We start from the raw sequence: 56085 nt of genomic DNA, 5'->3' as shown, positions 1-56085 counted from the left end.
CGATGCTGAGCCATCAAACAACCATGTGCTAGATACTCTAGGGGTTTCTGGTGCCAATGTGAAAGAGTTCCTCGGGAATTGGGCAGGACTATTCCGCCGAAACCCGGTCCCGGCGGCCGCGGGCCGAAGCCGCCAGCTGGTCCAGCACGGACGCCGTGACGCCCCAGTCCATGCAGGCGTCCGTCACGCTCTGGCCGTAGGTCAGGTCGTCGGTCCCGGCGGCATGCGCCTCGACGTCGAGCGCCTGTGCCCCGCCCACCAGGAAGCTCTCCAGCATTACGCCGCCGATCGCCGCCGCGGACGCCCCGCCGCTCTCCAGCTGCGCTCCGACCTCCAGGGCCACCTCGGCCTGCCGGTGGTGGTTCTTGCCACTGTTGGCGTGGCTGGCATCCACGATCAGGCGCGGGTTCAGCTGCCGTCCGGCCAACTTGGCGGAGGCCTCCTCGACGTCGGCTGCGGCGTAGTTCGGGCCGCCGCTGCCGCCGCGCAGGATGACGTGCGTGTCCGGGTTGCCGGCGGTGCTGACCATGGCGGCCCGGCCGTCGCCGTCGATGCCGAGGAACGCCTGGGCGGCACCGGCCGCGCTGCACGCGTCGAGCGCCACCTGCAGGCCGCCGTCGGTGCCGTTCTTGAACCCGATCGGCATGGACAGGCCCGAGGCGAGCTGGCGGTGGATCTGGCTCTCGGTGGTGCGGGCGCCGATCGCGCCCCAGGACACCAGGTCGGCCATGTACTGCGGGCTGATCGGCTCCAGGAACTCGGTGGCGGTGGGCAGGCCCAGGGCGGTGACCTGGCGCAGGAATTGCCGCGCTGCCCGCAGGCCGCCCGCGATGTCGTGGCCGCCGTCGAGCCCCGGATCGTTGATCAGGCCCTTCCAGCCCACCGTCGTCCGCGGCTTCTCGAAGTAGGTCCGCATCACGATCAGCAGATCCCCGCGGTGCTTCTCGGCCTGGCTGACCAGCCGGCGGGCGTACTCAAGCCCGGCCTTGGGGTCGTGGATCGAGCAGGGGCCCACGATCACCAGGAGCCGGTCGTCGACACCGTCCATCACCGCGCGCACCTCGTCCCGGCCGCGGGCGACGACGTCGGCGCAGCGCTCGTCGAGCGGCAGGTCGGCAATCATCACCTGCGGGGTGGGCAGCGGGGTGAAGTAGTTGATCCGCAGGTCAGAGGTGGACTGCTGGCGGGCCGGGGCTGCTTCGATGCTCATGATGGGTCCTGTTCCGGATGGGGAGCGGGCCCTGATCAGAACCCGCCGGAGAAATGGCGAAGGGCAGAGAATGATCTCTGCCCTGTTGGCTCTGAAGGAAAGTTGGATGCGTGTCAGTTAGACGCGGGCCCCTCCAGAGCCAACGAAAAATACGCATACCAACGGTTAGTCATGGCAATGACCATAGCCCCGCAGCCGGACCCCCGCAAAAGCGGCCCGTAACATTCGCCCGGGTGGACGATGGTTGAACTGGGCGCCCCGCCGTCCTACAGTGTGGTTAGACCACACGATCCAGGGGCAGCTTCCCGCGATCCACGGACCATGGCATGCACCGAATTCCAAAGACCGACACCGCAATCCACAGCGTGAGAGACCCGGAGGCAGCAATGACGCAACCCGTAGGGACCACCAACCCCGAGGCGCCCACCACCCCGCAGGACACCGGAGCGGATGACGCTTCGGGCACCTTCGACGGCGGCGCCGGAGCGGGCACCGGCGCACGTGCCGCCCAGCCGGCGTCCCAGCAGACGGGCTCCCAGGCGGACGCCCAGGCGCACGCCCTGCCCGACGCCCTGCGGCGCAGGATCCCGAAGTACGCGGACCTGGCGCCGCTGATGCAGTTCAAGAAGCCGGAACTCGGCCGTGCCGCCCGCCTCCGCCGCGCCAGCACCATCTGGGACCTCCGCGCCATCGCCAAGCGGCGGACGCCCAAGGCCCCGTTCGACTACACGGACGGCGCCGCCGAGGCAGAGATCACCCTGAACCGCGCCCGGCAGGCCTTCCAGGACATCGAGTTCCGTCCGGGCGTGCTCCGCAACGTCTCCGCCGTCGACCTGGGCACGGACATCCTGGGCAAGCCCTCCCGGCTGCCGTTCGGCATCGCCCCCACCGGCTTCACCCGGATGATGCAGTCCGAGGGCGAGTACGCCGGTTCCCGGGCAGCCGCCGCGGCAGGCATCCCCTACACCCTCTCCACCATGGGCACAGCCTCCATCGAGGACGTCGCGGCCGCCGCACCGGAGGGCCGGAACTGGTTCCAGCTCTACCTCTGGACGGACCGGGACCGCTCGCTGGAACTGATCGAACGGGCCGCGAAGGCTGGGAACGACACCCTCATGGTCACCGTCGACACCGCCGTCGCCGGGGCCCGGCTGCGCGACGTCCGCAACGGCATGACCATCCCGCCGGCCCTGACGCTGAAGACGGTCCTGGACGCCTCCTACCGGCCGGAATGGTGGTTCAACTTCCTCACCCACGAACCGCTCACGTTCGCCTCACTCTCCCGGTACACCGGCACGGTGGCCGACCTGATCAACTCGATGTTCGACCCCACCCTGACCTTCGAGGACCTGGACTGGCTCCGCGAAACCTGGAAGGGCAAGCTGGTGGTCAAGGGCATCCAGACCGTCGACGACGCCCGCAAGGTCGTGGACCACGGGGCCGACGGCGTCGTGCTCTCCAACCACGGAGGCCGGCAACTGGACCGCGCCCCGATCCCCTTCCACCTCCTGCCGGAGGTCACGGCGGCGCTCCGTTCCGACAACAGCGACGCGGCCGTCATCCTGGACACCGGCATCATGAGCGGCGCGGACATCATCGCGGCACTGGCGATGGGGGCGGACTTCACGCTGATCGGACGGGCCTACCTGTACGGGCTGATGGCCGGCGGCCAGGCCGGCGTGGAGCGGGCCATCGAGATTCTGGCCACCGACATGCGCCGCACCATGGCGCTCCTGGGCGTGAGCCGCATCGCGGACCTGACCCCCGACCACGTGCACCTGCTGCAGCGGTAGGAGCCGCCCGCCCCAGAGGACACACAGATCAGGCCGCCATGAACATTCATGGCGGCCTGATGTGTGCGGTCAGAGTCGTGCGGTCAGAGTCGTGCGGTCGCGGATTACTTTTGCGGCCGAACTTCGGCAGGTTGGCCAGCAGGTCCGCGGCGCGGGTGGCGGCTCGGCCCACCGTCCGGCCGATCTGCTGCGGCCGCCGGTCCTCGGCCACGGCGCCCGGAGCAAGGGTTCCGTCGGGCAGGGTGCCGACGGGGAGCGCGACGGCGGGGCTCAGCGAGCTCTCCGCCGGAAGCTCGGTGGACTGGCCATTGCTGGACGGCGTTCCGGCGACGGCCTCGGCCAGGCTCCCGGGCGCCTCGGCCGGGGCGACATCGGCCGGCGCGCCATCAGCGGCTGGAGCGGGCGCGGGAATTGCGGCGGGAAAGGTGGCTGCAGGTCCGGCGGGAGCAACGCCGTCGAACGTGCCCAGCCAGGAGGCGACGTCGGCGAGCGGCCCGGGGTTCAGCGCGTAGTAGCGCTTCTGGCCCTGCGCCCGCATGCTGACCAGGTCCGCCTCGCGCAGGACCTTGAGGTGCTTGGAGATGGTGGGCTGGCTGGCCTCGAGTTCCTGCACCAGCTCCCCCACGGCCTTGTCCCCGTCGCGGAGGGCCATCAGGATCTCCCGGCGGGTGGACTCTGCAATGACGGCAAATACGTCGTCTGTCACCATGCCCTCCACCCTAGCGACATATACGCCGGATGGCATCCACTGGGCGGGGCCGGGTTCAGTCGAACCAGGGGTCCAGCCCGTAGAGCGGGAAAACTTCCTTGCGGGTGGCCATGACGGTGCGGTCCACGGCGTCGTTGGGATCGAAGCCGACCTCCCAGGAGCGCCACCAAAGATCGACGTCGTCGCCCATCACGGTGGGCGGTTCCACGCCGTACTTCGCCCCGTAGGTGTCCTTGACGTGCTGGCGCCAGTCCTCCGGCACGGCGGTGCGCAGCGGCACGGGCCGACCCGCGGCAATCGCCACCAGATGGCTCCAGGACCGCGGCACCACGGTGATGACGTTGTACCCGCCGCCGCCGGTGGCGATCCACCGGTTGTCGCAGTAGCGGGCGGCGAGGCCGGCGACGGCGGACGCCGCCTCCCGCTGGCCGTCCACGCTGATGTTCAGGTGTGTCAGCGGGTCCAGCTTGTGCGAGTCGCAGCCGTGCTGGCTGACGATGACCTCGGGTTCGAACGCCCCGACCAACTGCGGGACGACAGCGTGGAAGGCGCGCAGCCAGCCGGCGTCGCCGGTCCCGGCCGGGAGGGCCACGTTCACGGCGCTGCCCTGGGCGTTGGGGCCGCCGATCTCGTTGGCGAACCCGGTGCCGGGGAACAGCGTCAGCCCGGTCTCGTGCAGGGAAATGGTGAGCACCCGCGGGTCGTCCCAGAAGATGCTCTGCGTCCCGTCGCCGTGGTGGGCGTCGACGTCGATGTACGCCACCCGTTGCACTCCGCCGTCGAGCAGCCGCTGGATGGCGAGGGCGGCGTCGTTGTAGATGCAGAAGCCGCTGGCCCGCTCACGGGAGGCATGGTGCATGCCGCCGCCGAAGTTGACGGCGCGGACGGCGCTGCCGTCCAGGATGGCACCGGCCGCGAGCAGGGAGCCGCCGGCCAGCCGCGCGCTGGCTTCGTGCATCCCGGCGAAGGCGGGGTCGTCCTCGGTCCCGAGGCCCCGCTTCTCGTCCGGGGTCGCGGGATCGGCGCTGACGCGGCGGACGGCGGCGATGTAGTCCTCGCTGTGGACGGCGGCGAGTTCTGCGTCTGTGGCGACCTCCGGGGCGGCCACCGTGACGTGGTCGAGGTCCAGCAGGCCGAGGCTCCGGGACAGCCGGGCGGTCAGTTCCATCCGCTCCGGCGCCATGGGGTGGCTGTGGCCGAAGTTGTATGCCGTCATAGCGGAGTCCCACACCACCGTCGTTGGTAATGCGGCCTGGGCGAGTCCGGGCAGGAAAGTCATCCCTCACAGGCTACCGGAGCGGACACCGCCTCCCCGTCCTGCCGCGGAATATAGTGGTTTACTACTGTGGACGCCGTTTCAACCGAGGACAAACCGAACATGAAGCAAAGCCAGTCGAGGTCAACCCACCCGGCCAGCTGGCACCCCGGCCAGCCGGACCGGGAAGGTCTGTGGGTCCTCACCCGGCTGCGCGACTTCGTGGACGACATCGCGAACACGTCTCCGGCACGCCTGGCGGTCACCGCGTTCGCCGTCGTCGTCCTGGCCTTCACCGCCCTGCTGTCGCTGCCCGTGTCCTCCGCAACGGGCCAGGTCACGCCGCTGCACCAGGCTCTGTTCACCGCCGTGTCCGCGGTGTGCGTCACCGGCCTGACCGTGGTCTCCACCGCCGCGCACTGGTCCTTCTTCGGGCAACTCGTGATCCTGGTGGGAATCTTCGTGGGCGGCCTCGGCACCTTGACCCTGGCGTCCCTGCTGGCCCTGGTGGTGAGCAAGAAGCTCGGCGTCCGCGGCAAGCTCATCGCCCAGGAGGCCATGAACAACGCCGGCCGGCTCGGCGAGGTGGGCGCGCTGCTGCGGATCGTGATCGTCACCTCCGTGGTGATCGAGGCGGTGCTCGCCGCCGCACTGGTGCCGCGGTTCCTGTCCCTGGGCGAAAGCTTCGGCCAGTCCCTCTGGCACGGGATCTTCTACTCCATCTCCGCGTTCAACAACGCCGGGTTCACGCCGCATTCGGACGGGATCGTGCCCTACGAGACGGACCTGTGGATCCTGGTTCCGCTGATGGTGGGCGTCTTCCTGGGCAGCCTGGGCTTCCCGGTGGTGATGGTGCTGCAGCAGAACGGCCTGAACTGGAAGAAATGGAACCTGCACACCAAGCTGACCATCCAGGTCTCGCTGATCCTCCTGGCCGCCGGCGCCGTCCTGTGGGGCCTGCTGGAGTGGAACAACGTCCGCACCATCGGCAGCATGAGCGTGGGCGACAAGATCACGCACTCGCTGTTCGCCTCCGTCATGACCCGCTCCGGCGGCTTCAACCTGGTGGACCAGAACCACATGGACTCGGCCACCATGCTGCTCAGCGACGCCCTGATGTTCGCCGGCGGTGGCTCGGCGTCGACGGCGGGCGGCATCAAGGTCACCACCATCGCCGTGATGTTCCTGGCCATCGTGGCCGAGGCCCGCGGCGACGCCGACGTGAAGATTTACGGCCGCACCATCCCGGAGGGCACCATGCGGGTGGCCATCTCGGTGATCGTCGCCGGAGCAACCCTGGTGGCAGTGTCCGCGCTCCTGCTGCTGCAGATCAGCGGCGCCACCCTTGACCGGGTCCTGTTTGAAACAATTTCCGCCTTCGCCACGGTGGGCCTGAGCACCAACCTCAGCGCCGAACTGCCGCCGGCAGGCGTCTATGTCCTCACCGTGCTGATGTTCGCCGGCCGCGTCGGGACCGTCACGCTCGCGGCCGGACTGGCCCTGCGCCAGCGAAGCCAGCTGTACCACTACCCGGAAGAGAGACCGATCATTGGCTAGTTCCTCAGGCGCCGTCAACCGCCCCGCCCACAATGCCCCGGTCCTGGTGATCGGGCTGGGCCGCTTCGGCGCGTCCACCGCCGAACAGCTCGTCAAGCAGGGCCGCGAGGTGCTGGCGATCGAACGCGACCGCACCCTGGTGCAGAAGTGGTCCAGCGTCCTGACCCACGTGGTGGAGGCCGACGCCACCAACATCGATGCCCTCCGCCAGCTCGGCGCGCAGGAGTTCAGCTCCGCCGTCGTGGGCGTGGGCACCTCGATCGAATCGTCCGTGCTGATCACAGTCAACCTGGTGGATCTCGGGATCGAGCACCTCTGGGTCAAGGCGATCACGCCCTCGCACGGCAAGATCCTCACCCGGATTGGCGCCAACCACGTCATCTACCCCGAGGCCGACGCCGGCGTCCGCGCGGCGCATCTGGTCTCCGGCCGGATGCTGGACTTCATCGAGTTCGACGACGACTTCGCGATCGTCAAGATGTACCCGCCGCGGGAGACCGTGGGCTTCACCCTGGAGGAGTCCAAGGTCCGGTCCAAGTACGGCGTGACGATCGTGGGCGTGAAGTCCCCCGGCGAGGACTTCACCTACGCGCGGCCGGAGACCAAGGTTTCCGCCCGGGACATGCTGATCGTCTCCGGCCACGTGGACCTGCTGGAACGGTTCGCCGCCCGGCCGTAGGGGCCGACGGCGGACGACGTCGGGCGACCCGGACCCGCCGACGGCGGTCGGCTCGGGGCGCCGCCCCGCCCACGCCGACGTCGGCCCCGTCCGTCAGTCCGTGCTCTTGGCCGCCTTCGCCGCGGCCTTCGCGGCCTGCTTGCTGGCCCGAACCTTGACCAGGGAGTCCGGGTCGACGATGTCCGCCACGGACAGGTAGGCGTCCGCCTGGCCGTAGTGACCGGCGGCCTCGCGCCAGCCCTCGGCCTTGAGGCCGCACTGCTTGCCCAGCAGCGCCAGGAAGATCTTCGCCTTCTGTTCGCCGAATCCCGGGAGGGCCTTGAGCCGGCGCAGCACCTCGGCGCCGTCGGGCTCGCCCTGGGTCCAGATCGCGGTGGCGTCCCCGCCCCACTCCTTGTCCACGGTCTCGGCCAGCGCTTGGACCCGCCCTGCCATGGAGCCGGGGAACCGGTGCACGGCGGGCTTTTCCTTGAAGACCTCGACGAAACCCTGCGGGTCGTAGCCGGCGATGGTGCCGGGCTCCAGAGATCCGATCCTGGTGCGGATCTTCTCCGGCCCGGCGAAGGCCGACTCCATGGTCACCTGCTGGTCCAGCAGCATGCCGGTGAGCAGGGCGAAGGCGTCGTCGCTGAGCAGCTTGTCCGCGGCGTCGTCGCCGGTGATGTGCAGTTCCATGCGTGCTGTCCTGTCCGTGGGCGGGTGGGGTTGGATGTCAGCCCAGCTGTTTGGTGATCTCGGCGGCGCGCTCCGCGGCGGCCCGGGCGCCGGCGGCGATGATGCCGGGCAGCCCCTGCTCGTCGAAGGTGGCGATCGCGCGTTCGGTCGTACCGTTCGGGCTGGTCACCGCGATCCGCAGGGCGGTGGGGTCGGCGCCGGGTTCGGCGAGCATCAGGCCGGCGCCGGCCACGGTTTCCCGGGCCAGCAGCTTGGACAGCTCGGGGTCCAGGCCCAGCTCGACGCCGGCAGCGGCCATCGCCTCGGCAAGGTAGAAGGCGTACGCCGGGCCGGAGCCGCTGACGGCGGAGAGCGCGTCCACCTGGGATTCCGGGATCTCGACGACGGTGCCGACGGCGGCGAAGATGTCCTTGGCCTGCTGCAGCTGTTCCGCCGAGCAGTGGGTCCCGCCGGAGACGGAGACGACGCCGCGGCCCAGGCGGGCGGGCGTGTTGGGCATCGTGCGGATCACGGGCTGGCCGGCCGGCAGCGCTGCCTCCAGCTGTTCCAGGGACACGGCCGCGGCGACGCTGACCACCAGCGTGTCCGGGGAGAGGGCCCCGCTGATCTCCCGGGCCAGCGCGGCGGTTCCCACGGGCTTGACGCCGAGGATCACGACGTCGGCGCCGGTGGCAGCCTGCACGTTGTTCTCGGGTTCCTCTTCACCGGCGATCGCGGTGATACCGGCGTGCCGTTCCGCCAGTTCCGCGGCCCGCTCGGCCCTCCTCACGGTGGCGACGATGTCCGCGGGATCGGTCCCGCCGGCGATCAGTCCGCCCAGGATTGCCTCGTTCATTGACCCACAGCCCAGGAAGGCGATTCGGTTGCTCATGCCCCCATCATTGCAGTCGGCCCCGATTCACAGCCAGCTCACAACTTCGGGCCAGCTTGCTCCCATCCTCGGCCCCTACCGTAGTTAGTACCTCATCAAGAGGGTGCGAGTGATGCAGCAGGCATGCGGATGCCTGCCCCGGCACCGGTCGTCAGCAGCGGGTTTCCCCCATTTTCCCGCGAGCGACGGCCGGTGCTTTCGCGTTAAAGAATGCTTCGGAGCGGAGCCGACGACGACGGCCCGGTGCCCTCTCGGGCGGGGACAGCGCGGCTAGTGTTTCTTGTCCTTCTTGCCGTTGCCCTTTTTGTGGCCGTCCTTTTTATCGCCGTCGTGCTCCTTGTTCTTCTTGGCGGCATCCTTCTTGTCGTCGTCGTCCGAGTCGTCGTCGGAGTCGTCGTGCTCGTCGTCGTCCTTGTCGGCGGAGTTCTTGCCCTCGTCGTCCGGGGACTCGTCGTCGGGGGCCTGCAGCTCGGCGGGCTGGCTGGCCAGGGCTACATGGGGCGGCGGCTCCAGGGGCCCCTCGGTGACCAGCTGGTCCAGCCGGCGGAGGATCAGGCCTTCGCGGAGCGCCCAGGGGCAGATCTCCAGGCTGGGGAACTCGAACATCTCCAGGGCGGCCTCCGCCACGAGCGCGCCGGCCAGCAGCTGGGGTGCCCGGGCCTCTGAGACGGCGGGCAGGTGCAGGCGGTCCTCGATTTCCATGGCGGAGATGCGCTGAGCCCAGAGACCCAGGTCCGTGGCGTAGAGCTCGCGTTTGACGTAGGGGCCGGCGCCGCTCGGGGCCGCCCCGGCGATCCGGGCCAGCGACCGGAACGTCTTGGAGGTGCCGGCCACGTGGTTGGCCCGGCCCAGGCTCTGGAACTCCTTGACGACGGGTTTCAGGGTCTCCCGGATGTAGTTCCGCAGTTCTTTGACGCTCTTGGCGGAGGGCGGATCCTCGGTGAGCCAGTCGCGGGTGAGGCGGCTGGCGCCGAGCGGGACGGACATGGCCAGCTCCGGCAGCTCGTCCTCGCCGTAGGCCATTTCGAAGGAGCCGCCGCCGATGTCCAGGTTGAGCATAGGCCCGGCACCCCACCCGTACCAGCGGCGCACGGCGAAAAAGGTCATGGACGCTTCCTCGCTGCCGCTGAGTTCGCGCAGCGTCACGGTGGTCTCGTGCTTGACGCGTGCCAGCACCTCGCTGCCGTTGGTGGCCTCGCGGATAGCGGAGGTACAGAAGGCCAGCAGGTCCTCGGCCTTGTGCTTGGCGGCGAATTCCCAGGCCTCGAGGACGAACTCCACGAGCTCGTTCTGGCCCTCGTCGCTGATGTTGCCGTCACCGTCCAGGTGCTGGACCAGGGAGAGGGAGCGCTTATGCGAGGCGAAGGCCACCGGCCGGGCACCGGGATGGGCGTCCACGAGGAGAAGGTGGACGGTGTTGGACCCTATGTCGAGTACGCCTAGTCGCATAGGCACATTATTGCCCGGCGGGTACCGGCCGCCTAAAGAGCCGCGCCCGCGGACCACTGCCGGTCCGCGGGCGCTGGTGGGTGCCGGGTCTTAGGCCTCGGTGCCGGCCTCGTCCTCGTCGGCGGGCTTGAAATCGCGGCGGATGTTGGCCACACCCTCCGGGTCGATCTCGAAGCCGTAGGCGGCGCCGGGGTTGATGACCATCCCGAGCTCGTCGCCGAGGTTGCCGAGGATCGCGGCGCCCTGGGTTCCCAGGATGTTCGGCGCGGCGGCGAGGTACTGCTCCGTGACGCGGCTGGGGTGGGAGAAGACGGCCAGCACCGGATTGCCCGAGGCGTTGGCCAGCACCAGCGGCTCCACCTGCGAGTCGGGGCCCTCCAGGGTATCCGAGCTGACGATGTAGACCTCGTTGTTGAGGAAGGACAGGATGACATCCACCGGGTTGGCGTCCGGCTGTTCGCCCCTGGCGAGCTTCTCCTCGAGGTCGTTGAGCGGCTGTGAATCCATGGGTGTGGGCTGTTCAGTCATTGTCCCACTCGATCACTTTGCGGCCCGGGGCGCAATTCCCGACGACGGCGGCCGCGGCTCCGTCCGTCCCCGGCGAGGCCTGCTTCCGCTCGCAGGTTCGGCCCGCCGTCGCTGTTTCCAGACGGCGAGCCCGCACCGCACCCGCGAGCCGGACGGCCACGGACGCGAAGCCCCGAACCCCCGGACCTACTTCTTGGCCGCGGCCTTCCGGGCCGGTGCCTTGCGGGCTGCCGGCTTGCGCTTGACCGGGCCCTTGGCGCGCTTCTCGGCCAGAAGTTCCACGGCCTGTTCCCGGGTGAGCTCCTCGACGGAGGTGCTGCGCGGGACGGTGATGTTGGTGACGCCGTCGGTGATGTACGGGCCGAACCGGCCTTCCTTCACCACGATGTTCTTCTCCGAGACCGGGTCCGGGCCGAACTCGGCCAGCGGCGGCACCGCGGCACGGGCACCGCGCTGCTTGGGCTGGGAGTAGATCTCCAGCGCCTGCTCGAGGGTGATCGTGAAGATCTCCTCCTCGGAGCCGATCGAGCGGGAGTCCGTGCCCTTCTTCAGGTACGGGCCGAACCGGCCATTCTGCACCGTGATGGGGGTGCCTTCGGCGTCCTGGCCCACGACGCGCGGCAGGCTCATCAGCTGCAGGGCCTCGTCCAGGGTCACGGAGTCCACGGTCATCGAGGCGAAGAGGGAGCCGGTGCGCGGCTTGGCCTTGACCGGCTTCTTCGGCGGCTTCGGCTTGCCGTTCTTGTAGTACTCCACCGGCAGGCTGGCCAGCTGCTCCTCGGTCATCTCGGGGATGATCTCGGTGACGTAGGCGCCGTAGCGGCCGTTCTTGGCCACCACCGTGTGGCCGGTGTGCGGGTCCTCGCCGAGGACGCGCTCCTCGGGGGCGGCGGTCTCCATGAGCTCCACGGCCTTGGCGGCGGTGAGCTCGTCCGGGGCCAGGTCCTCGGGGACGTTGGCGCGGGCGGACTCGACGACCTCGCCGGTCTTCGGGTCCACGCTGGGAACGGAGCTCTCCAGATACGGCCCGAACTTGCCCACCCGCAGGGTGATGCCGTCCGTGATCGGGATCGAGTTGATCTCGCGGGCGTCAATCTCGCCCAGGTTGTTCACGATGCTCAGCAGGCCCGGCTTGGCGTCGGCGCCGAAGTAGAAGTGCTTCAACCAGGACGGGCCGGCCTCCTGGCCGTTGGCGATCTTGTCCAGGTCCGCTTCCATGTCGGCCGTGAAGTCGTAGTCCACGTAGTCGTGGAAGTGCTGTTCCAGCAGCCGGACCACGGAGAACGCGATCCAGCTCGGGACCAGCGCGGAGCCCTGCTTCCGGACGTAGCCGCGGTCCTGGATGGTCGAGATGGTGGAGGCGTAGGTCGACGGGCGGCCGATGCCCTTCTTCTCCAGCTCGGCGGTCAGCGACGCTTCGGTGAAGCGCGGCGGCGGCGAGGTCTCGTGGCCGACGGCGGTGATGTCCGCGGCGGTGAGGATGTCGTCCTTGGCCACGTTCGGCAGCCGGCGGGCCTCGTCGGAGTCGTCGTCGCCGCGGCTCTCGTCCTTGCCTTCCTCATAGGCGGCGAGGAAGCCCGGGAAGGTGATGACAGTGCCGGAGGCGGAGAATTCGGCGTCCCGGCCGTCGGTGGCGATCGCGCCGAGGCGGATGGTCGCCGTCGAACCCTTGGCGTCGGCCATCTGGGAGGAGACGGTGCGCTTCCAGATCAGCTCGTAGAGGCGGAACTCGTCGCCGGAGAGCTGCTTGGCCACCTGCGCCGGGGTGCGGAAGGAGTCCCCTGCGGGACGGATGGCCTCGTGCGCCTCCTGGGCGTTGGCGGCCTTGCCGCTGTACACGCGCGGCGAGGCCGGGACGTACTCGGGGCCGTACAGTTCGGACGCCTGGCGCCGCGCGGCCGTGATGGCCTCGTTGCTCAGCGCGTTCGAGTCGGTACGCATATAGGTGATGTAGCCGTTTTCGTACAGCCGCTGGGCCACCTGCATGGTGCTCTTCGAGGAGAAGCGCAGCTTGCGGCCGGCCTCCTGCTGCAGCGTGGAGGTGGTGAACGGCGCCGTGGGGCGGCGGGTGTAGGGCTTGGTGTCGACGGAGCGGACGCGGAATTCCGCCTCCTGCAGGCCGGAGGCCAGGGACAGGGCGAGTTCCTGGTTCAGGTGGACCACGCCGCGGGCGGTGAGCTCGCCGTCGTCGTTGAAGTCCCGGCCGCTGGCGACCTTGGAGCCGTCCACGGACGCCAATTTCGCTTTGAACGAGGACGCCGTGGCGGCGTCGGTGCCGAACTGGCCGGTCAGGTCCCAGTAGGAGGCGGCCTTGAAGGCCATCCGCTCGCGTTCCCGGTCCACCACCATGCGGGTCACGACGGACTGCACGCGGCCGGCGGAGAGCCCGCGGGCCACCTTGCGCCAGAGCACCGGGGAGATCTCGTAGCCGTAGAGCCGGTCCAGCACGCGGCGGGTTTCCTGGGCGTCCACCAGGTCCTGGTCCACGTCGCGCAGGTTGTCCATGGCGCGGTGGATGGCTTCCTTGGTGATTTCACCGAAGGTCATCCGGTACACCGGGACCTTCGGCTTGAGGACCTCCAGCAGGTGCCACGCAATGGCCTCGCCCTCGCGGTCCCCATCGGTTGCGAGGTAGAGCGCGTCGGCGCCCTTGAGCTGCGCCTTGAGTTCGGCGACCTTTTTCTTCTTGTCCGGGGACACCACGTAGTAGGGCTTGAAGTCGTGGTCGACGTCGACGGCGAACTTGCCCACCGAGGTCTTTTTCAGTTCCGCGGGGAGCTCCGAGGGCTGCGGGAGGTCACGGATGTGACCGATGGAGGCCTCGACAATGAAGCCCTCGCCCAGGTACTTGGCGATGGTCTTGCTCTTGGCCGGAGACTCCACAATCACGAGTTTCTTGCCGGTGGGGGCCTTGCTTGGCACGGTGCTCCTACAGAAAAAGGTTGCTCGGGCAGAACCGCCCATATCCGCCTAGTTCACCATATTTTGCGGAATACCGCGCATTGATGCACAAATGCGCGGCGGCTTCGGACCCGCGCCGCCGCCGCCGTGAGGCTAGGGCGCGATGCGGCCGAGGGTGTCCTTCAGCCGTGTCAGCAGGTGGCCCTGCCAGCCTCCGGACATGATGCGGTGGGCGACGGCGTGGCTGGGCTCCGCGGGGTTGAATCCCTCGTGGATCATGGACAACCGCGTCCCCGTTCCCTCCGGGGCAAGGGTCCAGGTTACGGTGCTTTGCAGGTCGTTGCCCGCCTCCGCGTCCCGCCAGGAGATCCGCAGCAGGCGCCCGTCCCGGAGCTCCAGGACGCGGCTGGCGACCAGGCCGCTGAAGCCGACGGCCGGGACCGGGGTCCCGCGCATGGTGTACTCGTGGCCGACGACGGGTTTGAAGTCGTTGTCCATGAGCCAGTCGGCAATCAGGGCCGGCTCGGTCAGGGCGCGCCAGACGGCCGCCGGCGGGTGCGGCAGGTATTCGTCGACGTGGATGGGGGCAAGCGGTGCAGTCACGGACACTCTTCCGGTCGTCGGGGGCTTTCAGAGGGCACCGGGCGGGGCGCCGGTCAGTCGGCCGCGGGGCCGCCGCGGTCGTCGGGAATCATCGACCACATGGTGGCCATCCGCACGGCCCCGTCCGGGATTGCGTCCGGCGCCTCGAGTTCGTAGTCGCGCAGCAGCCCGAAGATGCGGTCGGTCAGCTCGGCGCGCTGGTCGGGCGTGAGGTAGAGCAGGTTGCTGGCCAGCACCACCGAGGCGGGCGGTTCCCCGGTTTCGCCGCGCCGCCGCTGCTCATCCCGGGCCTCGGCGTGTGCCTTGACCCGTCGGCGGTAGGCGTCCAGTTCCAGGTCGAGGACGGCGAATTCCGGGCTGGCCGGTCCGCCGCCGGATTTGATGGTGAAGTCCGTTCCGGCGGCCTTCCAGCGGCGCTCGCGGGCGTCCCCGGCGGTGGCCGCCGGTACCACGATCCCCCACTTCTGCAGGGCGCGCAGGTGGTAGCTCATGGCGCTGGGGGTCAGGCCGGTCTGTGCCGCCAGCTCCGTGGCGGTGCGGCTGACCTGGGTGGAGTACAGCTCCGAGATCACTTCCAGCCGTGCGGCGTGGGCCAGGGCCCGGATGGCCTTGGGGTCGGTGATCTCCACCTTCTGTTCCGGGCGCGGCCTGCGCTTGCCGGCCGGCGCCTCGGCGGAATCCGCCGGCGGGTTCTCTGTCTTCACTCCCCCAGTCTAGCGACGGTTTCCAAACTATGAAAGGAATGCTTGACACCCGCACAGTGCGGACCTATCGTCCAGTTATGAAACAAACACTTCATAAGGCTCCCGCGCCGGCCGCCCCTTTGTGGCGCAACCACGACTTCCTGCTCGCCAGCGGCTCCGCTTCGTCGCCGCCGCCGGCATGGGCGCCGTCGTCGTCACCGTCATGCTGCGGCTCCAGGGGGAATCCGCGGGCAACGGTGCCGGCGCCGGGCCGTGGCTGGTGGCCGCCTACCTGGCCTGCTCCGCCCTGCCCCTGGTCCTCCTGGCCCCCTGGGCCGGGCGGCTGGCGGACACCCGGGATTCACGGACGCTGGCGACGGCGGCGTCCCTAGCCAGCGCCGCCGCGGTGGCGGGGATGGCCTTCGGCCTGCAGGACGGTGCCCTGAACCTGCCGCTGCTGTTTGCCATGACGTTCCTGCTGGACGCGGCCCAGGCCGTGGCGGGCCCCACCTGGCAGGCCCTGCTGCCCCGGATTGTCGGCGAGGAGCGCACCCCCAAGGCCGTGGGCACCATGCAGGCCACCACCATGATCGCCGGCATGGCGGGGCCGGCCGCGGGCGGACTGCTGACCGGCTGGGGCGGCCCCGGGCTGGTGGTGGCGGTGGCCGGCGGCTGCTACCTGGCAATGGGAGCCGGTGCCCTGCTGATCCGCACCCGGCGCGGCACGGCCGCCGAACGCGCGGGGCGGCCTGCCCCGGCGCTGCTCGACGGGTTGCGACTGCTCCGGCGGGACACCCTGGTGTGGGCGCTGGTGCTCGGCGCCATGTTCTTCATCGTCGCCGGCGAGGCCACCAACGTCCTCGAGGTGTTCCTGGCCCGCGGCGAACTGGGCGCCAGCGAGGCCGAGTACGGGCTGCTGGCCGCGGCCTTCGGGCTGGGCATGGCCACCGGCGCGGCTCTCGCCGGCCGGATCGGGAACGGACGGAACCGGCTCCGGGCGCTGCTGGCGGCGATGATTCTGACGTCCGCCCTGCTCGGGGCGACGGCGCTGGTGCCCACGGTGGCGTGGCTGTTTGCCGCCTACACCGCGACCGGCGCGGCCTGCGGCGTCCTCAACGCCTGCTTCGGGGCGATCACCATCCTCCGGATTCCCGAGACCGGGCGCGGCCAGGCGATGGCGATCCTTGGCGGGATGACGCGGGCGGTGTCGATCGCGGCGCTGGCCCTCGGCGGCCTCCTCGGTGCGGCGCTGCCGGTCCGCACCAGCTTCCTCGCCACCGGCACCGCGGGAGTGCTGGTCGCGGCGGCCGTGGCCGTGGTGGTCTTGCGCATCCCGGGCCCGGAACAGTCAGGCACGGACCATTCGGGTACGGACCAGCCAGGCAGGACCCGGTCAGGCGGGGAGCAGGAAGCCGTCCCGGACGAGGTTGGCGACGTCGTCCAGCAGCCCCTGCCGGAAGGCGCCGCTGTCGTGGCCCTCGTACCCGCCCAGGAGGGCATCGAGCGCCCCGGCGATCTGCCCGGCGGTGAGCTCGCCGTCGCACGCTGAGACGAAGCCGGCCAGCTCCGTGCTCAACAGGTTGGTGCGGCGTAGCCCGGCACCCTGACGCAGCAGGATCACGCCGGGGTGCTCGGCGCCCGGCCGCTGGTGCCGTTCCTCCGTGACGTCGTCGGCCACGAGCAGGTGCGCCGCCTCGACGTCGTGGCTGGCAAGCCAGTCGGCCCGTTCCACGGCCGCCCCGAGGTGCGGCCCCACGGGCTGCTCGATCGGGTAGGTGATCTCCTCGAAGCGCCGCAGCACCGGCCCGGCTCCCCCGGCGGGACGGCGCAGGAAGATCATGCCGAAGCCGATCGCGGTGACGCCGCGGGAGGCGAAGTCGTCCAGGTAGGCGGCGTAGGAACGGCGGTACAGGTCCCGGTCCCGGCCCTCGGAGGCGTCCTGCAGCCAGGTTTCGGCGTACTGCTCGGGACCCACTTGCTCGCGCTGGATGAACCACACGTCGGCGGCCTTCGGGGCCCACTGCTGCGGCCGGGCGGACCAGTCCTGGCCGGCCGGGATTTCCCAGTTGCCCAGCATCTGCGCTGTGCCGCCGGGTGCCAGGACGGAGGGGAGGTCGCGGACCAGGGCGGCGACGATCTCATCGCCGGGCAGGCCACCGTCGCGGTAGGTGAACTGGTCCGCCGTCGATTCCCCCGCGGTGCGCGGAGTGATCACAAACGGCGGGTTGGAGACCACCAGGTCGAATTCCTCCCCGGCGACCGGTTCCAGCAGCGACCCGCGCCGCAGGGTGACGCGGCTGCCGAGGTCCTTCGGGTCCAGGTGCAGCTCCCGGGCGTTGAGGACCAGGTTGAAGCGGGTGAAGGCCAGGGCGCGGTCCGAGATGTCCGTGGCGGTGACGTGCTCGGCGTGGTGGAGCAGGTGGAAGGTCTGGACGCCGCAGCCGGTGCCGAGGTCCAGGGCCCGGGCCACGTGCCGCCGGGCGGTGACCTGGACCAGGGTGGTGGATGCCTGGCCGATCCCGAGCACGTGGTCGCGGCGCAGCACGCCGGGGCTCTGGTGCGCGGCCAGGTCGCTGGCGACCCAGAGGTCGGCACCCCCGTTCGGCTGCCCTTCCTCATCCGTCGCCGGGTCCCAGCCGTAAGGCCGCAGGTCCACGCCGGCCCGGACCAGGCCGCCCTCCGCCGCCTCCACGAGGCCGAGTTCGGCGAGGCCGGCGGCGCGCACCGAGGGCAGGGCGGCGTCGAGGGCGGCAGCGGTCTGCGGTTCGGCCAGCAGCCAGAGGCGGACGACGGCGGCGAGCGCGGCGGCGGACGGGTCGGCAGCGACGGCGTCGTCGACGGCGATCAGGGCCGGGATGAGCTGGTCCCGGGCCAGGGCGGCGTGGGCGGCCTCACCGAGGAACGCGGCGACCCCGTCGACGGTGTAGCCGATGGCGAGCAGGTCGCGGGCGAGAGCCCCGGTCAGGTCCGGGAGGTCGCTGCGCGGGGCATCGGGGGTGTTGCCGGCGGTGAAAAGAGTCGAGGAGGTCACCGGTCAAGTTTAGGCGCGGTCCGGGACCCCCGGCTTAGCTCACCGGCCGGGCTAAGGCTGCCCCTCGACGAACACCCGGAGGGCATCCCGGACGAAGGCCGCGCCGGCAGCACCGCCGTAGTTCGCGGCAAACCGCGGATCCGCCACGTACAGCTCCCCCAGACCCAGGACGTAGGGCTTCAGCCCGTCGCCGCCGTCCGCCGCCGGGGTTCCGGGGATGGCGGCAAGCCAGCGGACGTGGCGGGCGGCCAATTCCCGGGCCGCCGGGCTGTCCGGGGCCGCACCGGACTCCGCCGCGGCCTGCCAGTCGGCGCTGAGCTGTTCCGCGGCCCGCTTCCAGGCGTCCTGGTCCGTGCCGCCCATCCCCCGCCACCAGGCGTCCGCCCGGGCGTAGGCCTCCTTGCCCCAGCGCTCCTCAACCTCGGTCTGGTGGCGGGTGTGATCGAATCCGTCAAACATTGCCTCTGCCATGATGTTCTCTCCTGTCTTCACTGCCTCGAGGGTGCGCCGGACCGAGGCGATCTGCCGGGCCAGGCGGTCCCGTTCCTGGACCAGCCAGCGCAGATGCCCGGCGAGCGCGCGTTCGGCCTGCTGTTCGTGGGCCAGCGCGTCGGCGATCGCCGGCAGACCGAGCCCCAGTTCCCGCAACAGCAGGATCCGTTGCAACCGGAGCAGCGCGGCGTGGTTGTAGTAGCGGTAGCCGTTACTTCCGGTGCGGCTGGGCTTGAGCAGGCCGACGGCGTCATAGTGCCGCAGCGTCCTGCTGGTGGTGCCGGCCAGCCTGGCCAGCTGCTGCACGGACCATTCCATCCCGGCTCCCTCCTTTTGGTCCCCTCCGCGGCCCTGCCGGGCCGTCTCTTCGAGGGTAAATCTTGACGCTGCGTCAAGGTCAAGGGTCCGGCCGGCGGCCATCGGCCCTGCCGCTGACCCGGTAAGTTGGAAGTATGCCCACTGCTTCCCCGATGCCCGTCCCGCGCCGCCTGCTCCGCGGGGCGTACGCCGCGGCGGCCGGCGCCGCCGTCGTCCTCGGCGCCTCCGCCTGCGCGCCCGTCACATCGGTGGAGTCAACGGATGCGAACGCATGGAAGGCCACGGCACTCCCCTCCGCCAGCGGGATCGTCCTGTCGGATGCGGGGAAGATCCTCAACCGCACCCCCGTGGTGAAGAGCGCCCCCTCGGGGCCGGCACCTACACCTTGACCATGAGCTGCGACGGCGGCGGCAAGGAATTCTTCGCCGTCAGCCTGGACGGCAAACAGCTTGCGGAGGCGGGAGCGGCCTGCAACGGCAGCCGGGAGACCGCAACGATCAAGGTGCCGGCCGCCGGGACCGTGGCGATCAGCGCCTCCAGCGTCGACGCGCCGCTGATCTACGCCTACCAGCTGACCCCCGCGGCCTGACCCGGGGGCTGGCCGCGCCTGACCCGGGCTGGCCGCGCCGGCCTGCCATGCTGGGGCCCGCACCGCTTGCGCGGGCCACGCCGGGGGAACCCGCGGCACCTCACGTCGGCTGCCGGCGGCTAAAATGGCCGCATGACGTTGGGGGGCGCGGCACCGGAGCCGCTGGTACACATTCAAGACTTCCGCATGGACTTTGGCGAGAAGACGGTCATCCGCGACCTGTCGTTCGACGTCCGGGCCGGGGAAACATTCGGCTTTCTGGGCAGCAACGGCAGCGGGAAGACCACCACGCTGCGGGCCCTGCTGGGCATCTACCAGCCCACCGCCGGCACCCTGCACATCGGCGGGAAACCCTTCAGCCCGCGCGACGGCGCCCGGCTGGGGTACCTGCCGGAGGAACGCGGCCTCTATAAGAAGGAATCCGTGCTGGACGTCATGGTGTACTTCGGCCGGCTCAAGGGCCTGGACAAGTCCCGCGCCAGGGCGTGGTCCCGGGAGTACCTGGACCGGGTGGACCTGGGCGACAAGGCCACCACCCGGCTGGACAAGCTCTCCGGCGGCCAGCAGCAGAAGGTCCAGCTGGGCGTCACTATCATGAACGACCCCGAGCTGCTGATCCTGGACGAACCCACCAAGGGCTTCGACCCGGTGAACCGGCGGCTGCTGATGGACATCATCGACGAACAGAAACTTTCCGGCGCCACCGTCATCATGGTCACCCACCAGATGGAGGAAGTGGAGCGGCTCTGCGACCGGGTCATCCTGCTCAAGGACGGCACGGCCCGCGCCTACGGCACCGTCTCCGAGGTCCAGGAACAGTTCGGCGGCACCCGCTACCGGCTCAGCTACTCCGGTACCCTGCCCGCGTCGGCCCGTTACGACGTCGTCAGCGACGCCGGCGGGAACGCCGAACTCTCGCCGCGCGGCGGGACGGACGAGGCGGCCGTGCTGCGCGAACTGATCGACCACGGAGTGGCGGTCCGCTCCTTCACCAGCGCCCGGACGTCCCTGGATGAGGTCTTCATCAAGGTCTACGGCGAACAGCACGAACTAGCGGAGGCCCGGACCCGATGACGCACCACAGCACCCTCCCCGAGGCGCCCGCCAAGGCCGCCCCCGCCCCGGTCCCGCCGCGCCGGCCGTTCGCCCGGCACAACCTGCGCACCGTGATCGCGTTCGAGTTCACCCGGACGCTGAAGAAGCGCGCCTTCTGGATCGCCACCCTGGCCATCCCGGTGGTTATCGCCATCGTGTTCGCCCTGGTCTACCTGAGCAACTCCTCCACCGAGGCCCGCTCCGACGCGCAGAAGACCGCGTCCTTCTCGTTCACCTACACCGATGACTCCCGGCTGGTCTCGGACACCATCGCCCGTGCCATCGGCGGCACGAAAGCTTCGGACCCGGAGACGGCCATCCGCGACGTGAAACAGGGACGCAGCGACGCCTACTTCGCGTTCCCTGCGGAACCGGCCACCCAGACGGTGAAGATCTACGGCGCGGACCGGGGGATCTTCGAGAACGGCAAGTACGACGCCGTCGCCAAGCAGCTGCTGACCGTCTCGGCGCAGGCCGCCGTCGGCTCCCCGCAGCTCACCGCGGCGGCCAGCGGCAACGTCAAAACCGAGGCGCAGACCTTCAAGGACGGCCGCCTGACCGGTGGCATCGGCTCCGCGATCCCGCCGCTGATTTTCCTGGTCATCTTCTACGTCTCGATCATCCTGCTCTCCAACCAGATGCTCAGCAGCACCCTGGAGGAGAAGGAAAACCGGGTCACGGAGATGATCCTGACCACCCTGAACCCCACCACCCTGATCATTGGCAAGGTGGCCGCGCTGTTCATGGTGGGCGCGGTGCAGATCCTGGTCCTGCTGACACCGGTGGCGGTGGGCTTCCTGTTCTTCCGCGACAAACTGGCGCTCCCGGCCCTGGACCTGTCCACCATCACCTTCGAACCCGGACCCATGGTGGTGGGGGCACTGCTGCTGCTGGGCGGCTTCACCGTCTTCACCGGCGTGCTGGTGGCCATCGGCGCCGTCATGCCCACCACCAAGGACGCCGGCACCATCTTCGGGCCGCTGATGGCGCTGATCTTCGTGCCGTTCTACGCGATCAGCCTGATCATCTCCGACCCGCAGGCACCGATCGTCCAGGTCTTCACCTACTTCCCGATGTCCGCCCCGGTCACGGGCCTGCTGCGGAACGCGTTCGGCACCCTCAGCCCGCTGGAGTCGGTGATCATCATCGTGGAGCTCCTGGTGGTGGGCGTCCTGATCCTGCGCCTGGCCGCACACCTGTTCCGGTACGGCTCCATCCAGTACTCCGGCAAGCTCTCCATCGCGGGCACGTTCCGGCGCCGCGGTCAGGCCCGCGGTCAGTCCGCCGCGAAGTAGCCCTCCGGGCCGGGGGCCGAAGCGTAGGATCGGGAGGTGAAACGACACTCCTGTGATTCCTGCGGCTCGGCCGTGTACGTCGAGAACGGGGAGTGCCTGCACTGCGGCGCCCGGCTGGCCTACTTCCGGCCCCGCGGCGCCGTCGTCACCGTCGATTCGGCGGGGGAATACCGGGACGACGCCGACACCGTCTGGTTCCCGTGCGCCGGCGCCGGGCTGGCGGCCTGCACCTGGCTGGCCGCAGAGCGCGGCGGCGAGTGCTTCAGCTGCGGGCTCACCCGCACCCGGCCCAACGACGACGACGCGAAGGGCCTCATACAGTTCGTTAAGGCGGAGCGGTCCAAACGCCAACTGGTAGCCGAACTCGACGCCCTGGGGTTGCCGATCGTGCCCCGGAGCGAGGATCCCGACGGTGGCCTGGCCTTCGACCTGCTCTCCAGCGCCCACGAGCACGTGGTGACCGGCCACGCCGACGGCGTCATCACCATCAACCTGGCCGAGAGCGACGACGGCTACCGCGAACGTATGCGGAACGAACTCGACGAGCCGTACCGGACCCTGCTGGGCCACTTCCGGCACGAGGTGGGCCATTACTTCGAGACCGTACTGGTCTTCGCCGACCCGGACACCACCGCGGTGGCCCGACGGCTGTTCGGCGACGACACGGAGGACTACCAGGCCGCCATCGACCGGCACTACAGCGAGGGCGCACCAAAGGACTGGAACGAGCGGTTCATCTCCCGCTACGCCACCATGCATCCCTACGAGGACTTCGCCGAGACCTTCGCCCACTTCCTGCATATCAGCGACACCCTGGACACTGCCCGCGAATATCGACTGATCCCCGCGGCCGACGGCAGGTCCTTCCGGGAAACGGTGGACACCGAGTGGCTGCCGCTCGCGATCGCCCTGAACCAGATCAACCGGAGCATGGGCGAGGAGGACCTGTACCCGTTCGTGCTGTCACCGACGGTGCTGGAGAAACTGGAGTTCATCGCCGGGGTGTGCTCCGCGACCGCCTCCCGGTAAGGTCCTCCGGGCGCGTCCTCCCGGGTGGCGTCCGGGCTCTGGCAGCCGGGCGTTCACGGGCCTAGAGTCGGACTATGCCCACCGCGCCGGCACCGACGCCGCGGCGCCCGCGTGGCCGCCCCGCCGCCGTCGCGCTCGCCGCGGTCCTGGCCTGCGGGCTGAGCGGCTGCGATTACCAGTACGACGACGGAAGCCGGACGACGGCGACCGGCCCCGCGACGCCCACCGGCGGCGCTATCAGCCGTGACCCGGCGTTGAACCGCCCGGTGATGGGGGCGGAGCTTGAGCAGTGGGCCCGGGATATCCTGCCGGCCACCACCGCGCAGATCTTCCAGTCCCGTGCCGGGCTGCTCGACGCCGGTGCGGACCGCACCGAGGCCACCGAGCGGCTCCCGGCCGGCACCTACGCCCTGTCGCTGGCGTGCCGGAGCACCCGCCGGGTGGCCTTCACCATCAGCGACAAGCAGAGCGCGCTCGTGGACCTGAGCCTGCGCTGCGGATCCTCGCGGGTTACCGTGGTGCAACTGGCCGCGGACTCGGTCCTGACGGTCAAGGTCGAGGCGCTCGCCCCGGCCAATTTCGCCTATCGGGTGGGGCGGCTGTGACGCCTGCTTAGTGGCGCCGGCGGCGTCGTCGTGCCCGTCGGCGTGGCGCTCTCGTCGTCGCCCATCGGTCAGGCGGGCCCGCCGTCAGGCGGGGCAGCCGTCCGGGCAGCGCAAGGTGGCCGGGTCCGAGGCGCAGTCCGCGCAGTACAGGGTCAGCGTGCGGCAGCTGGGGTTCGAGCAGTTCTCGAACTTGCTGGTGGGCGCCTCGCACCGTGCGCAGCGGCCGATGGTCTTCGCCTCGTCGCTGAATTCCAGGTGCATGCGCTTGTCGAAGACGTAGAGCGAGCCTTCCCAGAGGCCGCGGTCCTTGAACGCCTCCCCGTAGCGGACGATACCGCCGTCGAGCTGGTAGACCTCCTTGAAGCCGCGGTTCACCATCAGGCTGGAGAGCACCTCGCAGCGGATCCCGCCGGTGCAGTAGGTGACCACGGGCTTGTCCTTGAGCGCGTCGTACTTGCCGGAGTCCAGTTCGCGGATGAAGTCGTGGGTGGTGGCGACGTCGGGGACCACCGCGTCCTTGAAGCGGCCGATCTCCGCTTCGAAACCATTCCGGCCGTCGAAGAAGACCACATCCTCGCCGGCCTGTTTCTTCGCCTCCACGAGGGTGTGCAGCTCCTCCGGGGCCAGGTGCGTGCCGCCGCCGACGACGCCGTCCTCGTTCACCTCGAGTTCCCCGGGCGCGCCGAAGGAGACGATCTCGTCCCGGACCTTGACGCTGAGCCGGGGGAAGTCCTCGGCGCCGCCGTCGGACCACTTCACGTCAATGCCGCGGAAGCCCGGGTATTCGCGGGTTGTCTTGACGTACTGCTTGACCGCCCCGATCTCGCCGCCGACGGTGGCGTTGATGCCGTCCTTGGAGATCAGGATGCGGCCGGTGAGGCCGTGTTTTTCGCAGAGGGCGCGCTGCCAGAGGCGCACCGCTTCCGGATCGAGCACCGGGGTGAAGCCGTAAAAGAGGACGATTTTGTTCAAAGCCACGCCTTTAAGCGTACTGGGCTTTGCGGTGCGGCCACCCTGCGGGGCGGGGTCCATGCCCCTCGTGACGGGGGTCCTCGACTCTGGTGACGCGGGTCCGCAGCCCTCGTGACGGGGTCCCGGGGCCCGCGCGACAGGTAAGCCCGACCGGCGCGGGAGGGGGTCCTGGACCCGCGTGATCGACGAGCCCCATCCGCGTGGCAGGACGCCCGTGCCCGCGGCGGCCACGGCGCCGGACCGACACCCGGGTCACAATTGCGTAAGCAAGCACCCGCTCCCCGGCCGGACCCTGTTGCTGGCGGCGGGGCTGGAATACTCTCATCCCATGAGTCTGGACGCGATGGTTGAAGACACCACCCACCTCCTGGAGATCTGGGTCGCCGGCTGGGCCGGATGCCGCGGCTACGAGACCGGACGGGAGGGCCGTTTTCCGTCGGCCCTCCGGGCGGACTCGACCGGGGACTGGGAGTATTTCGCCCACGATCCCTCCGACAATGAGTTCTCCGCCTTGGCCGCCAAGACTGCCGAGGCGCCGGCCCGGATCCTCACCATCCTCACCAACGACGTGGACCGTTACACCGGGCTGGCCGCCCGGCACGGCCTGAACGTCACCTCGCAGTCGCAGACCATGATGATCGTGGACATGGAAACCCAGGACGCCGAGGACCCGTGGCTGCCCGACGACGACCTCCGCTGGGTTCCCACGACGGAGGGCGGTGTCCACCACGCCGTCGTCTACGCCGGTGACCGGGTCGCGGCCAGCGGGCGCATGTTCGTCGCCGACCACACCGCCGTCTTCGACAAGATCGTGACCGAACCCGGCTTCCAACGCCGCGGCCTGGGCAGCTTCGTGATGCGGGCCCTCGCCGCGCAGGCCTTTGAGCACGACGTAGAGGCCGGGCTGCTGCTGGCGTCCCTGGACGGCCAGCAGCTCTACTCGCATCTGGGGTGGACCACGGTCTGCCATGTCCTGATGCTCTCTTCGTCCGACGAAGGGGCCGACCTCTCGGTGGGGTGAGCCCCTTGTGAGCCCGGGACCCGATTTGAGCCCGGGTGAAACAATGTTGAAGTGAATCCGCACGAGTCCCTGATCCCGCTGCTGGGCCGCGGCGCGGACCCGGAACAGCTCCGGCACGTGCGGACCATCCCCGCCCGCGAGGCCGTCAACGAGCCGTGGCCGGCGTGGACGCACCCCGATCTGGTTGAGGCCTACGGCCGACTCGGCATCCACGAGCCGTACCGGCATCAGGTGCGGGCCGCCGACCTCGCCCACGGGGGCCGGCACGTGGTGATCGCCACCGGCACCGCCTCCGGGAAGTCGCTGGCGTACCAGCTCCCCGCCCTCGACGCCGTGCACCGGTCCGAGCTGCGGGTGCGCGCGGACCCCGGAAAGATCCATGACGACGGTGCCGTCGCCCTCTACCTCTCCCCCACGAAGGCGCTTGCCGCGGACCAGCTGGCCGCCATCCGGTCGCTGGGACTTCCCACCGTCCGGGCCGAGACCTATGACGGGGACACGGACCCGTCCTCCCGCCGCTGGATCCGGGACCACGCGAACGTGATCCTGGCCAACCCCGACATGCTTCATTTCGGAATCCTCCCCAACCACGCCTGGTGGGCGCGGTTCTTCCGCCGACTCCGCTACGTGATCGTGGACGAGGCTCACAGCTACCGCGGGGTCTTCGGCTCCCACGTCGCCAACCTGATGCGCCGGCTCCGCCGGATCTGTGCCTATTACAACTCCGGAGCGGAGGCCGGGACCGGCACAGGCCAGTCCTGGCCGGTGTTCATCGCCGCATCCGCCACCGCCTCGGACCCCGGGACCTCGTTCGGCCGGCTGATCGGTGCGCCGGTCGAAGCAGTCGCCGAGGACTGCTCGCCGCACGGGGCGACCACCGTGGCGTTCTGGGAACCGGCGCTGACGGAACAGCGCGGTGAGAACGGTGCCCCGGAACGGCGGACCGCCGTGGCTGAAACCTCCGACCTCCTGGCGAACCTGGTCTCCTCCCGGATCAGGACGATCGCGTTCATCAAGTCCCGGCGCGGTGCCGAAACCATCGCCTCCATCACCAGACGCCTCCTCGATGAAGTCGATCCCAGCCTGCCGCAGCGCGTGGCTGCCTACCGCTCCGGGTACCTCCCGGAGGAGCGGCGGGCCCTCGAGCGGTCCCTCCGGTCCGGCGAGCTGCTGGGCGTCTCGAGTACGTCCGCCCTGGAGCTCGGCATCGACATCTCCGGCCTGGATGCCGTCCTGGTGGCGGGCTGGCCCGGGACGAGGGCGTCGCTGTTCCAGCAGATCGGCCGGGCGGGCCGGGCCGGCCAGGATGCCGTCGCCGCGTTCGTGGCCAGCGATGACCCGCTCGATACCTACCTGGTGAACCATCCGGAGGCGATTTTCGACGTCTCAGTTGAGGCCACCGTCTTCGACCCGTCGAACCCCTACGTCCTGGGCCCGCATTTGTGCGCCGCCGCCGCGGAACTGCCCCTGGGACCGGCGGAGGTCCCGCTCTTCGGGCCGACGGCAGAGGGGCTCCTGGATCGGCTGGTGGCGCAGGGTTATCTGCGGAAACGTCCCGCCGGCTGGTTCTGGACGCACCCGCAGAGCGCGGCCGCCATGGTGAACCTGCGGGCCGACGGCGGCGGACCCGTGAGCATCGTGGATGCGGACACCGGCTCGCTGCTGGGCACCATGGATTCGCCGCAGACGCACTACCAGGCACATACGGGGGCGGTGTACGTCCATCAGGGCGAGAGCTACGTCGTCGAGGACCTGAATGAGGCCGAGCACTGCGTGGTGGTGCGCCGTGCGAACCCCGACTACTACACGACGGCCCGGGACATAACCCAGATCGAGGTGCTGGAGACCCAGCGGACCACGCGCTGGGGAGATGTCGAGGTGCATTTCGGCGATGTGAAGGTAACGACACAGGTGGTCTCCTTTCAACGGAAGGCCCTGATCTCGAATGAGGTGCTCGGCGAGGAACCCCTGGAACTCGGGGCCCGGGACCTGTTCACCAAGGCGGTCTGGTTTGTCATGGACAACCGCTCCCTGACCGGGGCCGGGCTCATCGAGCCGCAGTTCCCCGGGTCGCTGCATGCAGCGGAGCACGCAGCCATCGGGCTGCTGCCGCTGGTGGCTTCCAGCGACCGATGGGACATCGGCGGGGTCTCCACCGCAATCCATGCCGACACCGGAGTGCCGACCATCTTCGTCTACGACGGCCACCCGGGCGGCGCCGGCTTCGCCGAACGCGGCTACGAGAAGGCCCGCGTCTGGCTCACCGCCACCAAGGAGGCGATCGAGGCCTGCGAATGCGAGTCCGGATGTCCGTCCTGCGTGCAGTCGCCCAAATGCGGTAACAAGAACAACCCGCTCGACAAGGACGGCGCCGTTCGCCTGCTCGGCATGCTGCTGGCAGACGCCACCGACCAGATGGCCCCCGATACCGGGGGCAGCACTGCTCCGGCGGATCCGAACGGAACCCCGCAGGCGCCGGCCGTCCAGTAGCACCCGACTGGTGCCAAGGGCCGGCGCGCCAGTCGCCGCTGGTCGCTCATGGGGTGCCTTCCCCTGCGGGAGGGCCCGCTCGGGCCAGACCGGTCGCGGTCCCGAACGGTGACCGGGTGTGGAGTTCGGTGCCGACCTGGACCGTGTCGCCGCCCTCGATGCTGCAGGAGCTGATCCGGGCGTCGTTCCGGGCAGCGACCTCCGCGGCGACGGCGCAGGGCTCCCCCGGTGCCAGTCCGCGTGCGGCATCGGCGGCCGCGAGGGCGGCGAGGTCCGCCGCGGCGGCGGCCCGTGACGCGAGGACCCCCGCCTGGGCGAGCAACCCCACCGCCGTCCCCGCCACCAGCAGCACCAACACCAAGGCGAGCGCCAGAACGGTACCGGAGCCCCGCTCGGCCCCTTGGACGCGCGTCCGCGCCACGGCCACCACCGGACTAACACGGCGGACAGAGCGACCGTGTCCTTCGGAATCCCGGGGAGCGTCCCCTTCACGATGCCCACCGGCCGATCACAGCGGACAGCGCCGGCTAGGCCTTCGGAAGCCCGGATACGCATCACCGTCACGAAACCGACCGGCCACGCAGATCGGACATGGCAGGCCTCGCCCCCGTGAGCGGCCAGGGAGCCATGGGGCTGAGCGCTGTGTCGGGCCGCTGCCCGGTCGTCGGTGTCGATAGTGCCGCGCCGTCGCTGGTCTCCTGTCGGGCGGAGGCCCGGGCCGTCAATGTCCACGGCACGAGCCTGCCCGCGGCGCCCCGGACCGATCCGGTCACCGTGACGCTGAGCCACCCGCCGTCGGAGGCCACCGCCGCACTCGCCGAGTCTCCGGCCACCTGGCGGACCACGGCGGACACGGACACCTGGTCCTCACCGCGGGCCAACGCCCGGGCACCGGCCCTCGCGGCCTCCTCCAGCCTCAGTTGCGTCAGTCCCGCTGCGGCCCCGGCCAAAAGCAGCCCCAGCACCAGCAGCACTGCCGGCAACGCGACGGCAAATTCGGCAGTCACGGCACCACGTTCGCCGGGAGCAGCGGTTGGACCATGACGTTCCGGCAGTGCGGGCACCCTCCGATCCGTCGGGGCCCTGCCGTCCGGCCAGAGTGTCATGGCAGGGCCAGCGCGGCCCGAATCACGTTGAGCAGGAATCCCCGCACCTCGTCGCTGCGCATGATCAGGACCAGCAGTCCGGCGAAACCGACGGCGGCCAAGGTCGCGATCGCATATTCAGCGGTCGCCATTCCCGCCTCCGAACCGCGCCAGGAGCTTCTCCGGCTGCGGTGAGGCGAGACGCTCCGGACGGGAGGGGCCTGCCGTGCGCCGGGATAGATTTCCCGGACTTCTGCCGACGCAGCGTCAGCGGAGGCGTCCTTCGGGGCGCCGGGGATCTGTGGATGAAAGCTCATGGATAGTCCTCTCGGGTTGTCCGGCGCACCGGCCGGCTTCTTCCAATCTCTCCGCCGCGGCGCCCCCTCGACAGGCCGGCATGCGTCCAAGTGGATAACTCAGGCTGTGGAGGAACCGTCGCCCGGTGCCTGCTTCAGGGGCCCGAGGGAAGCATGGCCAGCAGTACCGGAACGATGCCCAGGCAGACGAAGGCCGGGAGGGAGCACAGACCCAGCGGCACCACCAACCGCACGCCGAGGGCGGCGGCGCGGCGCTCCGCGGCCCTGAACTGCTGCCGCCGCATCCGGGCCGCCTGCGCGTACAGCATGGCCGACGAAGGCGCCCCGGTGACCGCCGCGAACCGCAACGCCTCCCGCAGGGCCTCAAGCTCCTCCGGAATCCCCGGCGCGCCCCGCCAGGCCGTGTCCCAATCGGCACCGAGGGCCAGGGCCGCAGCAACCGGTCGCAAGTGGACGCGTAACTCAGGGTCGGCTCGGCCGGCCAGAAGCTCCAGGGACCGGCCGAGGCCTGCACCGGCGTCGAGCATGGCCCCCATCAGCTCCAACATCATGGCGGGATTCCGCAAACCGTCCGTCTGTTCCGGAGGCTGCCCGCCGCCCGGATCATGGCCGGACAGCGGATCTTCCACGGCTCCGTGCCGCGCCTGAAAGAGCCACCGCCGCGGCAGCATCGCCCGGTCCAGGAACAGGACCGTGGCGGCCATGGCGAGCAACAGGGCAACGCCAAGGCTCCCGGCGAGCGCGGTCACCAGCGGTGCCCCTCGGCGGAGCGGACCAGGCGGCCCGACCAGATCCTTCCGGCCGCTGCGAGGCCGGCACCGGCCGCCAGGCAGAGCAGGCCGAGCGGGGTTCCGAGCAATATCCCTGCCGCGTCGACTCCGAGCAGCATGGCGAGCGCGAGGCCTGCAAACGGCAGCCACGTCAGGATGGCAGCGGTTGCCTTGGGACCGGCCAGCGCGGTCCGCCGGGCGCCGGCAGCGTCCTCGCCGGCTTCGAGGTGTGCGGCGTAGCGGGTCAGGATGTCTGCCAGGGGGCATCCGCTGGCCTCGGCAATGTCGAAGCAGGCGGCCAGCTCCAGCCAGACGCCCCGCTCCGCAGACTGTCCCGCCCGTTGCCGGTGGCCTGCCGCGGTTCCCTCGTCGCGGGCCAGTCGTCGGCGGATGGCCCCGCCAACGGGAGCCCCTTGGCCGGCCGCGGCCCGGGCTGCGGACAGAAGCTCCAGCGATCCGGCGCTCAGCGTGGGCACCCCCGGGCGGCCTCCGGTCAGCGGGCGCACCCAGCGGCCGGGTGCGGGGCCAGGATGAGGGGCCGTCGGAACGGGCGCGTGGTCTGCGCCCGCGCCGGGGACGTCGTACCGCGCCCCGTGCAGGAGCCAGAGCTCGTCCCAGACCCGGCCGACGGACCGCCCGCCCTTGAGCAGGGCGGACAGTTGTTGCACCAGGACTGTCATGGAGGCCTCCTCGGCACCGGCGTCACGCCGTCGATGAAGGAGCCGAAGGGCGTTCCGGACTGGGCCACTTTCCGTACCGGGCGCAGTCGGTCGATGCCCCGGTACCGGCAGCGCCGATGGATCGGCGAGCGCCGCACGCATCCGCCGCCGGGAAGGGCGGACCGAACCACTCAAGACCCCGGCGGCCAGCACCAGGGCAACCCCCAGCAGCACGGTCACGGCGTCGTTCCCGGCTGGAAGAACCCCGGGCCCGGCGCCTCCGCACCCATAGTCCCCGACGGCGAGGGGCCAGTGACCGCCGTGACCGGCAGCCCGAGCCGGGCGGACAGTGCCGGCCAGGCCGGGCCGGCCCGCACGGCGCCGTCGGCCGATTCTAGGGCGGTGGCCACCACAAGTCCGGAACCGTCGTCCCGCATCAGCCCCACCGATGCCACCTGCCGTCCGTGACGGGTCCGGTCCAGGTGCACCACCGCGTCGAGGGCGCTGGCGGCCTGCAGGCGGACGGCGTCCGGGCCGAGTCCGGCGAGCGCCCCGAGCGCCGTGAGCCTGGCCGGCACGGCAGCGGCGGTATTCGCGTGGATAGTGCCGCCGGCTCCGGTGTGGCCCGTGTTCATGGCCGTGAGCAACTCCCGGACCTCCGCCCCGCGGCACTCTCCGACGATGAGCCGGTCGGGCCTCATCCGCAGCGCCTGCCGGACCAGTTCGCCCAGGTCCACGGCACCGCCGCCCTCGATGTTGGTATGCCGCGACTCCAGGCACACGACGTGCGGATGCACCGGGTTGAGTTCCGCGGCGTCCTCGATGAGCACCAGCCGCTCCCGGGGACTGCAGAGCCCCAGCAGGGTGGCCAGCAGCGTCGTTTTCCCGGAGCCCGTAGCGCCGCTGATCAGGAAGCTGAGCCGCCTCTCCACGATCCGCTCCAGCACGGTCCGCAGCAGCGGCCCGAACATGCCGGCCCGCCCCAGTTCGTCGAGGGAGAAGACAGCCGCGCGGCGGATCCGCACACTGAGCAGCGTTCCGGCGGTGGAAATGGGCGGTAATACCGCGTGCACCCGGAATCCACCCTCCAGGCGGACGTCGACGCACGGGGAACTGTCATCGAGTCGTCGCCCGCCGGCAGCCACCAGCCGAGCTGCCAGCGCACGGACCTGTGCCTCGCCAGTGAAGGTCACCGGTGCGCGTTCCAGGCCCCGGCCGCGGTCCAACCAGACGGAGGCCGGCCCGTTGACGAAGATGTCGGTCACCAGAGGGTCCCTCACCAACGGCTGCAGCGGGCCGAGCCCGGTCAGCTCCGCGCTGATGGTCTCCACGGCGGCGAGCGAGCCGGCGGTGCCCAGCAACCGTCCACTTGCCTGAACGGCGGCCGCCACCCGAGAGGCGGTGACCGGTCCGGCGTCGGCCAGGACGGAGGTCCGGACCGCATCGAGGAGCCCGGCGTCGGGGCCGGCGCTGAACTCCCGCTGCCACCGTCGCCCGGGGGTTGGCGCGTCCACCGGACCGGCCGCAGCGTGGGCGCTCACGGGACCGCCGCGCTCGCAGCATCCAGCGCAGCCGCGGCAAACCGCTGCACGCTGCGCCGGTTCCCTGTCTCCAACAGCCTGCCGAGCTCGGTGGCGGCGGCGGTCCCGCGGATTTCGGGCAGCACGCCCGCCACCGGCAGCCCAACGCATTCCGCCAACAGCTGCTCGTCGACGGCGACGCCGGGACGTTTGCGAACCACTAGGGAGGTCTCCACCGGCGGCAGCTCGGGAACGAGCCGGGCCGCGGCCACGGCGGCGCGCAGCTGGGCCGGCAGGACGACGAGGAGCCTGTCGCACTCCCAACCAAACGCCCGAAGCGCCTCCCGTCCGCGGCCGGTATCCACCACCACGAGCTCGTAGCCGCGCCGGGCCGCATCCAATACAACCGCCGCAGCGGCGGCCCCGAGCGCCGGTCCCTGTTGCCGGTTCCCGGGCCACGACAGGAAGGAGAAACCCCCAATGACCGGCAGGGCACTGTGCAGCGTGAGCGGGTCGATACTCCCGCTGGCATCCGTGAGGTCGGGCCAGCGGAGCCCGGGCTCCTCCTCGGCGGCCAACGCCAGCTCCAGGCCACCGCCCCAGGGGTCGCCGTCGACCAGCAGGACTCGGACGCCCTGGCGGGCGGCCTCCTGGGCCAGCCAGACCGCCGTCGTGGTCGCCCCCGCCCCGCCGCAGCCGCCAACGACGCCGAGGACGTGACCGCCCGGTTCTTCGCTCCCGGAACGGCTGAGGTACTCGGCCAGCCACGGGCTGCCTTCGGGAAGCACCGCGACGCGCTCGGCTCCCACGGCGGCCGCCAGGCGCCAGAGTCCGTCCCCGTCACCGCTCAATCCAACGACCACGGCGGGTGCCCGCCGCCGGTCGGGCAGCTCCGTGATGTCACCGCCCACCAACACGGCTCCGGCCGCGGCCCAGTAGGCGGCCGCCTCCTCGACTCCGGCGACGCAGGTCAGCTGCCGCCCGGTAACCGCCACGATGCGCTCGACCTCCAGGCGCAGCGGCTCGGACGCGGTGACCAGAAGGGTTTCGGTACCGCCGCCGGCCCCTTCGGTGTCCGGCAGCCACCGGTCCCCCGGACCCGCCCTCCTGCCGCCGGCGCCCGTGCCCTGCCAAGGCGGACCGGGAAACGGCGCCCCGGCCGTCGACCGCTCCGGAGGGACACTCGTCAGCTCATGCCTGTTCATGTGTTCACCATCCCCACCAGCGCGGCGGAAAGGGATCCCCCCGAGCTGCTATGTGGACAACCGGGTGCTATGTGGAGAACCGGCCAAACCACCGTGACCAGACGGGCCCCGACCACAGGGCAGAATTGATCACATGCATGTGCTGCTCGCCGCCCACCCCGACGGCGCAGCCCTCCAACGCCTTACCCCGGACGGCGCCCCGGATCCCGCCGCACCCGACATCCGCGTGGTACCCGCCGCCGACCTGGCCGGCGTCGTCCGCACCCTGGAACGGCAGCGGCCCCGCTGGATCTGGCTCCGCACCCAGGACTGGTACCCGTCCCTTCTCGCCGCCGGCGTCGACGTCGAACGCTGCTACGACCTGACCCTGTGCGGGGCCATCCTCGCCCACGCCGAATTCACCGCCGAGACGCCGTACGCGCGGACGGCCGAAAAACTCACCCAGGACGGGGACGAGCAGCAGCCGCCCCGGATGCTGCAACCCCCGCCCCCGCCGGCGGACCAGGGTGCCCTCTTCGATGACCTGCTGCCCGCCGCCTCACCCCGGCATTCCCCGAGCAGCTGCGGGTCGAATACGCCGCCCAGCAGGAAGCCCTGGCAGGCGCTCCGGACCGCGGCGACCGGCAGAAGCAGCGCCTGCAGCTCCTCCTCGCGGCCGAATCCGCCGCCGCCATGATCGCCGCGGAAATGCAGCACGCGGGGGTGCCCTGGCGCGAGGAACTGCACGAACAGATCCTCGCTGACTTCCTGGGTCCCCGTCCCGCCCCGGGACACCGGCCGGCCAAACTCGAGGCCCTGACCGTTGAACTGCGCGCCCTCCTGCAGTCGCCGGCCCTGAACCCTGACTCCCCGCAGGACCTCATGCGGGCCCTTCACCGCAACGGCATCGAGGTCAAGAGCACCCGCCAATGGGAACTGAAGGAGGCGAAGCACCCGGTGATCGGGCCCCTGCTGGACTACAAGAAGCTGGCCCGCCTGTACACGGCGAACGGCTGGGCCTGGCTGGACGCCTGGGTCTCCGGCAGCCGCTTCCGGCCCGAGTATGTGGTGGGCGGCGTCGTCTCCGGGCGCTGGGCCTCGCGCGGCGGCGGAGCGCTGCAGATCCCGCGGCAGATCCGCGGTGCCGTCCATGCTGACCCGGGCCACAAACTGATCGTCGCGGACGCCTCCCAGCTGGAACCGCGGGTGCTGGTGGCCCTCGCGCAGGACGCCCGGATGGCCGACGCCGCGCGGGACAAGGACCTGTACGCCGGCATCGCGGCGCAGGGATTCGGCGGCGACCGGGCCAAGGCGAAGGTGGCCCTGCTCGGCGCCATCTACGGGGCCACCTCCGGCGAATCGGGCCGGCTGATGCCGCAGCTGGCCCGTACCTACCCGCAGGCGGTGGGGTTCGTCGAACAGGCCGCCCGCGACGGAGAGGCAGGCCGGACCGTGACCACGCGCCTTGGCCGCAGCAGCCCGCCGCCATCCGAGCGGTGGCTGCGCAGCCAGCGCTCGGCCACCGCGGAGGAGCAGCGCCGCGCCGAGTCCCTGGCCCGTTCCCGCGGCCGGTTCACCCGCAACTTCGTCGTGCAGGGCTCGGCGGCGGACTGGGCAGCCTGCTGGCTGGCGGAACTACGACGGCGGCTGCGCACCATGCGCGCCGCCGGCGGACCCGTGGGGGAACTGGTCTTCTTCCTGCACGACGAGGTCATGGTGCACTGCCCCGACGACGCCGTCGAGGCCTGCACCCGTGCCATCGAGGAATCGGCCGCCGCGGCCAAGGACCTCTTGTTCGGTCCGATCCCGGTGGAATTCCCGGTCAGCGTCGCCGTCGTCGACTCCTACGACAACGCCAAGTAGCGACCGCACGCGAACGCCCCCGCTCCCCCGGGACCCGCGGCGTAACGTACCCGGCGGTAGCGTTGCAGCGCCGGTCGGGGCCTTGTTACGTTCACAAAGTCCCCCGTCAACACCCGGCCCTCCGGCCGGGCGGGCGGAAGGGACCACTTAGAGATGCAGGCAGGAAACGAGGGACAGCAACGTGGCTGGCACATTCGAAATCGCGGCGGCAGGGAACGAGTCGTACTACTTCAAGCTGACGGCGCCGGACGGCACCGTCGTCGCCGTCTCGCCGCTGTACAACAGCCTGCAGGGAGCCGCCGCCGGGATCACCGCGGTACGGGAAAACGCCGCCACCGGACTGGTGGTGGACAAGTCCGCGACGCCTGTTTAGGCGTCCACCCCGTGCAGGCGGGTCCGGTCCCACGGGACGGACCAGCCCAGCTGGTCGAAGAGCTGGTTCAGGATCATCCCGGTGAATCCCCAGACCACCACGCCGTTGACGGCGAAGGCGGGGCTCTTGAACGTCTGTCCGGCGCGGCTGACGGTGGCCATGATCCGGTTATCCGGATCCAGCAGGTCCCGCACGGGCACGCGGAACACCTGCGACGACTCGCCGTAGTCAACCACTCGCACCGGCGACGGCGACGCCCACCAGCCCAGGACCGGTGTGACCAGGAAATTCCCGCGCGGCAGGGCCAGCTCCGGCATGATGCCCAGGACCTCGACGCCGGCGGGATCCAGGCCCGTTTCCTCCTCGGCTTCCCGGAGCGCGGCTTCGGTCACCGTTTCGCCCGGATCGATGCCGCCGCCGGGGAAGGCCACCTGGCCGGGGTGGTCATCGAGGGTCTGGGCGCGCTGCAGCAGCAGGACGTCCAGGTCGGCGGGGGCCAGCAGTTTGACGGAGGCGGCCGGGACGTCGTCAAGGGAACCGAACAGCATCAGCACCGCGGCGCGCCGCACCCGCTCCCCCGGGGACACGGAGAGCTCGCGCCAGCGCGGGTCCGGCGGCGGCGCGGTTCCGGCCTCGACGGCGGCCACCAGATCGATCAGGTCCTGCCGGGCCGTCATGGCGTCCTCCGCTGCGATTCCATCCGGATTTCCGCGGCCCGGTGGGTTTCGGCGAGCAGCTTCCCCAGCAGCTCTTCCTGTCCGGGCGCCAGCTCGTACTTGAGGAGTTTTCGGGCCTTCTCCGGGTCCGTTTCGCCGGCACCGTAGCTGGGGCACCAGTTGGCCACCGCACAGGCACCGCATGCGGGTTTGCGGGAGTGGCAAACCCGCCGGCCGTGGAAGACGACGCGGTGCGACAGCATCGTCCAGTCGCGGGGTTCGAAGAGCTCGGCGACGTCGGATTCGACCTTGACGGGGTCGTCCGAGTCGGTCCACCCGAAGCGGCGGGCCAGGCGGCCGAAGTGGGTGTCCACGGTGATTCCGGGGATTCCGAAGGCGTTGCCGAGGACCACGTTGGCGGTTTTCCGGCCGACGCCGGGAAGCGTCACGAGGTCCTCGAGCCGGCCGGGCACCTCGCCGTCGAACTCGTCGACGAGCCTGGTGCCCAGCGCCATCAGGCTCCGCGCCTTGGCCCGGAAGAATCCGGTGGGCTTGATGATCGCTTCCAGTTCGGCCGGTTCCGCCTCGGCCAGGCTGCGCGCGTCCGGGTAGCGGGCGAACAGCAGCGGCGTGATCTGGTTGACGGTCACGTCCGTGGTCTGGGCGGAGAGCACCGTCGCGACCACGAGTTCGAACGGGCTGCGGAAGTCCAGTTCGGCGTGAGCGTAGGGGTACTGCTCGGCCAGCGCGCGGTTGATGCGGCGGGCCCGGCGCTTGAGCGCCAGCATGCTCTCGCCGGAGGCACCCCGCGGCGCACCGGCCGCGCCGGTGCCTGCCCCGGCCGCCGTCTGCTTCCCCGCCCTGCCGGCCATGGCGGGTCTAGCCGCGCTCGATGTTGCTGAGGTCCCGGAGCACTCCGACGCGTCCGTCCGTGTGCTGGACGAGGAATTCGTGGCCGCGGTCTTCGAGCGCCAGCACCCATCCGCCAGGCTCGACCACGAAGGACGGGGTCCCGGTGCGCTCGTCGACGGCGGTGCGTGGCTGGGCGACGGCGAACCAGAAGGCCTCGTAAGCGGGCTGGGCGCTTCCCTGCTCCGGACGGCTGGCCGGATCCACGGTGGCACCAATGGGTTCCTGCTGGCGGACCTGCGGCGTGAGGGCCGTCGGGGCGTCGTGACCGGCGGACGGGACTGGCGCCGCGGCGGCCTGGGTCTGCTCGGAGGCGGGGGCCGCGTCGGCCTGCTTGCCGGCGGGGGCCGCGGATTCAGCGGGTGCGGATGCGCCGGACCCGGCCGGTGCCGCCCCTGCCGCCGCGGTTGCGGCCGGGGCCGGGTGGGCTGCGGTGGCTTCCGCCGCTTGAGCCGCAGGCGCGTGGACCGCTTCGGGCCGGGCAGCGGCCGGCGCGACAACGCCGTGGGCCTGGGTGGCGGGCTCGGCGGACGGGCGGGCGGTCCGGGCCGCGTCGTGCGCTTCGTACCCGCGCGGAGCCGGTTCGGAAGCAGCGCTGGCTGCCGCGCCGCCGGAGGGGTGATCCGCTTGGCCCAGCCGGCCAGGGCGGCGCCCGGCTTCGTGGAAGGGCCTTCGGCGGCGGGCTTGGCGGCCTTAGGGGCGCGGGGGCGGCGGACGGGGCGGCGGCCGCGCGGGCGACGACGTGGGCTGGGGCCTCGGGGCGGTGCAGGAAATCACCGGCGAGCGCCGGGATCATGCGGGCCAGGACCGTGGCCGTGAAGAGGCCGAGCGCGCCGATGAGGCCGAGCAGCATGCTGGGAACGAAGGCGCCGGCGGCGGCCAGGAAGAAGAACGCCACGCTGAAGCTCGCGACGACGGACCCGAACTGATCCACGGAGAGCGAGCCGATCCGGAGCCTGGTGCCCGGGCTGACCCGGCGGGCGACGAAGAGCGCGGCGACAATCAGCGGCAGGAGGATCCCGAGGCCCAGGAAGAACAGGCTGCCCAGGTTCCAGAGGTTGTACCGGACCGCGAACATCGGGATCAGGGAGGCGACGAAGAGCACCAGGACGGATCCAAAGACGGTGAGGTCCCGGACGGTGAACGGGCCGGCAACAGCCTCGTTGTTCTTGATGTTCGGCTTGTCCACGGTGAAGCGCGGCTGCTCCGCCTTGCCGTGGGACGGTGCCTGCACGGAGGACTGCTGCTCCGCCGGTCCGTCGGTGCGGTTGGGCGCGCGGAGCTGCCCGTTGCCTTGCTCGTTCATTCTGTTCTCCTTAGCGTGGCCGCACCCTGGACAGTGCGGCCTAACGGCAGGCAAAAAGGGACCCTTAGCGGTCCCCTTTGCCCCCATCGGATGTCACGACTTCATCTCAGCCTAACCAAGTGCCGGACCGATCACTAGCTGACCGGCCGTCACTCCAGCACCAGATTGCGAAGTCTTTCTGGGTGCCTCCCAGGGCACGGCCGCCCCCGGCGGAGAGCGGAACCGGAGCGCCGCTCGGCGCTAAATAAACACCGTTCGCGGCGGTCGATGTGACGGGGCACACGTTCTGTCAGACCCGGGCGCTAGGGTGTATTTCGGAACAGCACACGAGGCACGTCCGTGACCGGCCGGTGCCCGGTGCCGCGCAGGCGGGACCGGGAGCGGTTGAGCATGGCGTCCGCGCAGCACGGATCGATGAATGATGAGGTTCACCATGTCCCAGCAGACCCCCGGGTCCACCGTCCCCGCCCGGCAGGGCGACGCCTTCGAAAACCTGTCGCAGGAAAACCGGAAGTTCGCCCCCTCGGCGGAGTTCGCGGCCAATGCCGTGGTCACCGAAGCCGAGTACGCGGAGGCCGACGCCGACCGGCCGGCATTTTGGGCCAAGCAGGCCCGCAGCCTGCTGAGCTGGAACAAGGACTTCACGCAGACGCTGGACTGGTCCGATCCGCCCTTTGCCAGGTGGTTCGTCGGCGGCGAGGTCAACGCCGCGTACAACGCCCTGGACCGGCACGTCGAGGCCGGCAACGGCGACCGTGTGGCGATCCACTTCGAGGGCGAGCCCGGCGACACCCGGACCTACACCTATGCCCAGCTCACCGAGGAAGTGAAGAAGGCCGCGAATGCCTTTGAGTCCCTCGGCATAGTTAAGGGCGACCGGGTCGCCGTCTACCTGCCGATGATCCCCGAGGCGGTCATCACGCTGCTGGCTTGCGCCCGGATCGGCGCCATCCACTCGGTGGTGTTCGGCGGCTTCTCGGCCGAGGCACTCCGCTCCCGAATTGACGACGCCGAGGCTAAACTCGTCGTCACCGCCGACGGTACCTACCGCCGCGGCAAGCCCAGCCCGCTCAAGGCCGCCGTCGACGAGGCCCTCGCCCACGAAGGTGACGGCACCGGCCACACGGTCCAGAACGTCGTCGTGGTCAAGCGCAACGGCCAGGACGTGGACTGGCACGAGGGCCGGGACCACTGGTGGTCGGACACCGTGGACGCCGCCTCGGCCGAGCACACCGCCGTCGGCCACGATTCCGAGCACCCGCTGTTCATCCTCTACACCTCCGGCACCACCGGGAAGCCCAAGGGCATACTGCACACCACCGGCGGCTACCTCACGCAGGCGGCCTACACCCACCGCGCCGTCTTCGACCTGCACCCCGAGACGGATGTCTACTGGTGCACGGCCGACGTCGGCTGGATCACCGGCCACTCCTATGTCGCCTACGCGCCGCTGATCAACGGCGCCACCCAGGTGATGTACGAGGGCACGCCGGACTCCCCGCACCAGGGCCGCTGGTGGGAGATCGTGGAAAAGTACAAGGTCTCCATCCTCTACACCGCCCCGACGGCCATCCGGACCTTCATGAAGTGGGGCAAGGACATCCCCGGCAAGTACGACCTCTCATCCATCCGGGTCCTCGGGTCCGTGGGCGAACCCATCAACCCCGAGGCGTGGATGTGGTACCGCGAGGTCATCGGCGCCAACGCCGGAGCCAACGGCGAGAAGAAGGACAATCCCGCACCGATCGTGGACACCTGGTGGCAGACCGAGACCGGCGCGCAGATGATCGCCCCGCTGCCCGGCGTCACGGCCACCAAGCCCGGCTCCGCGCAGGTCCCGCTCCCGGGCATCGCCGTGGACGTGGTGGATGAGGCGGGCGAGTCCGTCCCCAATGGTGCCGGCGGCTACCTGGTGATCCGCGAGCCGTGGCCCTCCATGCTGCGCGGCATCTGGGGCGACCCGGAGCGGTTCAAGGACACGTACTGGTCCCGGTTCGAGACGATGTACTTCGCCGGCGACGGCGCAAAGAAGGACGACGACGGCGACATCTGGCTGCTGGGCCGGGTGGACGACGTCATGAACATCTCCGGCCACCGGCTCTCGACGGCGGAGATCGAGTCCGCGCTGGTGTCCCACCCGGCGGTAGCCGAGGCCGCCGTCGTCGGCGCCGCGGATGAGACCACCGGCCAGGCCGTCGTGGCCTTCGTCATCCTGCGCGGCGACGCCGTGGATTCCGGCGATGCGATGGTGCAGGAACTCCGCAACCACGTGGGCAAGGAGATCGGTCCGATCGCCAAGCCCAAGACCATCCTGATCGTCCCGGAACTGCCGAAGACGCGGTCCGGCAAGATCATGCGGCGGTTGCTCAAGGATGTGGCGGAGGGCCGCGAGGTGGGAGACGCCACCACCCTGGCGGACAACACCGTGATGGCGCAGATTGCGGCCTCGCTGAAGAAGTGACCGGCCGGCGGCCCGGGAGAGGGCGGCCAGGGAGAGGGCGGACCGGGGCTGCTGCGCTGGTGGGCGGGAGACGGTGGAGCGTCTCCCGCCCCATCGCCGCGCCGGCCCCGGTGGTGTGGCGCCTGCTCACCGACATCCGGTTCTGGCTGCTTTGGGGCCCTTCGATCACCGGGGCGGAGCTGGAAGGGTCAGGCCCCGCCGGCGCGGAATACGTGCTCCGTGCCGGGAGCCGGGGCAAGGTCCGGACCGTGGCGGGCGTGAGCCTGCCGTTCGCCGTCACCTCCTTTGAGGAGGGCTCCGTCCAGGACGGCTCCCTTGAGGACAGCCGGGCCTGGTCCTGGGCGGTCGCCGGCGTGGCCGCTACCGGTCACGCCGTCGTCGCCGTTCCCGGCGGTTGCCGTGTCACCTTCACCGTTCCCTGGTGGGCTCCCCCATACCTGCTCGTCTGCGCCGTCGCCCTGCGCCGGATCGACCGACTGGCGGCGCAGCAGGCCCGCGACGCGCTAGATTGTCAACCATGAGCGAAGCGATCTCCCCGAGTCCAGCACCGACGGTGCCGCCACCGACACCGCCGCCGGACGCGGCACCATCCTGGTCCTCAACGGGCCCAACCTGAACATGCTGGGGACCCGGGAACCTGAGAAGTACGGCACGGCCACGCTCGCCGACGTCGAACGGCTCGCCGTCGAGGCCGGCGCCGCCCATGGCCTGGCAGTGGAGTGTTTCCAGTCCAACCACGAGGGCGCATTGGTTGACGCCATCCACGCCGCCCGCAGCAAGGCCATCGGCATCGTCCTGAACGCCGGTGCCTACACCCACACCTCGGTGGCCATCCGGGACGCGATCAGCGCGGTGCAGATCCCCACGGTGGAGGTCCACATCACGAATGTCCACGCCAGGGAACCGTTCCGGCACACGTCCTACCTCTCGGACATCAGCAAGGCGGTCATCGCGGGCGCAGGCGTCCTCGGTTACCGGTTCGCCGTGGACTACCTGGCGGCCCTGAACGCGGGCCGGGCCTGACATGACCCCGGCGGCAGGGGCCGGCGCCACGGCCGACTGGTACCGGCACTTCGGCGCCGTCGACGCTCCGGGCAACTCCCCTGCTACGCCGACTGGTCCCTGCAGATCGCCGAGGACCCCGCCCTGCTGGAACGCATCGACCGATGGCCGCACGCCAAGCGCCAGCCCCTGCTGCTGCTGGCGGCGGCGCGCTACGCCGGGGCCGTGACCGGGCCGTACCCGCAGTTCCGGGCCTTCCTGGACGCGCACTGGGACGAGGTGTCCCGGACGGTTCTGGCGCGCTCAACCCAGACCAATGAGGCGGGCCGCTGCGCCACCCTGCTGCCCTCCCTGGCCAGGATCGCCGAGGCTGAAGCCCGGCCCCTAGCCCTTCTGGAGGTCGGCGCCTCCGCCGGGCTGACCCTGTTTCCCGACCGGTACGGGTACGAATTCGTCGACGGCGGCGCCCTGAGGCGGCTGGACCCGCCGGACGCGGCGCCGGGCGGCTACCCGGTGCTGCGCTGTGACACCAAGGGTCCGGTCCCGTTGCCGCACAAAGTGCCGGAGGTGGTGTGGCGGGCGGGGATCGACCTGAACCCGTTGGACGTCAACAATCCCGACGACGTCGCGTGGCTGGAGGCGCTGGTCTGGCCCGAACAGGACTTCCGCCGTCAGCGGCTGCGGCAGGCGATCGCCATCGCCCGCGCCACCCCGCCGCGGCTGGTGGCCGGCGACCTGAATGACCGGCTGGTCAGCCTCGCGGACCAAGCCCCGCCGGAGGCCGCGCTGGTGGTCTTCCACAGCGCGGTGATGGCCTACCTGGACGCGGACGGCCGGGAGCGCTTCCGGGACACCATCGCCCTGCTCGCCGCGGACCGGGGCTGCCACTGGATCTCGAACGAGGGTCACATGGTCATCGTGCAGCCGGACGGGTCCAGTGTGGTTCCGGAGATGGACGAAGCGAGACTCCGGGGACGCTTCCTCGTGATGGAGGACGGCGTGCCCGTGGCCGCGGCCGGGCCCCACGGCCAGAGCCTGGAATGGCTCGAAGGCGCGGGCTAAGGCCTACTTCTTGATGCACTGCCCGGGCGAGACCGGGTCCCCCAGGCCGGAGGCCTTCGCCGCGACCGGTCCCAGGTCGTTCATCGTGATCGCGAACCCGAGGGAGTTCTCCGACGTCGACTTCGCGAAGACCACCCCGGCCACCTGGCCGTCCGTGGTCAGCAGCGGGCCGCCGGAGTTGCCCGGCTGGACGTCGCCCGCCAGCCGGTAGACGTCCTCCGGGGCGGCGTTGTTGCCATAGATGTTCGGCACCAGCACGGTGGCGATGTCCCGGATGGCGGCCGGCTTGGACTGGAACGGGCCGCCATGCGGGTAGCCCGCGAACGCGGCCCGGCTGCCGGCGGGCAGGTTGGAACTCAGCTGCAGCGGGGCGGACCGCAGACCGTCCACGGCCAGGACCGCCAGGTCGTGCTGGCTGTCGAAGTAGACCACCCGGCCGGGCAGCGCGCCCCGCCGGGAACCTCGACGACCGGCTCGGGCACGCCGGCAACGACGTGCGCGTTGGTCACCACGCGCCCGGCGGAGACCACGAACCCGGTCCCGGTCTGGTTCTGGCCGCACTGGTAGGCGGTACCCGCAATCTTCAGGACCGACGCCGAGGCGCGGTTCAGCGCGGGCGTGTCGGTGCTGGCGTCCGGAACGGGGACCGGCTGGCCGCCGATCCCCTCGAACAGGGTGGGGATGCCGTCGCCGATGACGGCGGAGCGTAGCTGGGCGAGGGACGCCTTGAGGGGTGTGGGGGTAACGCCGTCGATGAAGCCGATCACCTTGGAGTCGGCCAACTGCTGCGACACCATCGGGACGCCGAGGGCGCTGATGCTGAAGGCCAGTATGGACATCACAAGGGCAGAAACGGCGACGTTGACGCCACCGCCCACCACCCGGTCCGCGAACCGCAGCGGGCTGGGTTTGACGACGCTGCGGATGCGGCGGCCGATCATGGTTCCGAGCCCGTGGCCCAGCATCATCAACGCCACCGTGGCGGCGATGATCGCGGTGAGCCGCCACCCAGGGTCGCCGACAAGGTCGCTGACGATGGGGACCGCGAAGAACGCGGCCACGGCTCCGGCCGCGAAGCCGGCGATACCGCCGAGGGTCACCAGGAACCCGTTGCGCAGGCCGTAGATCAGGTAGGACAACAACGTCAGGATCAACGCGAGGTCCAGGATGGTCAAGCCAAACAACGGGGCTCCTTAGGGGCTGGTAGGAGGCTCATTCTACCGGTGCACCCTGACAGTTCGCGGGGCACGGGCCGCCGCCGGAACGGCACCGGAGCGGCTGCGCTGCACCCGCCGGGCCTGCCGCCGCCGCGTCTTCTGGCGCGTCCCGGTGCCAAGTACGTCACAGAAGCCGCAAAATTCTGAAACAATGGCTGAAGCGCCCCAGCCGACACAGTTAGTCAGGAGTTTTCATGGATATCGAGGTACTGCGCCGCGCACCCCTTTTGCCACGCTCGACGACGAGGCGTTCCGTCTGCTGACGGACGAGCTCACCGAGGTGGACCTTTCCCGCGGAGCCTCGGTCTTCCGGGAAGGCGACCAGGGCGACCAGCTCTACTTCATCGTCTCCGGCAAGGTGAAGCTCGGCCGCACCTCCCCGACGGCCGCGAATCGCTTTTGGCGATCCTCGGACCGGGCGAACTGTTCGGTGAGATGGCCCTCTTCGACCCGAGCCCCCGCACCGCCACCGCGACGGCCGTGTCCGAGACCCGCCTCGCTGGCCTGAAGAACGAGAGCCTGAACGCCCTGCTCCGCAGCCGCCCCGAGGTCTCCGCCCAGCTGCTGCAGGCACTGGCCCGCCGCCTGCGCCGCACCAACGACTCCCTCTCGGACCTGGTCTTCTCCGACGTTCCGGGCCGCGTGGCGAAGGCCCTGCTGGACCTCGCCGACCGCTTCGGCCGCCCGGCGACAGACGGCGTGCTGGTCGCCCACGAACTGACCCAGGAAGAGCTCGCGCAGCTGGTCGGCGCCTCCCGCGAGACGGTCAACAAGGCCCTGGCAGAGTTCGTCCAGCGCGGCTGGCTGCGGCTCGAAGCCCGCGCCGTCGTCATCCTCGACATGCAGCGCCTCCGCCAGCGCTCCCGCTAAACACACCCCAGCAGCAACCGCGAAAGGGCCGGCTCCGAGTTATCGGAGCCGGCCCTTTCGCGTAGGCGGGTGGCCCTAGCGTTCGCGCTGGGGCTCGTTGGCGACGGTTTTGGCGGCCTCGACCTCGAGCATGAGCACGCCGTCCTCCTCCACCAGCTTCGGCTGGTAGACGTGGGCGCTGCGCTTGTAGCTGAGGTAGGCGATGCAGCCGTTGGCGCTGGCCATCTTCTCGAGCATGATCTCCGAGCCGGGGACAAGGAGCTGGCCCAGACGGAGACCCACGGTGTTCGGCTGGCCCACCTCGTCGCCCAGTGCGGTGGTGTCGCGCTCGGCGATGACCTTGCGGACGCAGACCCAGCGCGCCCACACCCCTTGCTGGCCAGCATGGACGGCTGCTGGTTCATCGGCACGGTGGCGGCGAAGTAGCGGGTATTGAAGCGCCGGTGCGAGAAGTCGGGGCTGAGCCAGTTGACCAGCGGCTTGAGCAGGTCCGTGCGGACGGAGAGGCCGCGTTTGGCCAGTACGTCGGTAAAGGATTTCTCCTGCTCCGCGACGGCCTCCCGGGCCCGCATCCACTCCGGGGAGGTGTTGTTCTCCACCGTGGAGGAAAGGTCCGGACCGGCGAGGAGGATGCCCGTTTCTTCGAACAGCTCGCGGATCGCTCCGATCACGTGCCGGCGGGCGAGGCCGACGTCGGCCGTTCCCATCCGCTCCGCCCAGTATGAGGGCGGCGGCCCGAGCCAGCCGACGGCGTCGTCGTCGGAGGACTCCAGCGAGCCGCCCGGGAAGGCGAGCACGCCCAGCGGTGATGTGCCCGGCCGGTAGCCGAGCCAGGTCTCCAAACCCGTGGGCGAATCCCGGAGCAGCACCACCGAGGAGGCGAAACGCGGGGCGCGCGGAGTGCGCTCCCCGTGCTCCAGCCAGCTGCGGGCCGCTCCCTCGAGGTCCGGGGGAAGATCAAACAAACGTCGTGCGAGGTGTGGCAAGGAAAGCGACCGGCCTTAGGCGAATTCTGCGATCAGTTCGACTTCCACCGGGGAATCGAGCGGCAGGACGGAGACACCGACGGCGGAGCGGGCGTGCTGCCCGGCGTCGCCAAGGACCCTGCCCAGCAGCTCGGAGGCGCCGTTGATGACGCCGGGCTGGCCGGTGAAGGACGGGTCGGAGGAGACGAAGCCGACCACCTTGACGATCCGGGTGATCCGGTCCAGGTCGCCGATGACGCTCTTGACCGCGGCGAGGGCGTTCACGGCGCAGATCGCGGCGAAGCGCTGGGCGTCCTCCGGGGACACGGTGGCCTCGTCGGAGGCACCCTCGGCGCCCGAGGAGACCTTGCCGGTCTCTTCCAGGCGGCCGTCGACGAACGGCAGCTGGCCGGAGGTATAGACGTGGTTGCCGGAGACGACGGCGGGGACGTAGGCGGCCACGGGCGCGGCCACCTCGGGGAGCGTCATGCCGAGTTCGGCGAGGCGCTGTTCGACGGCGGACGTCGCACCCGCGGAGGCTGCCGGCGTCGTGGCTTCGGACGTGCTCATGGTTACTGCTTCTCCCGCTTCAGGTAGGCCACCAGGCCGTTGCCGTCGGGGCCCGGAACTACCTGCACCAGCTCCCAGCCGTCGTCACCCCACTGATCAAGAATCTGCTTGGTGGCGTGAATAATGAGCGGAATCGTGGCGTACTCCCATTTGGTCATGAAGGAAAGCCTAGTGCTTGCCGCTAAAGTGGAAAACATGGCGACTGGTAAGAACCCTGTATTCGACACTGCCACCACCCTCGGAAAGCTCATCCTTTTCCTTGGCGTGAGCGTTGTCTGTGGCGTGCTCGTTGCGGGGCTGCTCGTTCCCGCGGCGGCCCTCTCCGGCAACACGGCCAGCGGGTCGATCAAATTCTTTGAGGCTCTCCCGGCGGAGCTCCAGGTGGACCCGCCGAGCCAGGCGACCACCATCCTCGCCTCCGATGGCAGCGTTATCGCCAGCGTCTACTCGGAGAACCGCACCCGCGTCTCCCTGGACCAGATGTCCCCTTACGTCAAGGACGCCGTGGTCGCGATCGAGGACAGCCGCTTCTACGAGCATGGCGGCGTGGACACCACCGGTATCCTCCGCGCGCTCGTGGCGACCGCCCGCGGCAACAAGCAGGGCGCCTCCACCATCACGCAGCAGTACGTGAACAACGTCATCAACTCCTCCCTGGAGATGGAGGGCAAGAGCGACCAGGTACTACTCAACGGCGTCAATAAGAGCATTGGCGACAAGCTCCGCGAGATGAAGCTCTCGATCGCCCTGGAGAAAAAGTTCTCCAAGGAACAGATCCTCGAGGGCTACCTGAACATCGTCTTCTTCAACCGCGACGCCTACGGCATCGAGGCTGCCTCGAAGTTCTTCTTCAGCACCTCGGCCAAGGACCTGACGCTGCCCCAGGCCGCGCTGCTTGCGGGTCTGGTCAACAGCCCGTCCTTCTACGACCCGATCACGCACCCGGACAATGCCAAGGTCCGCCGTGACCTGGTCCTCAAGGCCATGCTGACCCAGGGCAAGATCAAGCAGGCCGACTACGACGCCGCTGTGGCCACCCCGGTGGAAACCAAAGTCACGCAGCCCCAGCAGGGCTGCCAGAACGCCGCGATGGCGCCGTACTTCTGCGACTACGTCATGCACCTGCTGCAGAACAACCCCGCGTACGGCGCCGACGCCGACGCCCGGGAGCGCAAGATCTTCCGCGGCGGCCTGACCATCAAAACCACCCTTGATCCGAAGGCCCAGGCCGTGGCCCAGGAACAGGTCAACGCCACCGCCGGGGCGAACCCGGACAAGTGGGGCGCCTCGCTGGTTTCCGTCCAGCCCGGCACCGGCAAGATCATCGACATGGCCCAGAACACCTCGTTCCTGGCCGGCGACGGCAAATTCAACACCCAGCTGAACTTCAACGTCGACGCCTACGACAGCAAAGGCCAGGACCTCAACGGCGTGGGCGGTATGCAGCCCGGCTCGACCATGAAGCCCTTCACGTTCGCGGAGTGGCTGAACGAAGGCAAGTCGATGAACACCATCGTCGACGGCTCCGTCCGGAAATATCCGCTCAACTTCAAGTGGAAGAACTCCTGCGGCGTGACCACCGGCGCGTACAACACCGCCGAAAAGGCGCTGGGTGCTGCGGACGACCTCCAGAACGCCGAGGATGGCTACTACAAGCCGATGACGGTCCTCAAGGGGCTCTATAACTCCATCAACACGGTGACCTTCGCGTCCGCCGCGCAGCTGGACTTCTGCGGCATCCAGAAGATGGTGGATTCGGTGGGTCTGCACTCCGGCCTCCCCGAGAAGGACAAAGACCAGAAGATCATTCTTGATGCCAACGGCAACATTGCGAACCCGAACCCCAAGATCGACATGTTCACCACGGCCAACCTCCTGGGCTCCACCCAGACCTCGCCGCTGGCCATGGCCAGCGCCTTCGCGACCTTCGCCAACGACGGCAAGTACTGTGAGCCGATCGCCATCACCTCGGTGACCGATGCCACCGGCGCGCAACTGCCGGCCCAGAACACCAATTGCCGTGACGCGGTCAAGCCCGAGGTGGCCCGTGGCGTGAACTACGCGCTACAGGAAGTCCTGAACCAGGGTTCCGGCTCGCTGATCCGCCCCCGGATCTCCACCCGGACCGACTTCCCGATTGGCGCAAAGACCGGTACCTCCAACAACAACGGCTCCACCTGGGTGGTGGGTCACACCACCGGCCTGGCCACCGCCTCCTGGTTTGGCGATCCGCTGGGGAACCAGTTCCGCCCGGGCCAGAACGTCACCATCAACGGCCAGTTCTACACGGGCATCGACGGCTACATGCTCGCCGGTCCGCAGTTCTCCAAATTCATGGCTGCCGTCGCCCCGGGCTACGGCACAAACCCCTTCCCGGCTCCGCCGTCGAACCTGGTCAACGGCTACACGCCCGTCCCGGTGCCCAACACCCGGCAGAACACCCAAGCGACGCCGGCGCCGAACAACCCGGCCCCCAACAACCCGGCACCTGCTCCCAGCAGCCCGGCTGCACCGGCTCCCGCGCCGAGCTCGGCGGCACCGGCGCCGACCAACCCCGGCACTGGCAAGCCGTGACCCCCTCCATGAGCACGCTGGCGAGCCGCGTCCGAAGCATCGGGCGCGGCATTGCCGTCACCACCGCCGTCGGAGCCGCGGCCGGCGCCGCCGCAACCGGCTACGGTCTCTGGGAGAAGAACCAGTTCGTGCTCCGCGAGGAATCCTTGGCGATCCTGCCTCCGGGCTACGGCCCGCTGCGCGTGCTGCACCTCAGCGACATCCACTTCGTACCCGGCCAGCGCAAGAAGGCCGACTGGCTGGCTTCCCTGGCCGCGCTGGAGCCGGACCTGGTGGTCAACACCGGCGACAACGTCAGCCACGTCAACGCCATCGACCCCGTCCTGGAGGCCCTCCGGCCGTTGCTCCAGTTCCCGGGTGTCTTCGTGCCGGGCTCCAATGACTACTACGCGCCCCGGTTCAAGAACCCCGCGTCCTACTTCACCGGGCCCTCCTCCACCCCCAAGACCCCCGTGGCCCTCGACTGGCCCAGGCTGCGCACCGGCTTCGGCATGTCCGGCTGGGTGGACCTGACCAACCGCTGCCAGTCCCTGGTGGTCGACGGCCTCCGGCTGGACTTCTCCGGCGTCGACGACCCGCACCTGCGACTGGAAAAGTACGCCGGCTGGCCCCGCGGCACCCGCAACCAGGACACGAAACCTCACCTGCGGATTGCCGTCGCGCACGCCCCCTACCAGCGCGTCCTGGACCACTTCACCGAGGACGCCGCGGACCTGATCCTCGCGGGGCACACCCATGGCGGCCAGATCTGCGTCCCCGGCTACGGCGCCCTCGTGGCCAACTGTGATCTGCCCACCTGGCGAGCCAAGGGCCTACACGACTGGACAAGCAACGGGCTGACGACGCCGGTCAACGTCTCGGGCGGCATCGGTACCTCACGCTTCGCCCCGGTCCGCATCGCCTGCAAGCCCGAGGCCGTGCTGCTGACCCTCACCGCGAAGGCCTAGACGCGCCGACTGACCCGGAGCGGTCATTACGGAACATAATTTCTGCGCCAGATTGGCAGGGGCCGCAGAATGCTGTGAACGTGGTCACGCCATGGCCTAGGGTAGTTGCTACCGGAAACTACATTCAGTTGCGTAAACCCTTTCGCAGTTGCAGTTAAGAAGCAGGCATGGCTACACAGACCCCGTTCTTCTCTTCCATCAACCGCCTCTATCCCCACGTCCGGCCGATCCTGCCGCGCCTGATCCTGGGCCTGCTCAGCGCCCTGATGGCCAGTATCGTCGCCCTGGCCATCCCGCAGGTATTGCGGGTCCTGATCAACGATTCGCTCAAGCCCGGCGGCAGCGGCCAGGCCGTCTGGATCTCCGCCGGGATCGTCCTGCTGCTGGGCATCGCGGAGGCGGGGCTGGTGGCCCTCCGGCGGCAGTTCGTCATCAACCCGGCCACCACGGTGGAAACCCGGATGCGGGTCTCGCTCTACGACCACCTGCAGGACCTCGCCGTGGCCTTCCACGACCGGTGGGGATCCGGGCAGCTGCTCTCCCGGGCCATGACCGACCTGAACTTCCTCCGCCGCTGGATGGCCTTCGGCGCCATCATGCTGGTGGTCACCACCCTGACCGTGCTGATCGGCGTCGTGGTCATGTTCGCCATGAGCTGGCAGCTGGCCCTGATCTTCCTCGCCGCGGCCGTGCCGATCATGATCTACGGCTTCCGTTTCCGGACCCGGTACTCCAAAGTGGCACGCCGCAGTCAGGACCAGGCCGGTGACCTGGCCACCACGGTGGAGGAATCGGTCCACGGCATCCGCGTGCTCAAGGCGTTCGGCCGCAGCCGCGAGGCCCTGGAGAACTTCAACGAACAGGCCGAGGAACTGCGCCAGACCGAGATCGACAAGGCCAAGCACCTGGCCACCTTCAGCCTGGTGGTCACGCTGCTGCCCGAACTCGCGCTCGGCGCGGGCCTCGTCGCCGGCGTCCTGCTCGCCGCCGACGGCCAGCTCAGCATCGGCGCCCTGGTGGCCTTCTTCGCCACCGCCGCCGTCATCGCCGCCCCCGTGGAAGTCTGCGGCATGCTCCTGGCCATGGCACTCACGGCCAAGACCGCCATCGACCGGCACTTCGAGGTGATGGACGCGGTGAACACCATCACCAGCCCGGACCACCCCCGCAGCCCGGCCGACCTGAAGGGCGCACTGTCCTTCCGGCACGCCACCTTCGCCTTTGAGGACGCTCCGGACAAGCCCATCCTCAAGGACATCACCCTGGACATCAGGCCCGGCGAGACCATGGCGCTGGTGGGCATTACCGGCAGCGGCAAGAGCGCCCTGCTGCAACTGGTCCCCCGCCTGTTCGACGTGACCGCCGGGTCGGTGGAGATCGACGGCGTCGACGTGCGCGAGTTCGACGTCGCGGGGCTGCGCAGCGCCGTGGCCGTCGCCTTCGAGGACACCACCCTGTTCTCCAACTCCGTCCGGGACAACGTCCTCCTCGGCGTCGCGGACACCGTGCCGGCCGAGCGCCGCGAGGAGATCCTGGCCGAGGCCCTGGACACCGCCCAGGCCCACTTCGCCTATTCCCTGCCCGAGGGACTCGACACCCTGATCGGCGAGGAGGGCCTCAGCCTCTCCGGCGGCCAGCGCCAGCGCATCGCCCTGGCCCGCGCCGTCGCCGCCGACCCCACGGTCCTGGTCCTCGACGACCCGCTCTCGGCCCTGGACGTCAACACCGAGGAACTGGTGGAAACCCGGCTCCGCGAGGTCCTCGCGGACACAACCACCCTGGTGGTGGCGCACCGGCCCTCGACCGTGGCCCTCGCGGACCGGGTGGCCCTGCTGCAGGACGGCCGGATCACTGCGGTGGGCACCCACACCGAACTGCTCGCGGAGAACAGCCACTACCGCTACGTCATCGCCAGCCTGGACCCGGAACCGCGGGACCTGGACTCCGAACTCTCCGCCCTCGAGGCCGAGGAGGTTTCGCCATGAGCACCGCCACCTTCGGCACCGCCAACGAGGACAACGCCCACCTCTCCAAGGCCGAGAGCCGGGCCGTGCGGCGCCGCTCTTTGGCCCTGCTGGGCTCGCTGATCCGGCCCGTCCGGCGGCGCTTCTGGCTCACCATCGCCGCCGTCGTGCTGTCGCAGGCCGCCCGCGTGGCCGGGCCCGCCCTGATCGCCTTCGGCATTGACCGGGCGCTGCCCGCGCTGCGCTCCGGGGACAGCTTCCCGCTGGTTTTCGCCGGCGCGGCCTACCTGGCGGCGGCGATCGCGACGGCGGGACTGACCGCCCTCTACGTGACGTCCACTGCCCGGCTGAGCCAGTCCATGCTGCTGGACCTGCGGGTCAGGGTCTTCCGGCAGACGCAGCGGCTGAGCCTTGAATTCCACGAGAAGTACACCTCGGGCCGGATCATCGCCCGGCAGACCTCAGACCTGGAGGCGCTGCGCGAACTCCTGGACTCCGGGGTCTCGTCTCTCGCGTCCGGGCTGCTGTTCATGATCTTCACGGCCATCACCATCTTCGCCCTGGACTGGCGCAGCGGTCTGCTGGTCCTGGCCGCCGGCGTCCCGATGTACTTCCTGTCCCGCTGGTACCAGAAGCACTCGCAGATCGCGTTCCGGGAGTCCCGCGTGGTCTCGGCGCGGCTGATCGTGCACTTCGTGGAGACCATGACCGGCATCCGCGCCGTGAAGGCCTTCCGCAAGGAGCGGCAGAACGCCGAACGCTACGCCGAGTTGTCGGAGGAGTACCGGCTGGTCACGGTCCGTTCGATCAACCTCAACGGCGTCTTCCAGCCCGGCCTGGTGCTGATCGGCAACATCTGCGTCGCCGTCGTCCTGCTCGTAGGCGGCTTCCGGGTGCTCGACGGCGGCCTGGCCGTCGGCGTGCTGCTGGCTCTGATCCTCTCCACCAAGCGCTTCTTCCAGCCGGTGGACCAGATGGCGATGTTCTACAACTCCTTCCAGAGCGCCCAGGCGGCCCTCGAGAAGGTCTCCGGCCTCCTCGAGGAGGTACCCACCGTCCGGCCGCCGGAACACCCGGTGGCCCTCCCCGCGCCACCGGCCGGATCGACTTCAACCAGGTGGAATTCCGCTACGGTGACGGCCCGGTCATCATCCCAACCCTGGACCTGCACATCCCGGCCGGCCAGACGGTCGCACTCGTGGGCCAGACCGGCGCGGGCAAGTCCACGCTGGCCAAGCTGATCGCCCGGTTCTACGACGTCTCGGCCGGGTCGTTGACGCTCGACGGCGTCGACCTCCGGCAACTCGCGACGGCGGACCTGCGCCGCAACGTCGTCATGGTCACCAGGAGGCCTTCCTGTTCAGCGGGACCGTGGCGGACAACATCGCCCTGGGCCGGCCGGACGCGAGCCGCCAGGAGATCGAGGCGGCCGCCAAGGCCGTCGGCGCGCACGGGTTCATCACCGAGCTGCCGGACGGCTACGACACCGACGTGAACAAGCGCGGCGGCCGCGTCTCCGCGGGCCAGCGGCAGCTGATCAGCTTCGCCCGCGCCTTCCTGGCCCGGCCCGCGGTGCTGATCCTGGACGAGGCCACCTCCTCCCTGGACATCCCGTCCGAGCGCATGGTCCAGGCCGGACTGGCCAGCCTGCTCCGCGGCAACGGCGGGGCAGGGGATGGCGGCCCCCAGAACGCCGACGCCGGCAGCCGCACCGCGCTGATCATCGCGCACCGCCTCTCCACCGTGGAGACCGCGGACCGGGTGCTGGTGGTCCACGACGGCAAGGTAGTGGAGGACGGGTCGCCCGCAGAGCTGATCGGCGGCGGCGGCCGGTTCGCCACCCTGCATGGGGCCTGGAAGGACTCGCTGGTCTGAGCCGGAGCCGCCGGCACCCGCCCGGACGGTTGAAGCGCCGCCGAGGGAGGACGTTTGGGCGGTCCCGATTTCGCATCCGGGGCCGGTATCGGATACTCTTGTGAAGTTGCTTTTGCAGCAACGGATCGGGATGTGGCGCAGCTTGGTAGCGCGCGTCGTTCGGGACGACGAGGTCGCAGGTTCAAATCCTGTCATCCCGACCAGTCAAAAGAGGGCCTTCCATTGGAAGGCCCTCTTTTTGTATCCGCTCCCGGGGGATGTACCTTCGCGGTCGCCGAATCGAATCGACGGCGGACACAGCACGGCCCCGGCATCGTGTGATGCCGGGGCCGTGGAGTCTGCCGGTCAGTAATGAGATCGAGTCAGGGATTACATCGGGTCGGGCCAGTTGCCGACGTTGGTGGAGTAGGTCATCGGGTCCGGCCAGTTGCCGACGGCGGAGGCGACGCGCATCGGGTCGGGCCAGTTGCCGACGGCGGTTACCTGCGTGGAATCGGAGCTGGAGCCGGCGGCGATGATGCCGGGAGCCGCCGCGGAGAAGGCCAAGGCCCCTGCGAGTGCCAGGCCTGCTGCAATCTTCTTCACCATGGTGATCCTCAAATCTTGAGTCGGAGTCGTTACCAAGACTGTAGTTCCCTTGTTGACATACATTGTAAAATTTCTTCCACAGAGGCTGTCAAGCATTTAGTACATCGATTGTCCGGAATGAGGTGGGATCCGTGGGGAACGGATTTGGCGAAAAACTCCGCGCGGAGCGGCTGGACCGCGGGCTCACGCAGGCTGAATTGGGCAGGGACTTGTACTCGCCCAGCTACATCTCCCTGCTTGAGACCGGGCGCCGCGAACCCACTGCCGACGTGATCGAGGAACTGGCCCGCCGCCTGGACCTGGCCCCGAAGGCCTTGGAGGCGTGGAGCCAGCCGGTCTCCATCAGCGACGCCGAGTACGTGCTGGCCGGCCTTTACGCCCGCCAGGCCTGGGACCTGCGGGATTACCCGCTGGCCGCGCAGCACGCCGCGACCGCCGCACAGATCGCCCTGGAGTCCAAGAACACCAGCGCCTGGTGGAACATGACCTACATGCAGGCCGAGTGCCTGATCAAGCAGGGCCTCTGGGCCGAGTGCCGGGCCATGGTCCAGCGCCTGCTGGACCACCCGCTGGCCGCCGAATCGGCGGGCCTGGGTGTCCGGGCCCGTCAGATGCTCGCCGCCGCCGCACAGGGCCAGGGCCAGCTGAAGGACGCCGTCGACTACGCCCAGGAGGCTGTCCGGCTCTGCGCCCAGCTGCCGAAGGGCTCCACCATGATCATCGGCGCCCTGCGCGCCCTGATTGGCGCCCTGGCCGAGAGCGGCCGCCTCGACGAGGCCTGGAAGTACTGCCAGGACATGAACGCGGAGATGGAAGGCCAGTCACTGCCCCAGCTGGCCGGCGAGGTGGCCTGGGTGGTGGGCAACGTCGCCTTCATGCGCCATGACTACGCGGAGGGCATCAAGTACCACGAGGAGGCCGGCAAGCTCCTCTCCCCCGCCTACGACATCGACCTCTGGGCCCGGTTCAACAAGGCCTCCGCCGCGGTGCGGCTCTCCTCCGGCATCGTCGAACCGGAAACCCTGTCCGCGATCGAACGTGCTGAGCTGGCCCTCTCGATCGTCGGCGGCACGGACACTGACCGGCTGGAGGTCGCGTTCATCCGCGCCCGGTGGCTCTACCTCACCGGGGACATCATGGGCGCAGTGCAGAAACTGCGCGAGATCCATGCCGAGCGCTCACTCCTGGCACGGCACACGGCCGGCGAGGTGTCGCTGCTGCTGGGCAAGGCGCTCAAGGCCGCCGGCGAGGTTGAGGAGGCCCTGGTCTACCTGGACGAGGCGCAGAAGGACTTCAGCGCCGCCGGGGCCTCGGACCGCGTCCAGCAGGCGCTGGACGCCGTCCTGGAGATCAAGCTGGCCCAGCGCCGCGCCGAGGCGGCATCGGCCGGCAGCCAGCAGCCCGCCACCAGCTAACTGAGGCCCTCAGCTAACGAGGGCCACCAGCTAGCGGCCGGCGGCGCCTCAGGCGAAGGTGCGGCCGGTCAGCAGCTCGTAGG

48 protein-coding genes, 1 tRNA gene and 6 pseudogenes (1 of these 55 cut by a window edge) are annotated in these 56085 nt (G+C 70.0%); 25 read left to right on the top strand and 30 right to left on the bottom strand.

Annotated elements, in window-relative coordinates; genetic code table 11:
* Positions 1 to 88: 88 nt before the first annotated feature.
* A complete protein-coding gene (locus ACRQ5B_RS08635) occupies positions 89 to 1210 on the bottom strand; it encodes a 3-deoxy-7-phosphoheptulonate synthase (RefSeq protein WP_432393276.1) in 1122 nt (373 codons plus the stop codon).
* 386 nt (positions 1211 to 1596) lie between these two features.
* Between ACRQ5B_RS08635 and ACRQ5B_RS08630 the strand changes: the two genes are divergently transcribed.
* Positions 1597 to 3003: an alpha-hydroxy acid oxidase gene (locus ACRQ5B_RS08630; protein ID WP_432393275.1), complete on the top strand. Its 1407-nt coding sequence runs from the start codon at positions 1597 to 1599 to the stop codon at positions 3001 to 3003.
* A gap of 46 nt (positions 3004 to 3049) precedes the next feature.
* Here the strand turns inward: ACRQ5B_RS08630 and ACRQ5B_RS08625 are convergent, their stop codons facing one another.
* On the bottom strand, positions 3050 to 3712 hold the full coding sequence (locus tag ACRQ5B_RS08625; RefSeq protein WP_432393274.1) for an ArsR/SmtB family transcription factor: 663 nt from the start codon (positions 3710 to 3712) through the stop codon (positions 3050 to 3052).
* Between the two features lie 55 nt (positions 3713 to 3767).
* Positions 3768 to 4991: an acetoin utilization protein AcuC gene (locus tag ACRQ5B_RS08620; protein ID WP_432393273.1), complete on the bottom strand. Its 1224-nt coding sequence runs from the start codon at positions 4989 to 4991 to the stop codon at positions 3768 to 3770.
* A gap of 99 nt (positions 4992 to 5090) precedes the next feature.
* On the opposite strand from ACRQ5B_RS08620, the gene ACRQ5B_RS08615 reads away from it, so the two are divergent.
* Together ACRQ5B_RS08615 and ACRQ5B_RS08610 are read left to right on the top strand one after the other, a co-directional pair.
* Complete coding sequence (locus tag ACRQ5B_RS08615) at positions 5091 to 6524, top strand: TrkH family potassium uptake protein (RefSeq protein WP_412883949.1); 1434 nt, start codon at positions 5091 to 5093, stop codon at positions 6522 to 6524.
* Entirely contained in the window at positions 6517 to 7203 is a 687-nt protein-coding gene (locus tag ACRQ5B_RS08610) for a potassium channel family protein (protein ID WP_290256130.1), read from the top strand. Before ACRQ5B_RS08615 ends, ACRQ5B_RS08610 begins: the two co-directional genes overlap by 8 nt.
* A 93-nt stretch (positions 7204 to 7296) precedes the next feature.
* Here the strand turns inward: ACRQ5B_RS08610 and ACRQ5B_RS08605 are convergent, their stop codons facing one another.
* From ACRQ5B_RS08605 to ACRQ5B_RS08575, 7 genes are all read right to left on the bottom strand, one after another.
* Positions 7297 to 7878 (bottom strand): HhH-GPD-type base excision DNA repair protein, encoded by a 582-nt coding sequence (locus ACRQ5B_RS08605; RefSeq protein ID WP_432393272.1) that lies wholly within the window; start codon positions 7876 to 7878, stop codon positions 7297 to 7299.
* A gap of 37 nt (positions 7879 to 7915) precedes the next feature.
* Positions 7916 to 8749: a pyrroline-5-carboxylate reductase gene (gene proC / locus ACRQ5B_RS08600; protein ID WP_432393271.1), complete on the bottom strand. Its 834-nt coding sequence runs from the start codon at positions 8747 to 8749 to the stop codon at positions 7916 to 7918.
* 270 nt (positions 8750 to 9019) lie between these two features.
* Entirely contained in the window at positions 9020 to 10198 is a 1179-nt protein-coding gene (locus ACRQ5B_RS08595) for a Ppx/GppA phosphatase family protein (RefSeq protein WP_432393270.1), read from the bottom strand.
* A 90-nt stretch (positions 10199 to 10288) separates the two neighbouring features.
* Positions 10289 to 10726, bottom strand: coding sequence for an SseB family protein (locus tag ACRQ5B_RS08590; protein WP_290256135.1), 438 nt, complete (start codon positions 10724 to 10726; stop codon positions 10289 to 10291).
* Positions 10727 to 10912: 186 nt separating this feature from the next.
* Positions 10913 to 13648, bottom strand: a complete 2736-nt coding sequence (gene topA, locus ACRQ5B_RS08585; RefSeq protein WP_432393269.1) for a type I DNA topoisomerase — start codon at positions 13646 to 13648, stop codon at positions 10913 to 10915.
* Positions 13649 to 13780: 132 nt separating this feature from the next.
* Positions 13781 to 14230 (bottom strand): SRPBCC family protein, encoded by a 450-nt coding sequence (locus tag ACRQ5B_RS08580; RefSeq protein WP_432393268.1) that lies wholly within the window; start codon positions 14228 to 14230, stop codon positions 13781 to 13783.
* A 53-nt stretch (positions 14231 to 14283) separates the two neighbouring features.
* Positions 14284 to 14934, bottom strand: a complete 651-nt coding sequence (locus tag ACRQ5B_RS08575; RefSeq protein WP_432393267.1) for an ArsR/SmtB family transcription factor — start codon at positions 14932 to 14934, stop codon at positions 14284 to 14286.
* 178 nt (positions 14935 to 15112) lie between these two features.
* Here ACRQ5B_RS08575 and ACRQ5B_RS08570 point away from each other — a divergent pair.
* Positions 15113 to 16213: pseudogene (locus ACRQ5B_RS08570) on the top strand (MFS transporter); the annotation flags it as partial.
* 93 nt (positions 16214 to 16306) lie between these two features.
* Here ACRQ5B_RS08570 and ACRQ5B_RS08565 read toward each other — a convergent pair.
* Together ACRQ5B_RS08565 and ACRQ5B_RS08560 are read right to left on the bottom strand one after the other, a co-directional pair.
* Positions 16307 to 17944, bottom strand: a complete 1638-nt coding sequence (locus ACRQ5B_RS08565) for a DUF7059 domain-containing protein (RefSeq protein ID WP_432393266.1) — start codon at positions 17942 to 17944, stop codon at positions 16307 to 16309.
* A gap of 51 nt (positions 17945 to 17995) precedes the next feature.
* Positions 17996 to 18754, bottom strand: coding sequence for a MerR family transcriptional regulator (locus tag ACRQ5B_RS08560; RefSeq protein ID WP_432393265.1), 759 nt, complete (start codon positions 18752 to 18754; stop codon positions 17996 to 17998).
* 134 nt (positions 18755 to 18888) lie between these two features.
* On the opposite strand from ACRQ5B_RS08560, the gene ACRQ5B_RS08555 reads away from it, so the two are divergent.
* From ACRQ5B_RS08555 to ACRQ5B_RS08530, 6 genes are all read left to right on the top strand, one after another.
* Positions 18889 to 19143 (top strand): hypothetical protein, encoded by a 255-nt coding sequence (locus ACRQ5B_RS08555; RefSeq protein WP_432393264.1) that lies wholly within the window; start codon positions 18889 to 18891, stop codon positions 19141 to 19143.
* A gap of 2 nt (positions 19144 to 19145) precedes the next feature.
* Positions 19146 to 19343, top strand: a complete 198-nt coding sequence (locus ACRQ5B_RS08550; RefSeq protein ID WP_432393263.1) for a hypothetical protein — start codon at positions 19146 to 19148, stop codon at positions 19341 to 19343.
* Between the two features lie 132 nt (positions 19344 to 19475).
* Entirely contained in the window at positions 19476 to 20417 is a 942-nt protein-coding gene (locus tag ACRQ5B_RS08545; protein WP_412883961.1) for an ABC transporter ATP-binding protein, read from the top strand.
* Positions 20414 to 21733: an ABC transporter permease gene (locus tag ACRQ5B_RS08540; protein ID WP_432393262.1), complete on the top strand. Its 1320-nt coding sequence runs from the start codon at positions 20414 to 20416 to the stop codon at positions 21731 to 21733. Before ACRQ5B_RS08545 ends, ACRQ5B_RS08540 begins: the two co-directional genes overlap by 4 nt.
* A 36-nt stretch (positions 21734 to 21769) precedes the next feature.
* On the top strand, positions 21770 to 22762 hold the full coding sequence (locus tag ACRQ5B_RS08535; RefSeq protein WP_432393261.1) for a zinc-binding metallopeptidase family protein: 993 nt from the start codon (positions 21770 to 21772) through the stop codon (positions 22760 to 22762).
* A 74-nt stretch (positions 22763 to 22836) separates the two neighbouring features.
* A complete protein-coding gene (locus ACRQ5B_RS08530) occupies positions 22837 to 23367 on the top strand; it encodes a hypothetical protein (RefSeq protein WP_432393260.1) in 531 nt (176 codons plus the stop codon).
* 84 nt (positions 23368 to 23451) lie between these two features.
* Here ACRQ5B_RS08530 and ACRQ5B_RS08525 read toward each other — a convergent pair whose 3' ends face one another.
* Entirely contained in the window at positions 23452 to 24345 is an 894-nt protein-coding gene (locus ACRQ5B_RS08525) for a rhodanese-related sulfurtransferase (protein ID WP_432393259.1), read from the bottom strand.
* A gap of 322 nt (positions 24346 to 24667) precedes the next feature.
* Here ACRQ5B_RS08525 and ACRQ5B_RS08520 point away from each other — a divergent pair, with 322 nt between their 5' ends.
* Both ACRQ5B_RS08520 and ACRQ5B_RS08515 read left to right on the top strand, forming a co-directional pair.
* Positions 24668 to 25360, top strand: a complete 693-nt coding sequence (locus ACRQ5B_RS08520; protein ID WP_432393258.1) for a GNAT family N-acetyltransferase — start codon at positions 24668 to 24670, stop codon at positions 25358 to 25360.
* 51 nt (positions 25361 to 25411) lie between these two features.
* Complete coding sequence (locus ACRQ5B_RS08515; protein ID WP_432393257.1) at positions 25412 to 27850, top strand: DEAD/DEAH box helicase; 2439 nt, start codon at positions 25412 to 25414, stop codon at positions 27848 to 27850.
* 46 nt (positions 27851 to 27896) lie between these two features.
* Here the strand turns inward: ACRQ5B_RS08515 and ACRQ5B_RS08510 are convergent, their stop codons facing one another.
* The 7 genes from ACRQ5B_RS08510 to ssd all read right to left on the bottom strand — a co-directional run bounded on the left by ACRQ5B_RS08510 (position 27897) and on the right by ssd (position 33406).
* Positions 27897 to 28271, bottom strand: coding sequence for an Rv3654c family TadE-like protein (locus tag ACRQ5B_RS08510; RefSeq protein ID WP_432393256.1), 375 nt, complete (start codon positions 28269 to 28271; stop codon positions 27897 to 27899).
* 139 nt (positions 28272 to 28410) lie between these two features.
* Entirely contained in the window at positions 28411 to 28857 is a 447-nt protein-coding gene (locus ACRQ5B_RS08505) for a TadE family type IV pilus minor pilin (protein ID WP_432393255.1), read from the bottom strand.
* A gap of 95 nt (positions 28858 to 28952) precedes the next feature.
* The gene (locus tag ACRQ5B_RS08500; RefSeq protein ID WP_432393254.1) at positions 28953 to 29252 is read right to left on the bottom strand and encodes a DUF4244 domain-containing protein; all 300 of its coding nucleotides are present in this window, start codon (positions 29250 to 29252) and stop codon (positions 28953 to 28955) included.
* A gap of 134 nt (positions 29253 to 29386) precedes the next feature.
* Positions 29387 to 30004 (bottom strand): type II secretion system F family protein, encoded by a 618-nt coding sequence (locus ACRQ5B_RS08495; RefSeq protein WP_432398727.1) that lies wholly within the window; start codon positions 30002 to 30004, stop codon positions 29387 to 29389.
* Positions 29998 to 30702 carry a type II secretion system F family protein gene (locus ACRQ5B_RS08490; protein ID WP_432393253.1) on the bottom strand — a complete coding sequence of 235 codons (705 nt, stop codon included), beginning with the start codon at positions 30700 to 30702 and terminating at the stop codon, positions 29998 to 30000. The genes ACRQ5B_RS08495 and ACRQ5B_RS08490 overlap by 7 nt, the downstream gene beginning before the upstream one ends.
* A 215-nt stretch (positions 30703 to 30917) precedes the next feature.
* The gene (locus ACRQ5B_RS08485; protein ID WP_432393252.1) at positions 30918 to 32222 is read right to left on the bottom strand and encodes a TadA family conjugal transfer-associated ATPase; all 1305 of its coding nucleotides are present in this window, start codon (positions 32220 to 32222) and stop codon (positions 30918 to 30920) included.
* Positions 32219 to 33406 carry a septum site-determining protein Ssd gene (ssd, locus tag ACRQ5B_RS08480; protein ID WP_432393251.1) on the bottom strand — a complete coding sequence of 396 codons (1188 nt, stop codon included), beginning with the start codon at positions 33404 to 33406 and terminating at the stop codon, positions 32219 to 32221. The genes ACRQ5B_RS08485 and ssd overlap by 4 nt, the downstream gene beginning before the upstream one ends.
* 133 nt (positions 33407 to 33539) lie before the next feature.
* Between ssd and ACRQ5B_RS08475 the strand changes: the two are divergent.
* Positions 33540 to 35248, top strand: a pseudogene (locus ACRQ5B_RS08475) (bifunctional 3'-5' exonuclease/DNA polymerase).
* 181 nt (positions 35249 to 35429) lie between these two features.
* Entirely contained in the window at positions 35430 to 35621 is a 192-nt protein-coding gene (locus ACRQ5B_RS08470) for a YegP family protein (protein WP_432393250.1), read from the top strand.
* Here the strand turns inward: ACRQ5B_RS08470 and ACRQ5B_RS08465 are convergent.
* The 4 genes from ACRQ5B_RS08465 to ACRQ5B_RS08450 form a co-directional block, all read right to left on the bottom strand.
* Positions 35618 to 36298 (bottom strand): NUDIX hydrolase, encoded by a 681-nt coding sequence (locus tag ACRQ5B_RS08465; protein WP_412883976.1) that lies wholly within the window; start codon positions 36296 to 36298, stop codon positions 35618 to 35620. The genes ACRQ5B_RS08470 and ACRQ5B_RS08465 overlap by 4 nt on opposite strands.
* Positions 36295 to 37065 (bottom strand): endonuclease III, encoded by a 771-nt coding sequence (gene nth / locus ACRQ5B_RS08460; protein ID WP_364134673.1) that lies wholly within the window; start codon positions 37063 to 37065, stop codon positions 36295 to 36297. The genes ACRQ5B_RS08465 and nth overlap by 4 nt, the downstream gene beginning before the upstream one ends.
* A gap of 91 nt (positions 37066 to 37156) precedes the next feature.
* Positions 37157 to 37393 carry a hypothetical protein gene (locus tag ACRQ5B_RS08455; RefSeq protein ID WP_432393249.1) on the bottom strand — a complete coding sequence of 79 codons (237 nt, stop codon included), beginning with the start codon at positions 37391 to 37393 and terminating at the stop codon, positions 37157 to 37159.
* 148 nt (positions 37394 to 37541) lie between these two features.
* Positions 37542 to 38492, bottom strand: coding sequence for a hypothetical protein (locus tag ACRQ5B_RS08450; protein WP_432393248.1), 951 nt, complete (start codon positions 38490 to 38492; stop codon positions 37542 to 37544).
* A 433-nt stretch (positions 38493 to 38925) separates the two neighbouring features.
* Between ACRQ5B_RS08450 and acs the strand changes: the two genes are divergently transcribed.
* The 4 genes from acs (at position 38926) to ACRQ5B_RS08430 (ending at position 43017) form a co-directional block, all read left to right on the top strand.
* On the top strand, positions 38926 to 40953 hold the full coding sequence (gene acs, locus ACRQ5B_RS08445) for an acetate--CoA ligase (protein WP_432393247.1): 2028 nt from the start codon (positions 38926 to 38928) through the stop codon (positions 40951 to 40953).
* 59 nt (positions 40954 to 41012) lie between these two features.
* The gene (locus ACRQ5B_RS08440) at positions 41013 to 41474 is read left to right on the top strand and encodes an SRPBCC family protein (RefSeq protein WP_432393246.1); all 462 of its coding nucleotides are present in this window, start codon (positions 41013 to 41015) and stop codon (positions 41472 to 41474) included.
* A gap of 67 nt (positions 41475 to 41541) precedes the next feature.
* Positions 41542 to 41976, top strand: coding sequence for a type II 3-dehydroquinate dehydratase (gene aroQ, locus ACRQ5B_RS08435; protein WP_432398726.1), 435 nt, complete (start codon positions 41542 to 41544; stop codon positions 41974 to 41976).
* A gap of 36 nt (positions 41977 to 42012) precedes the next feature.
* A complete protein-coding gene (locus tag ACRQ5B_RS08430) occupies positions 42013 to 43017 on the top strand; it encodes a DUF2332 domain-containing protein (RefSeq protein ID WP_432398725.1) in 1005 nt (334 codons plus the stop codon).
* A 3-nt stretch (positions 43018 to 43020) separates the two neighbouring features.
* On the opposite strand, the pseudogene ACRQ5B_RS08425 reads toward ACRQ5B_RS08430, so the two are convergent.
* A pseudogene (locus tag ACRQ5B_RS08425) lies at positions 43021 to 44201 on the bottom strand (MarP family serine protease).
* A gap of 227 nt (positions 44202 to 44428) precedes the next feature.
* On the opposite strand from ACRQ5B_RS08425, the pseudogene ACRQ5B_RS08420 reads away from it, so the two are divergent.
* Positions 44429 to 45104 (top strand): annotated as a pseudogene (locus tag ACRQ5B_RS08420) (Crp/Fnr family transcriptional regulator).
* A gap of 75 nt (positions 45105 to 45179) precedes the next feature.
* On the opposite strand, the pseudogene ACRQ5B_RS08415 reads toward ACRQ5B_RS08420, so the two are convergent.
* From ACRQ5B_RS08415 to ACRQ5B_RS08405, 3 genes and pseudogenes are all read right to left on the bottom strand, one after another.
* Positions 45180 to 46090, bottom strand: a pseudogene (locus ACRQ5B_RS08415) (NUDIX hydrolase).
* 15 nt (positions 46091 to 46105) lie between these two features.
* Positions 46106 to 46639, bottom strand: coding sequence for a RidA family protein (locus tag ACRQ5B_RS08410; protein ID WP_412883984.1), 534 nt, complete (start codon positions 46637 to 46639; stop codon positions 46106 to 46108).
* Between the two features lie 2 nt (positions 46640 to 46641).
* Positions 46642 to 46797 carry a DUF4177 domain-containing protein gene (locus ACRQ5B_RS08405; RefSeq protein WP_003797879.1) on the bottom strand — a complete coding sequence of 52 codons (156 nt, stop codon included), beginning with the start codon at positions 46795 to 46797 and terminating at the stop codon, positions 46642 to 46644.
* Positions 46798 to 46834: 37 nt separating this feature from the next.
* Between ACRQ5B_RS08405 and ACRQ5B_RS08400 the strand changes: the two genes are divergently transcribed.
* The 5 genes and pseudogenes from ACRQ5B_RS08400 to ACRQ5B_RS08380 all read left to right on the top strand — a co-directional run bounded on the left by ACRQ5B_RS08400 (position 46835) and on the right by ACRQ5B_RS08380 (position 54202).
* Positions 46835 to 49213, top strand: a complete 2379-nt coding sequence (locus tag ACRQ5B_RS08400) for a transglycosylase domain-containing protein (RefSeq protein WP_412883985.1) — start codon at positions 46835 to 46837, stop codon at positions 49211 to 49213.
* 8 nt (positions 49214 to 49221) lie between these two features.
* Positions 49222 to 50160: a metallophosphoesterase gene (locus ACRQ5B_RS08395; protein ID WP_432393245.1), complete on the top strand. Its 939-nt coding sequence runs from the start codon at positions 49222 to 49224 to the stop codon at positions 50158 to 50160.
* Positions 50161 to 50327: 167 nt separating this feature from the next.
* Positions 50328 to 52145 carry an ABC transporter ATP-binding protein gene (locus ACRQ5B_RS08390; RefSeq protein ID WP_432393244.1) on the top strand — a complete coding sequence of 606 codons (1818 nt, stop codon included), beginning with the start codon at positions 50328 to 50330 and terminating at the stop codon, positions 52143 to 52145.
* Positions 52142 to 53999 (top strand): annotated as a pseudogene (locus ACRQ5B_RS08385) (ABC transporter ATP-binding protein). Before ACRQ5B_RS08390 ends, ACRQ5B_RS08385 begins: the two are co-directional and overlap by 4 nt.
* Positions 54000 to 54125: 126 nt before the next feature.
* Positions 54126 to 54202 (top strand) — tRNA-Pro (locus ACRQ5B_RS08380).
* A gap of 166 nt (positions 54203 to 54368) precedes the next feature.
* On the opposite strand, the gene ACRQ5B_RS08375 is transcribed toward ACRQ5B_RS08380, so the two are convergent.
* Entirely contained in the window at positions 54369 to 54587 is a 219-nt protein-coding gene (locus ACRQ5B_RS08375) for a hypothetical protein (protein ID WP_290256171.1), read from the bottom strand.
* Between the two features lie 131 nt (positions 54588 to 54718).
* Here ACRQ5B_RS08375 and ACRQ5B_RS08370 point away from each other — a divergent pair, with 131 nt between their 5' ends.
* Positions 54719 to 56002 carry a helix-turn-helix domain-containing protein gene (locus ACRQ5B_RS08370; protein WP_412883989.1) on the top strand — a complete coding sequence of 428 codons (1284 nt, stop codon included), beginning with the start codon at positions 54719 to 54721 and terminating at the stop codon, positions 56000 to 56002.
* A gap of 48 nt (positions 56003 to 56050) precedes the next feature.
* On the opposite strand, the gene ACRQ5B_RS08365 is transcribed toward ACRQ5B_RS08370, so the two are convergent.
* Positions 56051 to 56085: the 3' end of a phosphoribosylaminoimidazolesuccinocarboxamide synthase gene (locus ACRQ5B_RS08365; protein ID WP_432393243.1), read on the bottom strand. Its footprint extends 907 nt past the window's final position; the window shows 35 of its 942 coding nt (coding positions 908–942); its start codon lies off the right edge, out of view; the stop codon is at positions 56051 to 56053.

This window comes from Pseudarthrobacter sp. L19, assembly GCF_050859435.1.
Classification (GTDB): Bacteria; Actinomycetota; Actinomycetes; order Actinomycetales; family Micrococcaceae; genus Arthrobacter.
This window is presented reverse-complemented; position numbering and strand designations above follow the sequence as displayed.

Coding starts and splice junctions, on each gene's coding strand:
- ACRQ5B_RS08635 (WP_432393276.1), bottom strand. CDS start 1,210: ATGAGCATCGAAGCAGCCCCGGCCCGCCAGCAGTCCACCTCTGACCTG.
- ACRQ5B_RS08630 (WP_432393275.1), top strand. CDS start 1,597: ATGACGCAACCCGTAGGGACCACCAACCCCGAGGCGCCCACCACCCCG.
- ACRQ5B_RS08625 (WP_432393274.1), bottom strand. CDS start 3,712: ATGGTGACAGACGACGTATTTGCCGTCATTGCAGAGTCCACCCGCCGG.
- ACRQ5B_RS08620 (WP_432393273.1), bottom strand. CDS start 4,991: ATGACTTTCCTGCCCGGACTCGCCCAGGCCGCATTACCAACGACGGTG.
- ACRQ5B_RS08615 (WP_412883949.1), top strand. CDS start 5,091: ATGAAGCAAAGCCAGTCGAGGTCAACCCACCCGGCCAGCTGGCACCCC.
- ACRQ5B_RS08605 (WP_432393272.1), bottom strand. CDS start 7,878: ATGGAACTGCACATCACCGGCGACGACGCCGCGGACAAGCTGCTCAGC.
- proC (WP_432393271.1), bottom strand. CDS start 8,749: ATGAGCAACCGAATCGCCTTCCTGGGCTGTGGGTCAATGAACGAGGCA.
- ACRQ5B_RS08595 (WP_432393270.1), bottom strand. CDS start 10,198: ATGCGACTAGGCGTACTCGACATAGGGTCCAACACCGTCCACCTTCTC.
- ACRQ5B_RS08590 (WP_290256135.1), bottom strand. CDS start 10,726: ATGACTGAACAGCCCACACCCATGGATTCACAGCCGCTCAACGACCTC.
- ACRQ5B_RS08560 (WP_432393265.1), bottom strand. CDS start 18,754: ATGGAATGGTCCGTGCAGCAGCTGGCCAGGCTGGCCGGCACCACCAGC.
- ACRQ5B_RS08555 (WP_432393264.1), top strand. CDS start 18,889: ATGCCCACTGCTTCCCCGATGCCCGTCCCGCGCCGCCTGCTCCGCGGG.
- ACRQ5B_RS08550 (WP_432393263.1), top strand. CDS start 19,146: ATGAGCTGCGACGGCGGCGGCAAGGAATTCTTCGCCGTCAGCCTGGAC.
- ACRQ5B_RS08545 (WP_412883961.1), top strand. CDS start 19,476: ATGACGTTGGGGGGCGCGGCACCGGAGCCGCTGGTACACATTCAAGAC.
- ACRQ5B_RS08540 (WP_432393262.1), top strand. CDS start 20,414: ATGACGCACCACAGCACCCTCCCCGAGGCGCCCGCCAAGGCCGCCCCC.
- ACRQ5B_RS08530 (WP_432393260.1), top strand. CDS start 22,837: ATGCCCACCGCGCCGGCACCGACGCCGCGGCGCCCGCGTGGCCGCCCC.
- ACRQ5B_RS08520 (WP_432393258.1), top strand. CDS start 24,668: ATGAGTCTGGACGCGATGGTTGAAGACACCACCCACCTCCTGGAGATC.
- ACRQ5B_RS08500 (WP_432393254.1), bottom strand. CDS start 29,252: ATGAGCTTTCATCCACAGATCCCCGGCGCCCCGAAGGACGCCTCCGCT.
- ACRQ5B_RS08490 (WP_432393253.1), bottom strand. CDS start 30,702: ATGACAGTCCTGGTGCAACAACTGTCCGCCCTGCTCAAGGGCGGGCGG.
- ssd (WP_432393251.1), bottom strand. CDS start 33,406: ATGAACAGGCATGAGCTGACGAGTGTCCCTCCGGAGCGGTCGACGGCC.
- ACRQ5B_RS08465 (WP_412883976.1), bottom strand. CDS start 36,298: ATGACGGCCCGGCAGGACCTGATCGATCTGGTGGCCGCCGTCGAGGCC.
- nth (WP_364134673.1), bottom strand. CDS start 37,065: ATGCTGGCGCTCAAGCGCCGGGCCCGCCGCATCAACCGCGCGCTGGCC.
- ACRQ5B_RS08450 (WP_432393248.1), bottom strand. CDS start 38,492: ATGAACGAGCAAGGCAACGGGCAGCTCCGCGCGCCCAACCGCACCGAC.
- acs (WP_432393247.1), top strand. CDS start 38,926: ATGTCCCAGCAGACCCCCGGGTCCACCGTCCCCGCCCGGCAGGGCGAC.
- ACRQ5B_RS08410 (WP_412883984.1), bottom strand. CDS start 46,639: ATGAGCACGTCCGAAGCCACGACGCCGGCAGCCTCCGCGGGTGCGACG.
- ACRQ5B_RS08405 (WP_003797879.1), bottom strand. CDS start 46,797: ATGACCAAATGGGAGTACGCCACGATTCCGCTCATTATTCACGCCACC.
- ACRQ5B_RS08400 (WP_412883985.1), top strand. CDS start 46,835: ATGGCGACTGGTAAGAACCCTGTATTCGACACTGCCACCACCCTCGGA.
- ACRQ5B_RS08395 (WP_432393245.1), top strand. CDS start 49,222: ATGAGCACGCTGGCGAGCCGCGTCCGAAGCATCGGGCGCGGCATTGCC.
- ACRQ5B_RS08390 (WP_432393244.1), top strand. CDS start 50,328: ATGGCTACACAGACCCCGTTCTTCTCTTCCATCAACCGCCTCTATCCC.
- ACRQ5B_RS08375 (WP_290256171.1), bottom strand. CDS start 54,587: ATGGTGAAGAAGATTGCAGCAGGCCTGGCACTCGCAGGGGCCTTGGCC.